Source organism: Amycolatopsis sp. cmx-11-12 (genome assembly GCF_046269425.1).
In the GTDB taxonomy this organism is placed as follows: domain Bacteria; phylum Actinomycetota; class Actinomycetes; order Mycobacteriales; family Pseudonocardiaceae; genus Amycolatopsis.
This window is the reverse complement of the sequence record NZ_JADNQM010000027.1, coordinates 56772-113775: the sequence shown is the minus strand read 5'-3', so window position 1 is coordinate 113775 and position 57004 is coordinate 56772. Positions and strand designations below refer to the sequence as shown.

The window sequence follows — 57004 nt, the reverse complement described above, 5'->3', positions numbered from 1 at the left end:
ACCGGGAACGAGCGCCAGGCGTTCCTTCGAGGGCAAGGAACGGACGAGATCGACGTACTCCCGCGCGGCGCCCTTCAGTGCCGCGGTCAGCTCCGGCCCCGGCAGCGCGCGTCGGCGCGACGGCTCGATCGGCAGCGTCGCGATCAGCCTGGCGGGCAGGGAAAGTTCGTCATCGGTCGGCGTCGGGGCGTGCAGGACGTCCTCGCCGAGCGGACGCGGTGAACCGGATCCGTCGAGCGGGACGGCCCAGACGACCTCGCCGCGGTGGACCTGCCAGTGCTCGGCGGAGCCGTCCGGAGACGAGAGTTCGACGACGCCGTCCCCGAGATCGGTGCGGTGCCAGGCACCGCCCTCGACCTCGATGCTCTCCAGCCAGGACAGGGTGAGCAGCAGATCGCCGATGTCGTTCTTCAGATCCGCCAGCAACGCGGGAAGGTCGACGCCCTCGCGCACCGGAAGCCGGACCTCGGTGGTGAAACCTTCGGGTACGGGCGGTTCGTCGCCGCCAACCGGCCACGGGAGCCGGAGTACGGAGACGTCGCCGGTGCGGGCGGATTCGGTACGCGTGCGGTCCGCGGAAAACGCGACCCCGCCGGTCGCCGAAACGATCCGCGGTTCGGCGGAAACCGTGAGCACGGCGGCGAACCCGACACCGAAGCGGCCGACGGTCTCTTCACCCTTGCCGGAAGCACGAAGGGAAGCAAGGGATTCGACACCGCGCGCGTCCAGTGGCGCGCCCGTGTTGGCGAATCTCAGCTCACCGTCCACAACGGACACCCGGAGCCTGCCACGCGCACCGGCGGCCAGCGCGGCGTCGGCGGCGTTCTGCGCCAGCTCGACGAACAACCGGTCGCGGTAGCCGCCGACGCGCAGATCGTTCTCGGTGTTGGTGTCCTCGGTGAACCGCGTCGGCGAATCCGCCCAGGCGCGCAGGACGGCGGCACGGAGCCGCTCGGTACCGAACGGGTCAGTGCTCACTGGCGCTTTCGGCGTCGGCTTCCGGCTGGACCTCGGCGGTCTCGGGCTCGGGCTCGGGTTCGGCGGGAACCTCAGGCTCGAAGTCGATCAGCGAGTCGTCGTAGACCAGTTCCGCCACCGGCACCGACGAGGTCACCTCGACCTCGATCTCGGAGTGCGCGCCGCAGCCGTACGCGACGTCGACGACGTGACCGTCCGCCGGGGAGATGTCATTGGTGCACGCGCCGAAGGCCGCGCTGAGCGATCCCGCGAGCGACACGAAGAACCCGCAGCTGCCGCAGACGTCCGGCGCGCTGCGCGCCATATCCGACCGCGGGCCGAATTCGCCGTCGTGCCAGCGGGCGGCGGCGTCGAGCCTGCCGTGCCGGGAAAGGACGTGGACCCGGCCGAGACCGGTCTCCATGGCGACCTCTTCGACCGCGGGGTCGTCGGACGCCAGGTACGCCGGAGCGAGCCGCGGGTCGTCCTTCTCCACCGGGAAGATGTCGCCGACGCCGAGGTCGCCGGCCTGGACGCGGCGATCCCACGGCACCCACGCCGGGGCGACGCGCGATTCCGGCCCCGGGATCAGCACGACCTCGCTGACCGTGATCGGCTCTTCCTCGCCGGCGAGCGCGACCGTGACCGACCAGCGCCAACCTCGATAACCCGACACGGTCGCCTCGAACAGGTGACTCGCGGAAACCGCGTCCTCCCGGTCGACGCCGACGTGCGCGCCGACCTGCTCGGCACCGGCGTCCTCCAGCACCGCCGCGCGGGCGAGATCGACCGCCTCGGCGAGTTTGCGCTGGATAGAGCCGTCGTCCAGGGTCAACAGCAGGGTCATGCCCCCATTCTGCCGCACGCGATATCGCGGTCCGTGTCAGGCTGTCCGCGTGCGCACGCTGACGACCACCTCGCTCCTGCTGGCCGCCGTCCTCGGTGGCTGCGCCGCCGCGCCGGTGAGCGACGCCGCCCCGCCCGCGCCGGAGAACCTCAAGGTGCGGGTGCTTTCGTCCCTGCCCCATGACACGGCCGCGTTCACCCAGGGCCTCGAGTTCTCCGGCGAGACGCTGTACGAAGGGACCGGCCTGGTCGGGAAGTCGTCGATGCGGGCCGGGCCCGCGGGCGCGGCGCCGTCGGTCCGCCAGGAACTGCCGGGGCTGTTCGGCGAAGGCATCACCGTGCTCGGGCCGACGGCCTGGCAGATCACCTGGCAGGACGGCGTCGCGATCGAACGCGACGCCAAGACGCTGGCCGAGCGCAGGCGCGTCGACTACACCGGCGAGGGCTGGGGCCTGTGCCACCACGACGGGCGGCTGGTGATGAGCGACGGCTCGTCGAAGCTGACGTTCCGCGATCCCGCGTCCTTCGCGCCGACTGGCAGCGTCGATGTCGGGCGTGACCAGCTGAACGAACTGGAGTGCGTCGGGGACTCGGTGTACGCGAACGTCTGGCAGACGGACAAGATCCTGCGGATCGACGCCGCGTCCGGGCGGGTCACCGGCGAGATCGACGCGTCCGGGCTCCTCACTCCCGAAGAACGAAGCTCCGCCGACGTCCTCAACGGCATCGCGGCGGTGCCAGGGACCGACGAATTCCTGCTCACCGGCAAGCTCTGGCCCAAGATGTTCCGGGTGACATTCGTCCGGACCTAGACGAATGCAGTGGTGAACGCGCGAAGCGGTCCCTGCGTAAGGCAGGATTGAAGGGTGGGAATCTTCGGCTCGAACTCTGGACCCGACGGCACGCGTTCCGGCCGGTCGGGCAAGGAGCGCGGCCGCAAGAGCAAGCGGAAGTGGACGCCGGAGCCCGGCGCGCCCCAGGCGCGCAGCTGGTCCGCGCCGCCGCCGACCCGGGTCGACCAGCAGCCGGTGCCGCCGGTCCCGCCCCGCGCGGCCCGCCCCCAGCCGCAGCCCCACCCGCACTACCAGCCGCATCCGGCCGGGCCGACCGCCGACGAGGCACGCACCAGCGCGATCCCGATGGGGCACCACCAGCCACCACCGCCGCCCCCGCCTCGGACACCGCCGCGCGGCGCGCGGCCGTACCCCGATCCTTCGCAGCGGCAGACCGAACCCGTCCGGCGTCGTCCCGCCGGGTTCTACGACGAGCACCCGCCGGGCAGCGGCGAGTACGAGCACTACGACACCGGCGGTTACGCGGGCGAGCCGCGCGGCGCCGAGGAACTGCCACAGGAGCATCCGACGACCGCTGTCCCGCCGCGTGCGGGATCGATGCCGAAGCTGCCGAAGAAGATCACGGTCACCCGGGTCGCGGCGATGCGCAGCCGTCAGCTCACCGGGCAGGCCGTCGGCGCGTTCCAGCGCGCGACGAAGGCGGACGGCGCCGACAAATCGGGCCTGACTTCGCTGACGTACGCGGTGATGCTGAACTACGCCAGCGACGCCGCGATGGCGATCGCGCTGGCCAACACCCTGTTCTTCGCCGCCACCAGCGGGGAGAGCAAGGGGAAGGTCGCGCTCTACCTGCTCATCACGATCGCCCCGTTCGCGCTGGTGGCGCCGGTGATCGGCCCGGCGCTGGACAAGATCCAGCGCGGCCGCAGGCTCGCGATGTGCGTGTCCTCGGCCGGTCAGGCGCTGATGGCCATCGTGATGGCACTGCACTTCGACGACTGGCTCCTGTACCCGGCGGCGCTGGGCATGATGGTGCTGTCGAAGTCGTTCACCGTGCTCAAGGCGGCGATGACGCCCCGGGTGCTGCCACCCGAGATCACCCTTTCGAAGACGAACGCCCGGCTCACCGTGTTCGGCCTGGTCGCCGCCGGTGTGTTCGGCGCGCTGGCGAGCGGGTTCAACGGGATTTGGGGTTCTCAGGGCGCGCTGTGGTTCACCATGGTGATCTGTGTCGCCGCCGCCGTGCAGTCGATGCGGATCCCGTCGTGGGTCGAGAAGACCGAGGGCGAGGTCCCGGCGTCGCTGTCCGCGCATCCCGAACGGCGGATCAAGAAGCAGCGGCAGCCGATGGGGCGCCAGATCGTCGTCTCGTTGTGGGGCAACGGCACCGTCCGCGTGCTGACCGGGTTCTTGATGATGTTCTCCGCGTTCGCGGTGAAGGCACAGGCCGAGGGCAGCGGGCAGAGCCCGTTCGACCAGTTGCTGCTGCTCGGCATCATCGGCGCCGCGGCCGGTGCCGGTGGTTTCCTCGGCAACGCGCTGGGTTCGCGGCTGCACTTCGGCAAACCGGATCAGGTGATCCTGGCCTGTGTCGGGGCCTGTCTTGGCATCGCGGTCATCGCCACCGTGGCGGCGGGACTGGCGACGGCGGCGATCGTCGCGCTCGTCGGCGCGACCGCGAGCGCGCTGGCGAAGATCAGCCTCGACGCCGTCATCCAGGAAGACCTGCCGGAAGAGTCGCGCGCGTCGGCGTTCGGGCGATCCGAGACCGTGCTGCAAATGGCCTGGTGCTTCGGCGGCGCCGTCGGCCTTCTGCTGCCGCCGACGTACTGGATCGGGTTCCTCGTGCTGTCGATCCTGCTGGCCGTCGGCTTCACGCAGACGTTCATGGTCCGGCGCGGGACCTCGCTGATCCCGGGTCTCGGCGGCGACCGGCCGCTGCGCCCACAGCCGACCAGCGAAACACCCATCCCGTCGGAGGCCGGTGACTCCCGGTGGCGGCCGGGCTCGTAATCTTCACCGTATGCGGCGACTTCGTATTTTGGCCCTGCTCGCGGCGGGTGGTTTCGTGGTGGCCGGTTGCTCGGCCCCCGGCCCCGAAGAGGTGACCTTCTTCGCCGACGGGAAGACGGTGAACGTCACCCCGCTGGCGTCCTGCGACGTCGCGAGCGCCCAGTGCACCACCAAACCCGACGCCGCGGGCAAGCTGCGCGTCCGGCCGGGGAAGCCGGTGCAGATCTCGGTGCCGAGCGGGATCGCGGAAACGCCGTGGAAGGTCACGGTGCAGTACGTGAACGGCAAGGGCGAGCCGCAGGAACTGAAGCAGGACATCATCACGTCGCTGGACCGGTTCGCCTACACCGTGACGACACCCCGGCCCGACGACCAGATCCTCGTCGTCGAGGTGGCGCAGGCTTCGGTGATCAGCCAGACGGGACGTCCGGAGGACGCGGAAGCGGTCACCACGGCGATCTGGTCGCTCCAGGTGGAACCGCCCACCCTCTAGTTCACCAGGTCTTGAAGGCCTCCTTGCCTACCCTGAAGGTAGTGAAAGAGTCCTTCGCTACCTCGCCACGACACCTGACGTGCCTCGGGCCCAACGACAAATCCTGTTATGAACGGTCCGTTCATAACAGGATTTGTAATGAACGGACCGTTCATAACACCGGCTGGGTGCCGATCAGGGATCGAGATCCCGGGCGACGGCGCGCATGATCTCGGCGATCTGCTTGGTGTTCTTGCGGTCCGGGTAGCGGTTGCGCCGCAGATCCGGCTGCGCCTTGAGCTCGAGCAGCTTGATCATGTCCTCGATGAGCCCGTGCAGCTCCTCGGCGGGACGGCGGCGCGCCTCGGCGACCGAGGGCGGCGGGTCCAGCAGGCGGACAGAGAGCGCTTGAGGGCCGCGGCGGCCGTCGGCGACACCGAACTCGAGGCGCTGGCCCGCCTTGAGCCCTTCGACGCCCTGCGGCAGCGCGGCTTTACGGATGTAGACGTCGGCGCCCCCATCCTGGGTGACGAAACCGAAACCCTTCTCCGCGTCGTACCACTTGACCTTGCCGGTCGGCACTTCTCTCACCAGTCCTTTGCTGTCCCGCTCACAACGAACGCGCCCGGGGGCGTACCCAGGGCGCGCGTCCCATAAGCGTATCTCGACACATGCCCTGTGGAGAAGCCGATACCGGCGGATACCCTCTGCTTCATGGAGACCGCAGCAAAGGAGGCCGCCGTGGCCGTCCCCGAAAAGCCCGGCAAGCCCATCCTCATGCGCGTGGGCATCGGCCTGTTCGCGATCGGCATGATCGCCGTCACAGCCGTGTTCGTCCTGTTCGCCGCCGGGCTGGAGAACCTCCCGGTGTGGCTGTCCGCCGCGGCGGGCGTGATCACTCCGCTGGGTCTGGCCCTCGGCCTGATCGCGCTGGTTCGCGAGGCTCGCCGAAAGAGCTGAACCAGCCGGGGAACTCGGTCAGGGAGTCGAACACCACGTCGGCTCCTTCCGCGAGCAGTTCCGCCTTGGTGCACGGGCCTGTCGTCACCCCGACGGGTACCGCGCCCGCCGCCAGCGCGCCGCGGACGTCACCGAGATGGTCCCCCACATAGACACTGGCGCCGTGCTCGGTGAGCGCGGCCGCTTTCTGTGTCGACCACAGCTCTCCGACGAGGACGTCGACCTCGAGACCGAGGGCGTCCAAGTGCAGTTTCGCGTTGGGCCCGTACTTCCCGGTGACGACGACGGTGCGCCCGCCTGCTTCGCGGACCGCGTGCAGTGCTTCGGCAGCCCCGGGCAGCGCCACCGTCACCGGCACGACGGTCTCCGGGTACATCGCGCGGAACCGCGTCACCAGTTCCGGGATGCGCTCTTCCGGCGCCCCGAACCCGCGCAGGCTGTCGTCGAGGGGCGGGCCGAGGTTGGCCGCGAAGAACTCGCCGTCCAGCGGCAGACCGGATTCCACGCCGAGCGCGTTCATCACCGCGACCATGCCCGGCCGCGGATCGATCAGTGTCATGTCGAGGTCGAACCCCACGGTGATGCCCACACCGCCACGGTAGCCGCCACCACCGACTCATTTACACCGGACAGGTACTCGTCAACTCCTTTGACATGCGCGCGTCCTGTGTCAAGCTGGGAGTGTGGGCGAGATCACGAGCTTCACCGATCGGACCAAGGCCTCACTGCGGGAGGCTCTCCTCGACGCCGCCACCGAACTGCTCACCGAGCGCGGCTTCACGGCGCTGCGAATGGCGGACGTCGCCGCGCATGCCGGAGTCAGCAGGCAGACCGTCTACAACGAGTTCGGCAACAAAGCCGCGCTAGCCCAGGCCGTCGTGCTCCGGACGACTTCGGAGTTCCTGGAGGGCATCCGGCTGCGCGTCGAGGACGCGCAAGACCTCCTCGACGGAATCCGCGAGGCCGTCGTCTACACGATCGAGCACGCCCGCGAGAACCGTCTCGTCGCCACCGCGCTGGGGACCGGGGCCGGTGAAGACCTCTTGCCGCTGCTCACCACCAAGGGCGAACCGATCCTGACCGCCGCCACCGAGGTCGCGACCGGGCAGTACCGCGAGTTCGAGCCGTCGCTTTCGACGGAGTCGGCCGCGCTGCTGGCGGAGACCGTCGTGCGGCTTTCCCTGTCCCATCTCGTCATGCCGACGCATTCGGCCGACGAGGCGGCGGCCTCCGTCGTCGCAGTTCTGGCGCCCGCGATACGGGCGCTGACCCACGATTCGAAGGAGGCATTGTGACCGATACGCTCTCTGAGCTGCGGACCGGGTTTTCCTCACTGCGCAAGGGCGGGCTGAACTGGGACTCGTTCCCGCTACGGCTGTTCGTCAAGGGCAACAAGAAGTTCTGGAATCCCGCCGGCATCGACTTCTCCCGCGAACGCGAGGGCTGGGACACCCTCAACCCGGACCAGCAGCGGTCAGCGACATACCTCGTGGCGCAGTTCATCGCGGGGGAAGAGGCGGTCACCGAAGACATCCAGCCGTTCATGCGGGCGATGTCCGCGACCGGCCGGTTCGGCGACGAGATGTACCTGACGCAGTTCTGTTTCGAAGAGGCCAAGCACACCGAGGTGTTCCGGCGCTGGATGGACGCCGTCGGGCTGACCGAGGACCTGCATCCGTACGTCGCCGAGAATCCCCACTACCGCAAGCTTTTCTACGAAGAGCTGCCGCGGTCGCTGCGGGCGCTGGAGGACGATCCCAGCCCGCTCAACCAGATCCGCGCGAGCGTCACCTACAACCACGTCATCGAAGGCAGCCTCGCGCTGACCGGGTACTACTCGTGGCAGCTGATCTGCACGCAGCACGACATCCTGCCGGGTATGCAGGAACTCGTGCGCCGCATCGGCGACGACGAACGCCGCCACATGGCCTGGGGCACCTTCACCTGCCGCCGTCACGTCGCCGCCGACGACTCGCTCTGGGACGCGGTGCAGCAACGCATGGGTGAGCTGCTTCCCCACGCGCTCAACATGATCCAGTGGGTACAGGACCAGTTCGAGGAGGTCCCATTCGACACCGACCCGGAGGAGATCATCCAGTACGCGGCCGACCGGGCGCAGCGCCGTCTCGGCGCGATCGAGTCCGCGCGCGGGATGCCGGTGGAGCAGATCGACCTCGACTACTCACCGGAGAACCTCGAAGAGACCTTCGGTGAAGAAGACGCGAAGGCGATCGCCGCGGCCGCTGCCGCTGTGACGGCTTAGCATGCCGTGAAGGCCTCCTTCCCTACCCTGAAAGTCAGGGCCCCGACAAAGTCGAGATCTTGCAGTTCAGTCGGCTATTCGCCGCCTGCATGAGGCTGACGATGAAGGAATGGGGACGTTCAGTGTCCCCATTCCTTCACCGTCACGGGTCACACCGGTTGCGGAGCCCCCTGAGCGGGGAGGATTCCGGACGTTCAACGTCCGGAATCCTCCCCACTCGACCCTTGCGGGCACTAGCGATGCCAAGCCCGGATTACCAAGAGCAGCACTGATCAGCAGCTCTGCGACTTTGCCGGAACCCTGACCCTGAAAGTAGGGAAGGAGGCCTTCACGGACCTACTTCGCGGGCCAGTAGACGGCGTGCCAGTTGCCGTCCGCGGCGACCGCGCCACCCGCGATCGTCCCGTCGAGACCGATCAGCTGCGCCCGGCTGAAACCGCCGCCCGGCAGCGTTCCGAGGTCGGTCCGCACCCCGTTCGCGTCCCAGAGCGCGGCGTTGCCCGCCCTGCCGACGATCCGGCCACGCGGGTCGATGTCCTCGGCCTGGCCGTCGGTGGGCGCCAGCAGGGTCATCGTCCCGTCGGCGGCCCACCGCACCGGGGCCGGGGTGCCCGAGGCATCGACGTAACCCATGCCCACCGAGACCCCGGAACCGTTGAGCCCCAATGCCTCCGTGGCGTACGAGTTCATCCAGCCGAGTTCGATCATGCGGCCGTCCGCGGTCCACTTCACCGCCGCGTACCGGTCGTTGATCGTGGTCCTGCCGACGATCTCGCCGGAGGCGTTCAGCTCGCCGAACGTGCTGTACTCGTCCGCGGGACCGAGCACGGTGACCTCGCCGGCGGCGTTCCAGCGCAAGACCCGGTTGCTGCCGTCGGCCCCGGACATCTGTCCGGCGATGAACCGCCCGTCACGGGTGATCGCGGTCGCGTAGTAGCTCCTCGCCATCGGCGGGGCGGCGAGCACCGTGACGTTCCCGGACGGGTCCCAGCGCAGCCCGTGCTGGCGGCTGTCGGCGTCCTGACCCGATCCGACGATGACGCCGAGCGTGCTGATCCCCGTCGCCTCCCAGGTCCGGCCGCCCGGGGACGCCGGCAGTTCGGTGATCGCGCCGTCCGGGGACCAGCGCACGGCCCGCGTGCTCAGGTCCATTCCGGTCGAGTTGCCGACGGCCACCCCGCTCCCGTTGATCGCCTTCGGGGATCCGAAGCCGCCGGGCAGGGACGCCAGCCGGGAGATCCGGCCGCTCCGGTCCCATTTCACCGCCGTGCAGAAATGCGTATGCGGCTCGGTGCTGCAGGACTCCCCGACGAGCTGCCCCCGGTCACCGACCGCCGTCACCGTCGTCATCTCGTCACCTGGCAACAGGCCGAGATCGACCGGCCCGGCCGCCGCGCTCGCGACCGCGGGCAGGGAGAGCGGAAGTGCCGCGGCCACCGCGAACGTGGCCAATAGACGTTTACCCCGTTGGATGGACATGTTTCCCCTAGGCGGCCCCCACTGTCCCGCGCTCTGCGGAACTTCCTGCCGCACAAGGAACACGCCTCAGTCCTGTGACAGGTTGCCTTAAAGTGTCAAGCGTGTTCGGTCGAGGCCGCCGCCTCCAGTCCGAGGATGCCGATCGCTTGCTCCCGCATCTCGACCTTGCGCACCTTGCCGGTCACCGTCATCGGGAAATCCTCGACGACGTGGACGTAGCGCGGGATCTTGTAGCGCGCCAGTTTCCCCTCGCAGAACTCCCGCAGCGCCTCGGCCGTCAGCGGTGGCGCGCCCTCGCGCAGGCGGACCCACACCATCAGTTCCTCGCCGTACTTCACGTCGGGGACGCCGATGACCTGTGCGTCGAGGATGTCCGGGTGGGTGTAGAGGAACTCCTCGATCTCACGCGGGTACAGGTTCTCCCCGCCGCGGATGACCATGTCCTTGATCCGGCCGGTGATGGTGACGTACCCGTCGGCGTCCATGATCGCGAGGTCGCCGGTGTGCATCCATCGCGCCGCGTCGATCGCCTCGGCCGTCTTGTCCGCCTGCTCCCAGTAACCGAGCATCACCGAGTAGCCGCGCGTGCAGAATTCGCCCGGCTCCCCGCGCGGCACGGTCAGCCCGGTCTCCGGATCGACGACCTTGACCTCCAGATGCGGCCCGACCCGCCCGACCGTCGACACCCGCCGCTCCACCGAATCGTCCGCGCGGGTCTGCGTGGACACCGGCGACGTCTCGGTCATGCCGTAGCAGATCGACACCTCCGCCATGCCCATCCGCTCGATGACCTGCTTCATCACCTCGACCGGGCAGGGCGAGCCCGCCATGATCCCGGTGCGCAGCGAGGAGAGGTCGTAGGACTCGAAGTCAGGGTCGGCCAGTTCGGCGATGAACATCGTCGGAACCCCGTACAGGGACGTGCATTTCTCGGCCGCGACGGCCTCTAGGGTGGCCTTCGGTTCGAACGCGGGCGCCGGGATGACCATGCACGCGCCGTGGCTGGTGGCGGCGAGATTGCCCATCACCATGCCGAAGCAGTGGTAGAAGGGCACGGGGATGCAGATCTTGTCGGCTTCGGTGTAGTTGCAGAGTTCGCCGACGAAGTAGCCGTTGTTCAGGATGTTGTGGTGGCTCAGCGTGGCGCCCTTGGGGAAGCCCGTCGTGCCGGAGGTGTACTGGATGTTGATCGGGTCGTCCGCGGACAACTCGCTTTGCCGCTTGGTCAGCGGCGCGCGGTCGGCTTTGCCGCCGATCTCCAGCAGCGACGGCCACGCGGGGCTGTCGAGCAGCACGACGTGTTCCAGCGCTGGGCATTTCGGCCCGGCTTCGGCGATCATGCCCGCGTAATCCGAGGTCTTGAACGAGTTCGCGGCCACGATGAGCTTGATCCCGGCCTGGTTCAGCACGTACTCGAGTTCGTGCGAGCGGTACGCCGGGTTGATGTTGACCAGGATCGCGCCGATCTTCGCGGTCGCATATTGGGTGAGCGTCCACTCCGCGCGGTTCGGCGACCAGATGCCGACGCGGTCGCCCTTGGCGATCCCGAGGTCCAGCAGGCCCAGCGCGAGCGCGTTCACCTCGGCGGCGAGTTCGTTGTAGGTCCAGCGTTTTCCGGCCGCCCGGTCGACGAGCGCGTCCCGGTCACCGAAGGCGGCGACGGTGCGGTCGAAGTTGTCGCCGATGGTGTCCCCCAGCAGCGGGGTGGCCGAGATTCCCGATGCGTAACTCGGTAATGCTGGGGCGTCGGGCATGGAGACTCCTGCGTTCGGCGGCATCGACGCGTCGAGTCTAGAAAGCGCCGGTGACCAGGGACACCTGCAAGTGGAGACCACCTCAGGGGAAACCCGGAGGCCGGGTCCGGCCGTGGCCGATATCGTCGGGATCATGCGCCTCTACATCGTCGACGCCTTCACCTCCGAGGCCTTCGCCGGCAACTCCGCCGGTGTCGTGCTGCTGGACTCGCCGGGCGACGCGGGTTGGATGCGGTCCGTCGCTGCCGAGTTGAAGCACGCCGAGACGGCCTTCGTCGAGGTCGGCGGTGAAGGGCCGAAGTCGCTTCGCTGGTTCACGCCGGAGACCGAGGTCGACCTGTGCGGGCACGCGACGCTGGCGACCACGCACGTCCTGGGCGGCGAGCAGACCTTCACGACGAGAAGCGGCGAGTTGCGCTGCCGCGCCGAAGACGGCTGGGTGTCGATGGACTTCCCGTCGGATCCGCCCCGGGAATCGGACGACGACCTGTCCTCGATCCTGCCGGGCGTCTCGTTCGAGTACGTCGGACGCGGTCGCCAGACCCTGTTCGCGGTGGTGGACGACGCCGCGATGGTCCGATCGCTCGACCTCGACCTGGCCGCGCTGCGCGCGCACTGGACCGGACGGCTGATGGTCACCGCCCCGGGCGACCTCGACGGGATCGACTTCGTCACCCGGTACTTCGCGCCGGGCATCGGCATCGACGAAGACCCTGTGACCGGCTCCGCGCACTGTGTCCTGGCGCCGTACTGGGCCGCACGCCTCGGCAGGGACGAGCTCGTCGGCGAGCAGGCCTCGGCGCGCGGTGGCATCGTGCGGATGAATCTCGAAGGCGACCGCGTCCTGCTTTCGGGGCAAGCGGTCACCGTGGCCAGTGGGGAGTTGCACGTCTGATGCGCCTGATCCTGAACGTCATCTGGCTCGTGCTGTGCGGCCTGTGGATGGCACTGGGCTACATCGTCGCCGGCATCATCTGCTGCATCCTGATCGTCACCATCCCGTTCGGGTTGGCGTCGTTCCGGATCGCGGCCTACGCACTGTGGCCGTTCGGCCGCACGGTGGTCGACCGGCACGACGCCGGGGCGGCGTCGACGATCGGCAACGTCATCTGGTTCCTCTTCGCCGGGCTGTGGCTCGCGATCGGGCACGTGCTGACCGGCGTCGCGCTGTGCATCACGATCATCGGGATCCCGCTGGGCGTGGCGAACTTCAAGATGATCCCGGTCTCGCTGATGCCGCTGGGCAAGGAGATCGTGGAGCTGCCGTAAGGCTCAGTCCTCGGGCTCCCACGGCAGCGAAATGATCAGGCAAGGGCCGCCGACGAACAACCCGCCGTCGATCCCCAGCGCCTTCCCGCCCGCGTAGAGATAAGGCCCCTCGATCTGCGCCGGGTGGATGCCGAGCTGGTCGGCGATGACGCTGTGCCCGTGCACGATCCGCTCGCCGCCGAGCCGGTCCATCAGCTGCTGCGCGACGTCGGCGCCTTCCGGGCCGCGGAAGGCGTAGCGCGTGGTCATCCGCCGCCACACGTCCCACCAGGCCTGGATGTCGCTGCCTTCGAGGATCTCGCGGCCGCGAGCGTTGATCTCGTCGATGTCGGCACCCCAGTCGAGGTACTCCAGCGTGTCCGAGTGCATCAGCAGGTGGTCGGCGGCCAGCGTCAGCATCGGGCGTGAACTCAGCCATTCGATGTGCTGCGGCGTGAGCCGGTCCTGGTCGGCGAGCAGCCCGCCGTTGATCTCCCAGCTGCGCGCGAAGCTGCGCGGCCCGAAGTCGGACGGCACCTCCGTGTCGCCGAAGTGGTACATCCCGAGCAGCAGGATCTCGTGGTTGCCCAGCAGCGTCCCGCAGTGCCCGCCCGCCTTGGCGGCCTGCCGTTCCAGCCGCATCACCAGGTCGATGACGCCGACGCCGTCGGGACCCCGGTCGACGAAGTCGCCGAGGAACCAGAGGGTCGCTTCACCACCGGCCCAGTCGTCGTCGGCGTCGAGCAGCCCCTTCTCCCGGAGCGCCCCGGCCAGCTCGTCCCGGTGTCCGTGCACGTCACCGACCACATAGGTCGGGGACGGAGGCTGATCGTCGTGCATCTCTGTGACGATAATCCCTGCTCCCGCCGCCGCCTCGCTCAGCCTTCACCGAACGGGTCGCCGGTGCGCCCGACCAGATCGGCGATCGAGTCGATGATCATGGTCGGCCGGTACGGATAGTGCTCGGCGCTCTCCCGGCTGGAGATGCCGGTCAGCACCAGGATCGTCTGCAATCCGGCCTCGATTCCCGAGTGGACGTCGGTGTCCATCCGGTCGCCGATCATCAGCGTCGACTCCGAATGCGCGCCGAGCCGCCGCAGCGCCGAGCGCATCATCAGCGGGTTCGGCTTGCCGACATAGTACGGCGAGCGGCCGGTCGCCTTTTCGATCAGCGCGGCGACCGAGCCGGTGGCTGGCATGGAGCCCTCCACGCTGGGGCCGGTGGCGTCGGGGTTGGTGGCGATGAACTTCGCGCCGCCCTCGATGAGCCTGATCGCGCGGGTTATCGCGCTGAAGCTGTACGTGCGCGTCTCGCCGAGGACGACGTAGTCCGGGTCGCGTTCGGTCAGCACGTAGCCGACCTCGTGCAGCGCCGTGGTGAGCCCGGCCTCGCCGATCACGAACGCCGAGCCGTTCGGCCGCTGCGACGCGAGGAACTTGGCGGTCGCCAGCGCGGAGGTCCAGATGGCCTCCTCGGGGATGTCGAGACCGGTCCGCTCAAGCCTCGCCCGCAGGTCACGCGGGGTATAGATCGAGTTGTTGGTCAGCACCAGGAAGCCGATGTCGTTGGCGCGCAGCTCCTTGAGGAACTCGTCCGCGCCGGGTACGAGGTGCTCCTCCTTGACCAGCACGCCATCCATGTCGCTGAGGTACGTCCAACGGCGCTCGTTCATGGCTTCAATCTAGACAGCCAGGCGAAGCCTGTCAGTTGAGGGCGGTGGTGGGGCGGGGTCCGGGCCTAATGATCCACGACGGCGTGAACAGCCACGGACGCCGCCTTGACCGAAAGGTTGACCGGTGTCCCGGGTTCGAGCGCCAGTTCGGCGACCGCGGCGGGGGTCAGATCGGCGGCGAGACCGGCCGCCCAGTCGTCACCGCGGGCCCGGACGCGGATCACCGGTCCGTGTGGTTCGAGCGCGTCGACGATTCCCTCGACGGTGTTGCGGGGGCTGCCCCGGTGCTCGCCGTCCCGCAGGTACACGGCGACGGCGCTGGGCGCGAAGACGGCCACGGCCGCTTCGCCCTCGACGACGTCCTCCGCCGGAATCCCCGCCAACTGCCCATCTGACGTGCGCAAACCACCCTCGACGGCGACGCCGGGCACCAGGTTCAGCCCGGCGATCCGCGCGGTGAACGCCGTACGCGGCGCCGCGAGGACCTTCCGGGTCTCGCCGCGTTCGACGATCCGGCCACCGTCGAGGACGGCGACGTGGTCGGCCAGCGCCAGCGCGTCGAGCGGGTCATGGGTGACCAGCACGGTCGGCGGTCCGGAGCGCAACACCCGTCGGAGCAGGCCGCGGATGGCGGGTGCCGCGTCGACGTCAAGAGCGGCGAAGGGCTCGTCGAGCAGCAGAAGCCCCGGCTCGGCAGCCAGCGCTCGCGCGATCGCGACCCGCTGGGCCTGGCCACCGGAGAGCTGCGCGGGCTTGCGATCGGCCAGTTCGAGCGCGTCCACTTCGGTCAGCCACTCCCGCGCACGCCGCTTCGCCTCGGCGCGTCCGGCGCCGGTCGAGCGCGGCGCGAAGGCGACGTTGTCCAAAGCGGACAGATGCGGGAAAAGCAGGGCGTCCTGGGAGAGCAGGCCGATGCCGCGCGCGTGCGGCGGCAGCCCTGCCAGGCCGCGGCCGTCCAAGGTGATCCGCGCCCGATCCGGGCGGAGCAGCCCGGCGAGGCAACCGAGCACACTGGACTTCCCCGACCCGTTCGGGCCGAGCAGGGCGAGCACACCGCCGTCGGGTACGTCGAACTCGACGTCCAAAGCGAACTCGCCGCGCCGGAGCGCGATCTCGGCCGAAAGGGTCACGACCGGACTCCTTCGAGTGCGCGCGGCCGGGCGAGCGCGATCACCGCGACGGCGACCAGGATGAGCAGCAACGCGAGCGCCACGGCGCTGTCGACGTCGACCTCGGCCTGGGTGTAGACCTCCAGCGGCAGGGTCCGGGTCACGCCTTCCAGGCTGCCCGCGAAGGTGATCGTGGCGCCGAACTCGCCCAAGGCCCGCGCGAAGCTCAGCACGATTCCCGAGCCGAGGGCGGGCATCAGCAACGGCAGTGTGACCCGGCGGAACACCGTCCACGGCTTCGCGCCAAGCGTCGAGGCGACCCGTTCGTAGCGGTCACCGGCGCCGCGCAGGGCGCCTTCGAGGCTGACCACGAGGAACGGCATCGCGACGAACGTCTGCGCGATGACCACCGCGGCCGTGGTGAACGGCACCTGCTCGCCGGTCAAAGTAGTCACCAGGATGCCAAGGAAACCCTTGCGGCCCAGCAGGTACAGCAGCGCGAGGCCGCCGACCACCGGCGGCAGGACGAGCGGCAGCAGCACCACCGCGCGCAGTACGCGGATGCCGCGCGCCCGCGAGCGCGCGAGCACGACGGCGAGCGGGACGCCGAACAGCACGCAGGCCACAGTGGACAGTCCGGCCGTGATCAGCGACAGCTTGAGCGCGTTCAGCGACGACGGCGAAGCGATGAGACTCGGGAACCGGCTCAGATCCGAGCGCACCAGCAGGCCGACGACCGGCAGCACCACCAGCGCCAGCGCGCACACGGCCGGCGGCCAGAGCACCCATGGGACCCCGGCCCCCGCGATTCGGTGCCGTCTTGCGCGCACATCCATCGCAAGTAGGTGACTAGTTGCGGGATCAGGGCGCGCCAAAACCGACCTTCGCCAGCTCCTGCTTGCCCTCCGCGCTGAGGACGAAGTCCCTGAACAACCCGGCGAGGTGAGCCTGGGGAGCGTCCTTCACCACCGCGATCGGGTAGTTGTTGATCGCGCCCGCCGACTCGGGGAAGTCCACCTTGTCCACCTTCGCGGCCGCCGACGTCGCGTCGGTGACGTAGACGAGCCCAGCGTCGGCGTCGCCCGACTGCACCTTCGCGAGCACCGACTTGACGTCCTGCTCCTCACTCGCCGGCTTGAGCGTGACCCCGGACGACTGCTGCACCTTCTTCGCCGCCGCCCCGCACGGCACCTGCGGCGCGCAGACGACCACGGTCAGCCCGTCCTTCGCCAGATCCGCGAGCCCCTTGATGCCCTTGGGATTCCCCTTGCCGACGGCGATGGCGAGCCGGTTGGTGGCGAACACCGACGGCTGCCCGTCGAGCACCTCACCCTTGGCGGCTTTGTCCATATTGGCCTGGTCGGCGGAGGCGAACACGTCCGCCTTCGCGCCCTGGGTCAGCTTCTGGACCAGTGCCGAGGAGCCCTCGAAACTGAACTTCACGGTCACCCCGGAGTTCTGCGCCTCGAACCGCTTGCCCAGCGCCCCGAACGACTCGGTCAGCGACGCCGCCGCGAACACCGTCAGCGTGCTCGACTCGATCGTCGCGGTGACGGGCTGCTGCTCCGAACCGCAGGCCGTCGCGGCCAGTGCCAGCGCGAGCAGGGCTGGAACGAGTCTCCTCATCGGCTTCCTTCCGGGGTTTCGATCACGACGGTGGTCGCCTTGACGACGGCGACCGCGAGCACCCCCGGCCGCAGCCCGAGTTCGCGGACGGCTTCGGCACTCATCAGGGAGACCACGCGATGCGGACCGCATTGCAGTTCGACCTGCGCCATCACCTTGTCCGTGATGACCTCGGTGACCAGGCCGACGAACCGGTTGCGCGCGGAACGGCCGACGGTCGAGGGATCCTCGGGCTGTTCGGCCTGCGCCTTGGCGAACGCGGCGAGTTCGGCGCCGTCGACGACCTTGCGGCCCGCCGAGTCGTCGAACGCGGTCAACTGGCCCGCGCGCACCCAGCGGCGGACGGTGTCGTCACTGACTCCGAGCAGGCGAGCGGCTTCAGACAACCGAAATTGCGGCATGCCAGGAGGATACTTGGCGCAGATGCGGAAAAGCTACGACCGCGAGGAATTGCCGAGCAGTTCGTCGCGGAGGCCATCGAGCAACGCGCTCTGGAAACGCTCCAGCACTTTCCGCTCCTCCGGAGAGAACTCCTCAAGGAGCGCCTTCATGGTCGTGTACGCGGATTCGAAGAGCGGCGCGTGGCGGTCCATGGCGCCGGGAACGACCTCTATCAGGACTTTCCGGCGATCGGCGGTGTCGCGGACGCGGCGGGCGAGACCGGCCTTCTCGAGTCTGTCCATGACGCCGGTCACAGCGCCTGTCGACAGGCCGGTCAGTTCGGCGATCCTGCCCGCTGTCAACGGTCCCGGCGTCTGTCCGATGAGTTCGAGGGCTTTGTGGTCGGTGGCCGACAGGCCCATCCGCTCGGCGATGTGCGCTTGCCGGAGCACGGTCAGCGTGCTGCCTTCCCTGCCGAGATGGGCGAAGCGGGCCATTTCCTCCGCCGAGAGCGGGTATTTCGCCATCCGGAAAACCCTTCGGGAAGAAACCGATTCTTTGCGAAAGACATTCTAGACAGTCGGTTTTCCCCCGATCCGGGGTTAGTCTGGTGGCAATGACAGCAGTCGATCTCGGGTTTCCCCGTGTCCCCGGTACACGTGGCGGACCCACCGCGCCCAGGCCGGACAACCCCGCTCTGATCGACACCTTCGGCCGGGTGGCGACGGACCTGAGGGTGTCGCTCACCGACAAGTGCAATCTGCGCTGTACCTATTGCATGCCCGCCGAAGGGCTCGAATGGATGCCGAGCGCGGACGTGCTGACCGACGACGAACTCGTGCTCCTGCTGCGGATCGCCGTCGAACGGCTCGGCGTCACCGACATCCGGCTCACCGGCGGCGAACCCTTGCTGCGCGCGGGCCTGGAGCACATCGTCGAGCGGATCGCGGCACTCGAACCGCGGCCGCGGCTTTCCATGACCACCAACGGGATCGGGCTCGCCAAGCGCGCGAAGGCGCTCGCCTCGGCCGGACTGGACCGCATCAACGTCTCGCTGGACACCGTCGACCGCGCGCTGTTCGAGACGATCACGCGTCGCGACAGGCTGCCCCACGTGCTCGCCGGCATGGCCGCGGCGCGCGAGGCCGGGCTGGACCCGGTGAAGGTCAACGCGGTGCTGATGCGCGGGCTGAACGAGGACCAGGCCGTGCCGCTGCTGCGGTTCTGCCTCGACGAGGGCTACCACCTGCGCTTCATCGAACAGATGCCGCTGGACGCGCAGCACGGCTGGAACCGGCGCGACATGATCACCGCCGACGAGATCCTCGGCATGCTCGGCGAGGCGTTCTCCCTGTCCCCGTTCCCCGCCGCGCGCGGCGGCGCGCCCGCCGAACGCTGGCTGGTCGACGGCGGGCCGGGCGACGTCGGCGTGATCGGCTCGGTGACGAGGCCGTTCTGCGGCGCCTGCGAACGCACGAGGCTGACCGCCGACGGCGCGGTGCGGTCCTGTCTGTTCAGCAATGACGAGACGGACCTACGCGCCCTCGTGCGCGCGGGCGCGCGCGAAGAAGAGGTAGCGGACGCGTGGCGGGCGACCATGTGGGGCAAGCTCGCCGGGCACGAGATCAACGAGGCCGGCTTCGCGCAGCCGATCCGGCCGATGAGCGCGATCGGCGGCTGACATGGTGACCATCGTGGTGCGGTACTTCGCCTCGGCCCGCGCGGCCGTGGGCTTCGACGAAGAGAAGGTGACGCTGCCGGACGGCGCCCGCGTCGCCGACGCCGTCGCCCACCTGCGGGAACTCCACCCGGAGAAGCTGGCGAAGCTGCTCGACGCGGTCTCGTACCTGCTGGACGGCGTCGCGGTGCGCGATCTCACCAAACCGCTGGCCGACGCCTCCGAACTGGACGTCCTACCGCCGTTCGCGGGCGGCTGACCTGCACGAACGGCGAAAGTGAGAGCAAAGGTCCCTTGCTCCCCCCGCAGGGTCCCGGCAAAGTCGCAGAGCTGCTGGTCAGCGCTGCTCTTGGTAATCCGGGCTTGGCATCGCTGGGGCCTGAAAGGGTCGAGCGGGGAGGATTCCGGACGTTCAACGTCCGGAATCCTCCCCGCTCAGGGGGCTCCGCAACCGGTGTGCCCGCTGACGGTGAAGGAATCGGGACACTCAACGTCCCAATTCCTTCATCGTCAGCCTCACGCAGGCCGCGAATAGCCGCCTGACCTGCAAGACCTCGACTTTGCCGGGACCCTGGCTCCCCCGCAGGGCCCCGGCAAAGTCGTATACCGGCCGATCAGGTGGGGCATCAGGGACTTAGGGCCTCGCCCGAAAATCGTGCATAGTGCCACGATGCTCGTGTCGCGAAAGCCACTTTCGGGACACCAGACGTCCCGAAAGTGGCTTTCGCGACACGCCACGTTCGCCCGGCGATGCCCGATCCCGATGCCAAAAAGACGCCAGCCAGCAGCGCGCGTGAGAGCAAAGGTCCCTTGCTCCCCCGCGAGCCGTTCCGGGGCCTTTGACCCGCTGTCCGTCCGGAATTCACCGACCGGACGCCGAAACCGTCGAGGATGCGCCAGTGATCACTCCCCGCCGCATCATCGCCGCGTTGCTCGCCGCGGTCGCCGCCACGAGCCTGGCGACCGCCCCGGCCTCCGCCCACGAACGCGGCGTCCGGCCGCTGCCGCAGGCGCACAGCCACAACGACTACGAGCACACGCGTCCGCTGCACGACGCGCTCGATCAGGGTTTCACCAGCGTCGAGGCCGACATCTACCTGGTGGACGGGCAACTGCTGGTCGCGCACGATCTCGCGGACACCCGACCGGACCGCACCCTGGAGTCGCTCTACCTGGAGCCGCTGCGCAAGCGCGTCCTGGCCAACCACGGTGTCGGCGTCTACCGGCAGCGAGCCCCCTTCGAGGCACGCTTTCCCGCCGAGAAGGCATCAGTCGGGTTCCAGCTGTTGATCGACGTCAAGGGGGACGCGAACAGCACCTACGCGGCGCTGGAGAAGCGGCTGTACGACCCGCGCTACTCCTTCCTCTTCTCTCTGTACGCGTTCGGGCACGTTCAGAAGCGGGCGGTCACCGCGGTGATCTCCGGCGGGCGACCGAAGGACGTGATGCTCGGGCAGAGGTTCCGGCTCGCCTTCTATGACGGCCGGATCAAGGACGAGAACGACCTCGGCATCGGCTCGGACCCCCGCGTGACCCCGCTGGTCTCGGACTCCTGGACCGGCCTGTTCACCTGGACCGGCGTCGGCCCCTTCCCCGCCGCGGAGCGGGCGAAACTACACGAAATGGTCAAAAGGGCCCACGCGGCGGGCCAGCGTGTGCGTTTCTGGGCGACGCCGGATACCGCTGGACCAGGACGTGACGCGTTATGGAAAGAGCTGGTCGCCGCCGGGGTCGACCACCTGAATACCGATGACCTGCGCGGGCTGGCGAACTTCTTGAGGTCTCGCTAAAGTGCGCGGCCCATTACCGCGCGAAGGCGCACGAATGGGCCAGTCACCCCTTAATCCACGTGATGCAAGCCTCACGATCCGTGAATTATCTCGGCCAGGAAACGGTCCGATAACGGCCCGCTGACCTGCAAAAACAGCCGAATCGTTATGGGTTGCGTGCTGTTACTGTGATGTAGGTCACAGCTCGAATAATTTCCGATCAGCCCGTTCGTTACGTACCGTCGCTTTTCGGTTGGCCCCGACCGACCACGCAACACCGGGAACCCGTAGCGCCGAGCCCTGTCCAACGGATTCCCGGACCCAACCCCGAGCGAAAGCATTTCCGGACAGGGACGAGGGGACCGAGCCGACGCGACGTGCGTCCGGCGAAGTCAGCCGGCCTGAGACGGCCGGCCAGACCCACGGGTCTTTCCCTCAGCACAGGCTCGTAGGCGCAGGGAGCGAGATTTACTCACATGTCGTACCGAGGCAAGCACCGCAAGATGTCCGCCGCCACCCGTCACATCGCTCGCGTTGCCATTGCGGGCGTCGCGGTCGGCGCCCCCCTCGCTATCGCCGCGACCCCCGCGTCGGCGACCAACTGGGACGCCATCGCGCAGTGCGAGAGCAGCGGCAACTGGAACACCAACACCGGTAACGGCTACTACGGTGGTCTGCAGTTCTCGCAGAGCACCTGGCGTGCCTACGGTGGCACCGGCAGCGCCGCCAACGCGTCGCGTGAGCAGCAGATCGCCGTCGCCGAGCGGGTCCTCCAGGGCCAGGGCATCGGCGCGTGGCCGCACTGTGGCAAGAAGGGCGGCTCCGCCAGCCCCGCCAAGGCCAAGTCGACCGCCCCGAAGGCCACCAAGAAGGTGACCCCGAAGAAGTCGACCGCTCCGGTCACCAAGCAGCAGGCCCCGGCCCCGGCTCCGGCCGCCGCCAACGTCGCGGGCTCGCACCCGCAGGGCGACTACACCGTCGTCGCCGGCGACTCGCTGTCCAAGATCGCTTCCAAGTTCAACGTCCAGGGCGGCTACCAGAAGCTGCAGGAGCTGAACAAGGAATACGTGCCGAACGCCGACTTCATCGTCGTCGGCCAGAAGCTCGCCACCAAGTGAGCTCTTGAGCACCAGTAAGTCGTGATGCCCGCGGGATTCCCCGCGTGGCCACGTCGCGACTGACAGAGCCCCACCGCGCCATCCCCCGGCGGTGGGGCTCTGTTGCATCCCAGGGACGCCCCCGTGCAATGAAGGGGCCTTTCATAGCAAATTTTGCTATGAAAGGCCCCTTCATTGCACGACGCACGCGGCTCCCTACGGCGAGTTGACCCATTCGTCGCTGCCGTCCGTGAAGTGCTGGTGCTTCCACACCGGCAGCCGCGCTTTGACCTCGTCCACCAGCTCCGAGCAGGCGGCGAAGGCCTGGCCCCGGTGCTCGGCCGCCACGGCGCACGCCAGCGCGACGTCCCCGATGGCCAGCGCACCCAGCCGGTGACTCACAGCGACCGCTCGCACGCCGGTCCACTTCGCCGAGAGGTCCGCGACGACCTCCGCGAGCACCTCCGAAGCGCTGGGGTGTCCCTCGTAGGCGAGCCGGTCCACCGAGCGTCCGCCGTCGTGGTCCCGCACGACCCCGCCGAAGGTGACGACAGCGCCCGCGGCCGCGTCGTCCACCAGCCGGGCGTGTTCCTCGACCGAAAGCGGCTCGTCGACCACCGCGATCCGTGCGACCCGAACGTTCACTGCTGTGCCTCCCGTGGGTGGTCGCCGCCCGCAAGCTGGTCGACGGCGTGGTCGAGGATCCCGTCCAGGACGCCCAAGCCGTCCTTCACGCCGCCGCGTGACCCTGGCAGGTTCACCACGAGGGTCCGCCCGGCGACACCGGCGACACCGCGCGAGAGCACCGCCGTGGGCACAGCGGGCAAACCGGCGGCCCGGATGGCGTCGGCGACGCCGGGGAGTTCGTAGTCGAGGATCGCGCGGGTGACGTCCGGGGTGCGGTCGGTCGGCGAGATGCCGGTGCCACCGGTCGTCACGATCACCTGGACGCCGGCCGCGACGGCGTCGCGCAGGGCCTCACCGACGGGATCGCCGTCCTCGACGACCACAGGGTCCGGCACGTCCCAGCCACGCGCGGCGAGCCAGGCGGTGATGACCGGACCGGTCTTGTCCTCGTAGACGCCCTTCGCGGCGCGATTCGACGCCACGATCACCCTCGCGACCCGGCTCACGGCCGCTCCCAGGTCCCGGCCTTGCCGCCGTCCTTGCGGATCAGGCGGACGTCGTCGAGGGTCGCGGCGGGATCGACCGCCTTGATCATGTCGTGCAGGGTCAGCCCGGCGACGGCGACGGCGGTCAGCGCCTCCATCTCGACGCCGGTCCGGTCGTTCGTCTTCGCGGTCGCGGTGATGTGCACGGCGGTCTCGTCGAGGACGAACTCGACCTTCACCCCGGACAGCGCGATCTGATGGCACAGCGGAATCAGCTCGGGCACCTTCTTCGCGCCCATGATGCCCGCGATCCGGGCGGTCGCGAGGGCGTCGCCCTTGGGGAGCCCGTCCGTGGCCAGCAGGCCGAGCACCTCGGCCGTGGTGTGCACGGTGCCGCCCGCCAGCGCGGTGCGGACGGTGGGCGTCTTGCCGGAAACGTCGACCATACGGGCGGCACCCGTATGGTCGACGTGGCTGAGTTCACTCACTCCAGCAGGCTAGACCTCAGCACCGGTCAGAGGAGCCGAGGTCCGTTCGGCGAAGCACCACACGCGTGAACCCGCCCGGCCGAAGGCCTCGCTATCGCGGTGGCAGGGCGCCCTGCCCGCTCACCGTGAGGTGAACGACCAGAGGGCGCCCTGCCGACGTCGATCGCGATCGCGGGTTCACCTTCAAAAACTCAGAACACGCGCTGCTTCGAGCGAACCTCGTCGAGCGCCTTCTCCCGATCCTGCCGCTGCTGCGGGGTCATCGAATCGAACAGACCACCCTTGTCCGCGGCGCAGGCCGTGTCGTGCGCGGGGCGCTTGCCTTCCACGAAGAACCGGTTGACGGCGTTGTTGCCGCAAGCGTTCTCCGAGGTCAGCCAGACCCCGTGCCCGCCGTCGTCGACCGACACCATCCGCGTGCGGTCGCCCAGCGCGCGCCGCATCTCCTTGGCACCGCTGAGCGGAGTGGCCGGGTCACGCAGGTTCTGCACCAGCAGGATGTTCGACGGGCCACGGTCGCCGATCCGCACCTGCGGCTCGATCGGCTCGGACGGCCAGAACGCGCACGCCCAGATGTTGGCCCCGGCCGCGCCGAACATCGGGTACTTGACCCGGTCCTTCTCGACGTTGCGCTGGTAGGTCCCGACGTTCTCTGGCCAGTTCCCGTCGTTGCAGACCACGTGCAGCTGGCCGGACAGCAGATTGCCGACGTCGATCTGCGCGGCCTGAGCGGACTGCTTCATGACGCCTTCGCTGTCGAGCGCCTGCCACTGCTGTGCCAGCGTGGGGAAGGCAGTGGTCGAGTACAGCGCACCGAACGTGCCCATCCGGAACGCCGCGCCGTCCACGCCGGGAACAGTGCCGCTGTCGAGTTTGGCGGCGAGTTCGTAGAACTTCGCCGTCACCTGCTGCGGGGTACGGCCGAGCCCGTAGCTGGCGTGCCGTGCCGCCGCCCACTTCGCGAAGTCCGGGAAGCGGTCCTGGAAACCCTCCGCGAGCCGACGCGAAGTCGCCGGGTCGAGCCCGCCCGGACCGGTCACGCTGTCGAGCACGACGCGATCGGTCTGCTGCGGGAACAGCGTCGAATACACGGCGCCGAGGTAGCTGCCGTACGAGACGCCGTAGTAGGAAAGCTTCTTCTCGCCGAGAGCTTCCCGGATGCGGTCCATGTCCCGTGCGGTGTTGGCCGTGGTGATGTACGGCAGGTTCGCCGCGGTCTTCGAGTCGCCGCACTGCTTCGCGACACCGGCTACGTCCTTCGCCCGCTCCGCCACCGCCGCCGCGTCACGCGCGTACGGCGGGACGTTGCTGACCAGCTGCTCGGGCTTGAGATCGCAGGTGACCGGCGTGCTGCGGCCGATCCCCCGCGGGTCGAACCCGATGATGTCGTACGCGTCGAGCACGCTCGACGGCATCCCCGCGGCACGCAGGCTGTCCGGCATGGTCAGCCCCGGGCCACCGGGGCCGCCCGGATTCGTCAGCATGATGCCGCGCCGCTTCGCCGGTTTGGTGCTGGCGAGCTTCGACACGGCGACGTCGATGGTCGGCCCGCCCGGGTTCCGGTAGTCGAGCGGGACCTTCAAGGTGGTGCACTGCACCCCCGGCGCGGCCACGTCCTCCGGACACGGCCCCCACACCACGGACGAAGCCGCGGCGGACGCCGTGGCCGGTACGAGTACCGCCACGGTCACCGCCGCGGCCGTGAGTGTCCCGATTCTGCTCAGGACAGAGCGATTCATCCCAACCCCCGTCAAGATCGAATTCCTGGTCGGAATCGAGCCTAGGAGCGGGCGGTGTGCGGGGTCGTCACCCTGAAGTCGGCCCCGGGGTCGGTCTCAGTGATGACGTCGGCCCCGAATGGAGCAAGGGACCTTTGCTATCACTTCTGGACGGCTTTGGCCGCGCGCTTGACGGCCTCGGCGACAGCAGGCGCGACGGCGCTGTCGAAGACGCTCGGCACGATGAACGACGCGTTGAGCTTGCCGTTGTCCACGACGTCCGCGATGGCGTCGGCCGCCGCGAGCAGCATGGAGTCGTCGATCTGGTGCGCGTGCGCGTCGAGAAGGCCGCGGAACACGCCGGGGAAGGCGAGCACGTTGTTGATCTGGTTCGGGAAGTCGCTGCGGCCGGTGGCGACCACGGCGGCGTGCTTCTGCGCTTCCAGCGGGTCGATCTCCGGGTCCGGGTTGGCCAGCGCGAACACGACGGCGTCGGACTTCATGGTGGCGACCTGCTCGGCGCCGAACAGGTTCGGCGCCGAGACCCCGATGAACACGTCGGCGCCGACGAGCGCCTCGTGCAGCGTGCCCGTCTGCTGTTCCTTGTTCGTGTGCTCGGCGATCCAGGTGAGGTTGTCGTCGAGGTTGCCGCGCGCGGAGTGCACGATGCCGTCGATGTCGGCGGCCACGATGTCGCCGGGGCCCTTGCCCAGCAGCAGGCGGATGATCGCCGATCCGGCCGCGCCGACCCCGCTGACCACGATCTTGCAGTCTTCGATGTTCTTCCCGACCACGCGCAGGGCGTTGCGCAGCGCGGCGACCACGACGATCGCGGTGCCGTGCTGGTCGTCGTGGAACACCGGGATGTCGAGCTGCTCGCGCAGGCGCGCCTCGATCTCGAAGCAGCGCGGCGCGGCGATGTCCTCGAGGTTGATCCCGGCGTAGACCGGGGCGATCGCCTTGACGATCTTGATGATCTCTTCGGTGTCCTGGGTGTCCAGGCACACCGGCCACGCGTCGACGTCAGCGAACTTCTTGAACAGCGCCGCCTTGCCCTCCATCACCGGGAGCGCGGCGGCCGGGCCGATGTTGCCGAGCCCCAGCACGGCCGAGCCGTCGGTGACGACGGCGACGGTGTTCCGCTTGATGGTCAGGCGGCGCGCGTCCTCGGGGTTCGCGGCGATCGCCTGGCAGACCCGCGCGACACCCGGCGTGTACGCACGGGAGAGGTCGTCACGGTTACGGAGCGCGACCTTGGGGGTGACCTCGATCTTGCCGCCGAGGTGGATCAGGAACGTCCGGTCGGAGACCTTGCGGACCCGCACGCCCGGAAGCGAGTCCAGGGTCTGCGTGATGTCCTGCGCGTGATTCTCCGAGAGGGCGTTGGCACTGATGTCGACGACGATCGAGTCGGGATGCGACTCGACGACGTCGAACGCGGTCAGCACGCCGCCGACCCGGCCGACGGCCGTGGTCAGGTCACCCGCCGCGGTGGACGACGCGGGGGCCTCCACCCGGACGGTGATCGAATATCCGGGACCGGGAACCGGCATGGCACTACCCCCGCTGAGGAACGCTCGAATAGGTCGAGCGAAAACCTACTCCCGTGACGACCGCCACGGCCTCTCGCAGGGGGTGACTGACGAGTAACTCGCGCGCTGACGAAAACCCGCCGAAGGGGCGCTGTCCAGCAGCCGACATCGCCGCACTTTGCGAAGTGCGCCCCTTCATCGGATTTCCGTGGGCCTTCGGCCCGAAAGAGGCGCGCGAGAGTGGTCTCTTCGGGCGCGGGGCGCCCTCAGGAGACCGGCCAGTAACTTCTTACCGGTTGATCTCGGTCTCGGGATGCACGTAAGGCACCGCGTCGAGCGGGAAAGTCACGTCGCCGAACGGGGACAGCGCACCCTGCCGATCGGATGCGAGCTCGGTGACGGGGTGCTCCCCGTCTTCACCGGGCCACGTGGGATCGATGCCCGCGCGCTTCTTGTTCTCGCCCTTCGCCACAACGTCCTCCAGAGCATGGTCAAGCCGTTCTCACGGGACAGTCTGCCCGAACGCGACTGCCGGGCTACCACCCGCCCGGTATCCTGATCGTCTATGCCCGCGCCATCCTTGGCGGACTGGCTGCGCCAGGAGCCCGACGACGCACTCGCCGCGCTCCTGCGCACGCGTCGCGACCTGTCCACGCCACCCCCGTCCGACACGATCGTGCTCGCCACCCGGGCCGGCACGCCGGGCTCCGTCGCGCGCGCCTGCGAAGACCTCGACACCTTCACCCTCGCCGTACTCGACGCCCTGCTGCTGGCCGGAGCGGACACCGCTCCGGTCGCGGCGGCCGAGGTCGCGCGGCTCGTGGGTACCAAGATCGGCGAAGCGCTGTCCCTGCTGCGCACGCGGGCGCTGGTCTGGGGTGAGGACGACGCGCTGCGCGTCCCGCCCTCGGCCCGTGACGCGCTCGGGCCCTTCCCCGCCGGGCTGGGAGCGTCATCGCCCACGCTCACGGAATCGGACATCGAGGCCGCGCTCGCGGAGGTCGGCGAGGACGAACGTGCCCTGCTGACGACGCTGGCCGCCGGGCCGCCGATCGGCCGCACCCGTGACGCGTCCGCCGACGTCCCGCTGGAGCGGGCGCGGACGCCGGTGCAGCGGCTGCTCGCCCGCGGCCTGCTGCTGCGCCGGGACGACCAGACCGTCGAGCTGCCGCGTGAACTCGGGATCGCGCTGCGCGGCGGGTCGGTATTCGAACCGGCGTCGCTGCGCGAACCGGGACTCCCCGTGCATCCGCATCAGCGGTCCACAGTGGACTCGACGGCCGCGGGCGAAGCGATGGAGTTCTTGCGCCAGACCGAAAACATGCTTCGCGCGTGGTCGGAGACGCCGCCGCCGGTGCTGAAGTCCGGCGGGCTCGGGGTCCGCGAACTGAAGAAGCTCGCCAAGGATCTCGACGCCGACGAGTCACGGGTGACGCTGCTGGCGGAGATCGCGGTCGGCGCCGGGCTGGTGGCTGACAGCGAAGCGACCACGCCGGAATGGGTGCCGACGACGCTGACCGATTCCTGGCTCGCGTCGCCGACCGCGCAGCGCTGGATGACGGTCGCGCAGGCCTGGCTCGAACTGCCCCGGCTGCCCGGTCTCGCCGGCGGGCGGGACGCGAAGGACAAGCCGATCGCACCGCTGTCGGAAGACCTGCGGAGGCCGCTGGCGCCGACGTCGCGGCGGCGGATCCTCCTCGCCTTGGCCGCGCTGCCCGAGGGCGCCGGGGTCAAGAGCACCGACGAACTGGTCGCCGCGCTGGCCTGGCGCGCACCGCGGCGGGGCGGACGGCTGCGGGACGAAACCGTCCGCTGGACGATGGCCGAGGGGGCCGCGCTCGGCCTGATCGGGCTCGGCGGGCTCACCACGGCGACGCGGGCACTGCTGGCCGAGGACCGGCCAGGCGCGGTCGAGGCGATGCTCGACGCGCTGCCGCGTCCGGTCGACCACGTCCTGGTCCAGGCCGACCTGACCGTGGTCGCGCCCGGGCCGCTGGAAGCCGAACTCGCGGGCGAGATGACCGCCGTCGCCGACATCGAATCGGCTGGGCACGCCACCGTCTACCGGATCACCGAGACCTCCGTGCGGCGCGCGCTCGACACCGGGCGGACCGCGGGTGAACTGCACGCGTTGTTCGCGGCCCGGTCGGCGACGCCGGTTCCGCAGGGGCTCACCTACCTGATCGACGACGTCGCCCGCCGTCACGGGCGGCTGCGCGGCGGGGCCGCCGAGTCGTTCCTGCGCTGCGACGACGCGTCGCTGCTCGCGGAGGTCATGGGCAGCCCTGTCGCCGCGGAGTACGGCCTGCGCATGATCGCGCCGACAGTGCTCATCAGTTCGTACCCGCTCGCCGAGGTCCTCGACGCCCTTCGCGCCGCCGGGTTCGCTCCCGCCGCCGAAGGACCCGACGGACGTGTCATGGACATCAGGCCGTCTGGACGTCGTCTGCCCGCGAAGGCGCGCGCCGCGCGCCGGGCACCCGGGGATCAGGCCGGGTTGACCGACGATCAGGTCGGCAAGATCGTCGCGCACGTCCGGGCCGGTGACGCCGCTTCGGCGCGCCGTCGCGGCGAGACGGTGCGCGCGCCGCAGGGCGGTGGCGCCGGGGACACATCCGCGACGCTGGCGTTGCTGTCCCAGGCGACCATGGAGCGCCGCGAGGTGTGGATCGGCTTCGTCGACTCACGCGGGACGGCGAGCCAGCGCGTGGTGCGGCCGATGCGGGTCGGCGGCGGGGTCCTCGAAGGGACCGACAACGAGCGCTACCCGCTGCACCGGATCACCTCGGCCGCCCTCGTCGAAGACTGACCTGGCGCTGAGGTGCTTTGCGGCGACTTCTGGCCTACACTGTGTGCAGAGCGTGATGTCGCGGACGTCAGGCGAGTCGCAAGGCCAGGTGCACCCGGGGCAGACCGGGACCCTGGCCTTACGCATGTCTCCTCAACAGTCGGTCTCGACCGCGATCTCGTACACCCGGTCTTCGATGAGCCGCCGGCAGCTCGGGCGTCCTTCCTTCGCGGCCCTGATCGCCCCGGCGACGATGTCCGCGGCCCACAGCAGGGGTTCGTCCCTTCCCGGTTGGTGGACGACGCGGAAGACGGTGCCCTTGGGCAAAGCGAATCTGGCACCCTTGACCGTCCCGACATCACGGGCATCCAGTGTCGATGTTCGCGACTCGAGCACGAGCGTTTCGACCTGGAAAGCGGAGAGCTCGAGAACCATCCGCCGAAGACAGCAGGCCCGAGCACGCTCCTGCCGCCGCGCGGGTACCGGAGATCCGACTGCGACAAGGTGGAATCCATCGAGGCCGGCGAGAGTTTCGCCGCCACTTCCTGCTGTCCGCGGTCCATCTCGTTCCAGTGAAGTTTAGGGGTGCGCCGTCGGCCTCGAAGCTCTGACATGGCAGCACGAACCTCGTCGTGGACAGCTTGCTCGAAGACCGCCGCCGCCACGACATAGAACCCGCCGATGTCGGATTCCTTGAAGGACTCATCGCCGAATGCTCGGACCTCAAGCTCGCCTCTCGGCAACATCGAGTTAGCTTAAGTCACGTTACGCAACCAAATGCAGGGGGCCTTTCACCGCATCTCATACAGTGAAAGCGCCCTTCACCGCGCCACATGCGAGGAAAGCGTCCTTCAGCCCTCAGAGGTCGCGAAGGCCTCGAAGGACGCGCTCCATGAAAGCGCGCGAAGAGGAGTCGCCGAGGATCAGCTCCGTCTGGTGGATCAGGACCAGCCCCGCGTCCGCGTTTCGTCCTCTGGTTGCGGTAGTTGCGCGCGCAAGGCCCGCAACCAGCGGACTGGTCGCGAATCCGCGGCCGGGCTAGACGAGCTGTTCGGTCCGGAGATCCTTCAGCACCAGGGACATGGCCTCGCCATGAGTCGGCCATTCAGGCGTCCCGATCCCGACCGAGTGCAAGGCGGCCCGGACCGCCGCATGCCCTTCGGCGATGGCGTGCGACAGGTCGTCGCTGGAGATATCCGCCTCGATCTCCATCACCCTCCGGCCCGCGTCCGCGGAGACCGCGCTGTCCGTGAACCCGGCGACGCAGCGTTCCTGACCCAGGAGGGCCTGCATCACCTTGTCGCAGTAACCGAAGAGATCATTGGCGCCGTCGGCGATGAAGACCCAATGCGCATGGACTGTCACGCCCATCAGGAACCTCCCTCGATCTCGTAGCAAGGTTGACGCAGCAGCCAGGACAACGCGTTCTTCCCGTAGTTCGAACCGCTCGGCGTCAGGTGGATCCAGCGCTGGTGCTGCCCGCACGGGCACCTGACGGTGTAGTAGGTCGGAGGATCCAAGATCCGCCATCCTGCCCGATGGAAGTGATCCAGAACAGCTTCCAGATCCTTCCTAGGATGCTTTCTCCAGTATCCCACCGGCTACTCCTCGACCAGGTTAACGCAGATCACGGGGACCGGCGTCACGCTGAGATTCCATCCACGTACGACCGTGGTTCTATCGAGAAGCAGCCCGGACCACTACTGAACGTGCCGACAAGCCACCTCAAGGTAGTCAAACTCGAAGATCGTTGCCCCAGCGCAAGGACCGAAAGTAGGTGCCTAATTGCGGGAGGGGACCGGCACGCGGGGAGGCTCAGAGGTCGCGAAGGCCTTGAAGGACGCGCTCCATGAAAGCGCGCGAAGAGGAGTCGCCGAGGATCAGCTCCGTCTGGTGGATCAGGACCAGCCCTGCGTCCGCCATGTCGCCGACGAGCACCTTCACGACGCCCAGCGGCAGCCGCAGGTGCGCGGCGATCTCCGCGATCGACCGGGTGTCCAGGCAGAGGTCGCAGATCTGCCGGTGCTCCATGGTCCGCACGCCGCGATACCGGCGGCCTTGGTCGCTGGTCGAGACCAGCGCCTCCAGCGCCAGGTCGTGCGCGGTGCGGGTGCGCCCGCCGGTGCGCGTGTAAGGCCGGACCCGGGAGCCCGAAGACGGCAGATAGACCGAAGCGGGCGCGCTACCCGAAGGGCCCGAACCGGCGGCACCGTTTCCTGCGGACGCGGGACGGGGCGTCGGCTGGCGAAGCGGCGACGGCATGGGCGAAGGGACCGGTTCCGGCGGCGCGACCGGGCGCCGCGGCATGACCGTGCTGATCGAGCTCAGCTCGAACCTGCTCGGGGAGTCGTAGGCTTCGCGCTCAACACCTTGGTAGAGGGAGTCCCAGCCGGAGGGTTCCGGTTCGGTGAATCCGGTGATCTTCATCGGCGGCTACCCACGGACGCCGCCCTGCAGCTGCGCCCGCAGCTCGGGGGTGATCTGCTGCCCGACCCGCTCGACGAGCAGGGTCATCTCGTAGGCGACGGTGCCGATGTCGCAGGTCGGCGCGGCCAGTACGGCGAGCGACGAACCGTCGGCGACCGACATGAGGAAGAGGTACCCGCGTTCCATCTCGACGACGGTCTGGTTGACCCCGCCCGCGTCGAAGCAGCGCGCCGCGCCGGCGGTCAGGCTGATCAATCCGGAAGCGACCGCGGACAGCTGTTCGGCGCGTTCCTGTGGCAGCCCTTCTGACGGCGCGAGGAGAAGTCCGTCGGCCGAGACCAGCACGGCGTGCGCGGCACCGGGAACCCGGCGCGCGAAATCCGTGATGAGCCAGCCGAACGAGCTCTGCTGTCCGGATGCCGTCACAAGTCCCTCCTCGCTGCGTCAAGACCACCTGGGCGGCGTGGTCCGGACGTCTCTCCCCGACCAGCACCGACCTGGGCACCGGCGAGCCGAAAGACGCCTCCACCCAGCGTATTCGTCACGCCGATCGTGTCGAGCCCGCCACCCGGCCGAGGGTGTTAACCGAACGTAAACGTCCAGCCGCTCACCGCGTCGACCCATCGCGAACCACGCATTCGTGGGTCACCCCGTGGTGGCCGGGTGCGACCGGGCGTGAATCGGCGTCCCCGCAGGTCACCGATGTTTCGATCACCTGATCGGGTAAGGCCCGCACCGGATCGCGTGAAAGGGATCGCCCCGCGCCCACTCCGGCTGGTGGCACCACTCCCCGAAGCGGGTGAAGCCTGCCGAGTTCACTCCAACGGCCGCATCCGCTCCGGGCTTTCGTCTGCTTTTTATCCCGCGCGGAACCTCTTTCGTCCCTTTTTATCCCGCGCGCAACGCCGAATCGTGGGCAATGGCGTGCTGCACGACCGAGATCAACACCTGCTTGGCGGACTCACGTTCCCGAGCGTCACAGGCCATGATCGGCACGGACGGCGAGATCGTCAGCGCGTGCCGGACGTCCTCGATCTGGTGGTGCAGCAGCCGGTCGAAGCAGTTGATCGCCACGACGTACGGCAGCTTCCGGTTCTCGAAGAAGTCGATCGACGGGAACGCGTCGGCGAGCCGCCGCGTGTCGACCAGCACGACGGCACCGATGGCGCCGACCGCGAGGTCGTCCCACATGAACCAGAACCGGTGCTGGCCCGGCGTACCGAACACGTACAGCACCAGATCCGAGTCCAGCGAAATCCGGCCGAAGTCCATGGCAACGGTCGTCGTCGACTTGTTCGGGGTGGCCGAATTGTCGTCGACGCCGGTACTGGCCTCGGTCATCATGGCCTCGGTGGTCAGCGGATCGATCTCCGAAACCGCCCCGACCAGCGTGGTCTTCCCCGATCCGAATCCGCCAGCGACCACGATCTTGGCCGACGACGTCGGCCCGGCCACCTGCGGCGCATTCGCGTCGGAGTCAAATTCTCCGAAGCCCACTGAGCACCCTCTCCATGAACTCGATACTGGGCCGGTCACCCACGTTCTGGCTGGCGGTGTGCACCAGGACCAGGCCGAGGCCGGCCACGTCTCCGATCAGCACCCGGACCACGCCGAGCGGCAGGCGCAACAGCGCCGCGACTTCGGCGACGGACCGGGTATCCAGGCAAAGGTCGCAGATCGACCGGTGTTCGGGGACGCGCACCCGGTCGAGCACACGTCCCTGTTCACTGGTCGAGATCAACGCCTCGATGGCAAGGTCGTACGTCGGCTTGGTCCGTCCCCGCGTGCGGAAGTACGGCCGGACCAGGCCGGAGGATTCGACGTCGGTGGTGTACTGCTCGTCGACGAACTCGTTCTGCGCCTGCTGCGGCAGTGCCGCGGCGAGCGGGTCGGCGGCCGCCGACCGGCGCTCCTCCTCCTTGTCGAAGGAGAACTTGGCGAACTCGCCCGAGTCGTACAGCGGGCCGCTGCCACCACCGAACAGTTCCGCCCCGGGTCCACCGAGAAGACGTTCCCGGTAGTCCGTGACGCTGAAATCGGCGGGTCCCTGTCCCGCGTTCGAATCGGTCAGCCAGCGGGAGGCCTCGTCCGGTGGCACGGGGTCGTTGTCCGACCCCTGTACCCGGCGCGATCGCCATTCGCGGTCGACCCGGTCCCGGAAGGACGTCCAGTCCTCCCGGCCGTCGTCACGTTCCGACCACCCGCCGGAGAAGTCGTCACCGAGCCGGCCATCGCCCCTCAAGCGCCCGTCGTCCACGGCATTCTCCTCGGTTCCCGGTCGCTCAGCGGCGGACCGACGCGCCCTGCAGTTGCGCGCGCATCTCCGGTGTCAGCTGTTGCCCCACGCGTTCCACCAGCAGGGTCATCTCGTAGACGACCAGGCCGATGTCACTCTCCGGCGACCCGAGGACCGCCAGACAGGAACCGTCGGACACCGCCATCAGGAAGAGGAAGCCGTTGGCCATCTCGACCACCGTCTGCGCGACCGTGCCGCCCTCGAACACCTTGGCCGCACCGCGCGCGAGGCTGGTCAGCCCCGACGAGACGGCTGCGAGCTGGTCGGCCCTGTCCTTGGGGAGCCCCTTCGAGGAGGCCAGGAGCAAACCGTCCGCCGACACCACCACGGCATGCGCCGCGCCCGGGACCCGGTGCACGAAATCCGTGATCAGCCAGGCAAAGCTGCTCGTGTGTCCTCTACCCTGCGCCTGGCCGCCAGGCTGCGCCGGACCACCCGGCTGCATCGCACCCGCCCGTGTCACTTTCACTCCTTACTGCTGTCATCGGCGGAGGAACCCCCGCCGGTCACCGGAACGCCGTTGTCATCCAGCGCGTCTATCGGGCGATCCTTCAACGCGTGCCGTCCCGACTTGTAGCCCTGTTGGAAGCTTGCCATCCGACTCCTCGCCGCCGTCGCCGAGCGGGCGATAGCGCCCGTCCCCGGCATTCCGGAGGTCTTGTCGGCGAACGAGTCTTCCTTCTTCGGCTCGTTCCCGCCGATCGAGCCGGGGACGAGGTACTGGTTCGGCACCCGTTTGGGCAGCCCCGCCGGGGTGACCTCGTCGTTCCGGTCTTCGTACAGGACCTGCGCCGCCTGCCAGCCGTCGTCGGACGCGCTGCGCCAGCCATTGTCCTGGAGCACCGTCTCCGGCGGAACAGTCCGCGGGGTCCGAGTGGGCAACGCCTCTTCGGCGGACTCGGCGACGGCTTCGTCCGGTTCGTCGAGACCGTCGTAGTCCTGCTGTTCGGGCGAGTCCGATCCGGCGGGCTCGACCGGCTCCGTGTAGGTGGTCGGGGTGTCGCCGCCGACCTCGTCGCCTTCGCTGAACCAGCGCGAGAGCACCGACTGGTAGATCGGGAGCCGCCTGGTCGGGACGTCGTCGTCGAGCGCCGACTTGCCCGAATCGGCGGGCTCCTCGGGCTGCCGCGGCGACTCGGCCGGAGTCACCGGTACGTACCTCGGCTCCCGCTTCGGCAGCACGAGCGACGAGAACTGGGTCTCCGTGCCGCTGGAGGCGCCGTCGCCGTTCGGCAGCGAGATGTCGTCGGCCGTCGGCCACGCCGGGGTCTCCTCGGCGGGGGCCGCGGGGCTGAGGAACGGTCCGGCCGCGTTCTTGCCCGCGACCAGGTCGTCGAGGCTGATCGGCTGGTCGAGCGGGACGAGCCCGCCCTGGTTCGCGACCGGCTGCGGTGCGGCCGGTGGCTTCGACGGCGGCGGCGGGGTCATCTCCAGACCGCGGTCGGACGCCGGGATGCTCGGCAGCGAAGTCGACATCTCGGACATCGAAGGCATCGACGTCTCCGAGCGGTTCGGCGGCGGCGGGGTGTTCCGCGCGCCGGGCCGCATCTGCGTGAGAACCTCGGCCGGCACGACGACCCGCGCGATCACGCCGCCCTCGATGTCCTCGTTCTCCCGGAGGCGGACCTCGATGCCGTGGCGGCGCGCCAGGCGTGCGACCACGTACAGGCCCATCCGCCGGGTCACCGAGACGTCCAGGTCCGGCGGTTCGGCCAGTCGCTGGTTAACCTCGGCGAGCCGCTCCTCCGTCATCCCGACACCGTGGTCGGTGACCTGGATGGCGAGCGCCTTCTTACGGGTGATCACCGCGCGGACGGTCACCTTCGTCTCCGGCTCGGAGAAGTAGGTGGCGTTGTCCAGCAGTTCCGCGAGCACGTGCACGAGGTCGTGGATCGTCAGGCCCTGGACGGCGACCTCGGGGACGATCCCGATCTCGATCCGGGCGTACTGCTCGATCTCCGAGACCGCGGCGCCGATGACGTCGGCGGCGGGCACCGGCTTGGGCACCGACTTCGCGAGACCGGCGCCCGAAAGCACCAGGAGGCTTTCACCGTTGCGGCGCAGCCGCGTAGCGAGGTGGTCGAGCTCGAACAGGCTGGCCAAGTGGTCCGGGTCCTGCTCGTCGGCCTCGAGCCGGTCGATCACACCGAGCTGGCGTTCCACCAGCCGCTGCGACCGGCGGGACAGGTTCACGAAGATGCCGTTGACGTTCTCGCGCAGGAGGGCCTGTTCGGCGGCCATCTTGACGGCCTGTGCGTGAACGACGTCGAACGAGCGCGCCACTTCACCGATCTCGTCACGCGAAGTGACGGGCACCGGCTCGACCGAACGCTTCGAGGCGTTGACCGGGTCCGGGTCGTCCAAGATCGCTTGCACGGTTTCCGGCAGTCGTGTGTAGGCGACGTCGAGCGCCGTCTTCCGCAGGATCCGCAGCGGGCGCAGCATCAGGCGGGCGATGACGAGCATCAGGAACAACGCCGCGATCAGGGCCAGCAGCACGATCGCGCCACCGATCCACGCCGAGTTGATCGCGTCGGTGGCCAGGCCGTCGGCCTGTGCCCGCAGCTGGCCGAGCAGGTTGGTCTCGACCGCGCGCAGCTTGTCCAGCGCGACCCGGCTGTCGTTGCCCAGCGCGACGTTGTCGATCGACGGCGTCTCGTTCTGCTGATGCAGCGAGAACGCCATCGTGGTGATCCGGCGGCGGTCGTCGACCTCGGGGCCGGAGAAGGTGTCCGAGTAGAGCTGCCGCTGCTCGGGGCTGGCGTTCGCGAGGAAGGCCGCCGTCGAGGCGTCACCGCTCGCGACCGCCGAGCGGGCCTGGTCGAACAGGTCGCCGGGGAAGGAGGAGCGGAAGGAGGCGATCAGCAGCGCCGCGTCACCGCGGGCGATGAACTCCTTGCTCTCACTGATGGCCTGCACGGTGACACCGAGCCGGAGCACGTCGCGGTTGGCGACCGCGGTCGTCACCTCGCGGCCAAGCTGGACCAGCGAGTCGAGGATTCCGGAGTAGGCGATGAGGACCGGGGTGTCGCCCAGCAGCGAGGTGTTCATCGCGCCGCGCAGCGGCCGCAGGGCGTCGAGCCGTTGCAGGCCGCGCGAGTAGCGGTCCCTCGTGTCCTGGTCGTCCGGGTTGATCTGGTTCGCCGAGGCCCGCAGGTCGTCGACCGCGCGGTCGACCTTGGCGATCTGCGCGTCGAGACCGGTCTGGCGCGAGCCGTCCTGAGAGGCGAGCCGGGCGACGGCGAGCGCGCGTTCGCTCTGCAGCTCGTGCACCACGAGCGTGATCTTGTCCGCGAACGCGACCTGGTCGGCCGTGTCCTGGAACCGGGCGGCCTCGGAGCCGTCGTCGAAGACGCGCAGCCCGCCGAGGGCGAGCGCGGTCAGCGTCGGGATGATCAGGACGGCCGCGAGCTTGGATCGCAGACGCCAGTTACGCAGGCCCAGGAACGACCCGGCCACCTTCCCGCCAGGACCGTCTCCGGTTTCCCGCGCAGGGGTCCCTCCCACCCCCGCGGTGTCTTCGTTCGGCACCGCCGCACCACCATCATCTTCATTCGGGCCGGGAGAGCCCATTTTGGACATGCCGTTCTCGAACTGGCCGTACTGCTGTCTGGGTCGGTTGTCGGAGACCACTACCCGCTCACTCCTGCCGCCCGGCAGGGATACATACGAAGCGAGTGCTCACTCTGACAAATAAGGAGATCGTCTTTGACGCAGTCTCTCAGGTGCACTTGGCCGAATTCCCGCCTGGCGTCATTGGTCTGTTCGGCCTAACCCGCCAGTGCGCGGACACGCACCAGTGAAGCACGGTCGTGTTCGACACTCGTTCGGTCAACAAGTACTTGGTCGACAGCAGGTACTTGTTCGACACAGAGTGCCTTGCACCTCGGGAAAGGTCCAGAGCGTTCGGCCATCCAAGGCACTCTCTTTCACTACATCAGTGGTCCACACCTCACTACCGGTGCATGAGGGTAGCGAACGGATGGCCCAGATGTAACCCTTCGGACAAGACGTGGGAAGTCCCACCGGACGGCTCTTGACCTGTTGACGCTCAGTTGGCAACAAACTCTTGCCGTTCGACTCAACGAACACGCCGAGTTGTGTTCACTTCTGACAAACAACCTGTTCGGGTGATCGTTACCCCAGGGGATCATAGGATGACCACCCATTGTGAGCACGTTGTCGGTTCTCTACAGTGGGCCCGTGACTTGAGACAAAGAGTCACTTCCGAATTCCACATCAGGCCACGTCATCACGTGTCCCTCCCCTTGATCAGGAGCACCACTTGCTTGGCTCTGCAAGCTCGAAGAAGGCCTTGAGCGTCAGCCAAGGCCGGCGTGGAGCCCTCGCCCTCGCGATGGCGGCCGTCGTTTCGGTATCGATCAGCGGCTGCGGCCTGCTCGGCGGGGACGATTCGTCGTCCTCCTCCTCCGGCGGCTCCGGGAACCTCGAGAAGTCGAAGATCAAGGTCGCGACGATGTCGACCATCGACACCGCGTCGCTGCGGCTGGCACAGGACGGCGGGTACTTCAAGACGGAAGGCCTGGACGTCGAACTCGTCGAAGCCGCCACCGGCCAGATCTCGCTGACCAAGCTGATCGGCAGCGAAGTCGACATCGCCTACGCCAGCTACACCCCGTTCTTCATCGCGATGAGCAAGGGCACCGCGGACATCAAGCTGGTCTCCGACGCCTCGTCGGCCGGGCCGAAGAGCACGTCGATCATCGCCATGCCGAACTCCTCGGTGCGCGGCATCAACGACCTCGCCGGGAAGAAGATCGGCATCTTCGCGCCGAACACGGTCTCCGACACCCTGACCAAGTCGGTGATGAAGGACCACGGCGTCGACTTCTCCAAGGTCCAGTGGGTGCCGGTCCAGCCGCCGAACATGGCGGCCGCGCTCAAGAACGGCGACATCGACGCAGGCTTCCTCACCGAGCCGTTCATCACGCAGGCCGCGAAGCAGGCGGGCACCGTCCCGATCGTCGACACCGCCACCGGCGCGACGCAGGACTTCCCCACCGCCGGCTACGGCTCGCTCGGCAAGTTCGTGAACGAGAACCCGAAGACCGTGGCCGCCTTCCAGCGCGCCATGCAGAAGGCCACCCGCGACGCGGCCGACCGCTCCAAGATCGAGCCGCTGCTGGTCAAGTACGCGAAGATCGACCAGGACACCGCCGCGCTGACCACGCTGCTGACGTTCCAGTCCACCTTGGACCCCCGCCGTATCCAGCGGGTCCCGGACCTGCTCCTGCAGATGGGCGCGATCCAGACGAAGATCGACGTCGGCCCGATGATCGCGCCCCAGACCACGAGCTGATGACACGCGGTTACCCCGAATTGTCGCTCCACCAGTAAATCGATCACTAAAAGTAGTGTTGTCCAAGCGGGTGATCACGCGATCAGGCGAATGGCCTAAAATGATCACCCGCTCACGACACCCATTGTGAGCAGGTGGGCAAATCTCTAAGGTGACCGCGTGCCTGGCGAAATGAAGCCACGACACGGATGAAAAAACCCCAACGGTGATTCATTGTTTCCGAGGAGCTGGCTTTGTTTCGAAACGCCATGAGCAGGAGCGGTGTCCGCAGAGGACGGGGTGCCGTCGGTGTCGCCCTGAGCGCCCTCATGCTGGCCACATTGGGCGCCTGTGGCGCCCTCGGCGGGGACGACACGTCCAAGGCGTCGGGTGGTGACGGCGCGGTCGAGAAGGCGAAGATCAAGGTGGCCCTGCTGCCCGTCGTCGACCTCGCGCCGCTTCGGCTGGCCCAGGAAGGCGGCTACTTCAAGGCCGAGGGCCTGGAGGTCGAAGCCGTCGACGCCCCCAGCGGCCAGCAGGCGATGACCAAGATGATCGGCGGCGAGGTCGACATCGCCTTCTCCACCTACATGCCGTTCTTCGTCGCGAAGAGCAAGAACGCGGCCGACATCCGGCTCGTCGCCGACTCCGTTTCGGCCAGTCCCAAGAGCAACGCGGTCGTCACGGTGCCGACCTCCTCGGTCAAGACGATCAACGACCTCGCGGGCAAGAAGATCGCGATCACCGACAAGAACACCGCCTCCCACCTGCTCACCGTGTCGGTGATGAAGGACCACGGCGTCGACACCAGCAAGGTGCAGTGGGTGCCCATGCAGCTGCCGAACATCGCCGCCGCCCTGTCGTCGGGTCAGGTCGACGCGGGCTACCTGCCCGAGCCGTTCCTGACCCAGGCGTCCAAGGTGGTCGGCGCGACCCCGGTCGTCGACATCGCGACCGGTGCCACCACGGACTTCCCACTGGCGGGCTTCGGCGCTCTCGGTTCCTTTGTGGACAAGAACCCCAAGACGCTGGCCGCGTTCCAGCGCGCGCTGGGCAAGGCCGTGCGCGATTCGGCCGACCGTTCCAAGATCGAACCGATGATCGTCAAGTACGCGAGGGTCGACGCCGAAACCGCTTCACTGCTCACGCTGCCGACGTTCGGGTCCACTCTGGACGCCCGTCGCCTGCAGCGCGTGCCGGATCTGCTGCTGCAGACCGGCGTGATCACCGCCAAACTCGACGCCGCCCCGATGCTCGCCCCTCAAGCTGGATAAAGGTAAAGGTGCCACGACTTCTCCGTGCCCTGGCCGGTCTGGCCGGTTTCTTCCTCCTCTGGGAAGTGATCGTCCAGGCCGGCCTGGTCCGCAAAGAGTTCATCCCCCCGCCGTCCGTCGTCCTCGTGACGATCTTCGAACAGTTCGGCGAGACGCAGTTCATCCGCGACCTGGTCGCCACGTTCCTCGCGTGGGCGATCGCCCTGCTCATCGCGGTCGCCATCGCCGTGCCCGCCGGTCTGCTGCTGGGCAGCATCCCCGGCCTGCGCACCGCGACCGCCGTGGTCATCGAGTTCCTGCGGCCGATCCCCGCCGTCGCGCTGATCCCGCTGGTGCTCCTGCTGATCGGCGGCGGCCCCGAAGCGAAGATCACGCTCGCCGTGTACGCGTCGCTGTGGCCCATCATGTTCAACACGATCTACGCGCTCGGCGAGATCGACCCCGTCCTGCTCGAGACCGCGAAAGCCTGCGGCACGAGCAAGTTCCGGACGCTGACGTCGGTGGCGCTGCCGCATACCGCGCCGTTCGTGTTCACCGGGGTCCGGCTGTCCGCCAACATCGCGCTGATCGCGGTGGTCAGCACCGAATTCCTGGCCGGTGCCAAACTCGGCATCGGCAACTTCATCATGCAGGCCAGCACCGGCTCGACCAGGTTCGACCTCGTGCTCGCTGGCACCGTGGTGGTCGGCTTGCTCGGTTTCCTGATCAACGGCGGGCTGGAGATGATCGGCAGGCGGGCCTTCCGCTGGAGCACGGTCGACCGGGAGGCGGTCTCGTGACGACCCTCACGCTGTCCAGCCGCGTCGGCAGGCGCGTGGGCCGGGGCCTCGGCATCCTGGTCCGCAACTGGCTGCTGTTCTTCGCCCTGGTCGGGCTCTGGGAACTGGGGACCCGGCTCGCGGAGAGCCCGTTCTTCCCGCCGCCGACCGAAATCGTGACCGCGTCGGTGAAGCTGTGGTTCAGCGGTCCGGCGTCGCAACTGTTCCTGACCGACACCGTGTTCGACAACGTCCTGCCGAGCCTCGGCCGGACACTCGGCGGCTGGCTGCTGGCCGGTGCCGTCGGTGTCGCGCTGGGTGTCGCGCTGGGCCGGTCCAAGACCGGAATGGACTACGTCGGACCGCTTTTCGCGTTCTTCCGTTCGGTACCGCCGCCCGCGCTGATCCCGGTGTTCATCGTCCTTTTCGGACTCGGACCGGGGATGCAGACCGGATCGATCATCTTCGGCGCGATCTGGCCGGTGTTGCTCAACACGGTGGACGGTGTCCAGTCGGTGGACCAGGTGAAGATCGACACCGCGAAGTCGTTCCGGACGCCTCGGTCGTACTGGGTGCGCTCGATCGTGCTGCCCGCGGCCGGTCCGAAGATCTTCGCGGGCCTGCGGCTGAGCCTGTCCATTTCGCTGCTGCTGATGGTGATCTCGGAACTGGTCGGCTCCTACAACGGCATCGGCCGGTCCCTGATGGACGCCCAGCAGGCGTTCGACTTCCCGCTCATGTGGTCGTGGCTGGTCCTGCTCGGACTGCTCGGCTTCGGGTTCAACGCGGCCTTCCTCGCGGTGGAGCAGAGAGTGCTTCGCTGGCAGCCCACCCGCAACGGCCGTATCTAGTTTCCTTCGAAGGGTCAGCAAGATGTCAACCATGCTCGAGGTCTCCGGGCTGAACCACCGTTACGGCGCGGGGGAAAAGGCGCACGTCGCGGTCAACGACCTGTCGTTCACCGTGGAAGCGGGTCAGCTCGCGAGCATCGTGGGCCCGTCGGGCTGCGGCAAGTCGACGCTGCTTCGCTGCATCGCCGGGCTCATCAAGCCGACGTCCGGGCGGGTCAGCCTGCACGGCGACGACGTCTTCGGCGTGCCGGAGGACCTGGCCGTGGTGTTCCAGGACTACAGCCGCTCGCTGTTCCCCTGGCTCTCGGTCGCGAAGAACGTCGAATTCCCCTTGCGGTGGCGTAACTTGAGCCGCTCCGAGCGCCGTACGCGGGCGCAGGAGGCGCTGGAGTCGGTCGGCCTGTCCGGGGTCGGCTCGAAGTTCCCGTGGCAGCTCTCGGGCGGCATGCAGCAGCGTGTGTCGATCGCGCGGGCGCTGGCCAGCCGGCCCGCTCTGCTGCTGATGGACGAGCCGTTCGCGTCGGTCGACGCGCAGACGCGGTTCGAACTCGAGGACCTGACCCGCCGCGTGCAGCGCGAGAACGGGAGCACGGTTCTCGTGGTCACGCACGACATCGACGAGAGCGTCTACCTGTCGGACCGGGTGCTGGTGCTGTCGAAGTCGCCCGCCAAGATCGTCGCGGACCTGCCGGTGGGGCTGCCCGCGGAGCGGAACCAGATCACCACGCGCGAGTCCGCCGAGTTCGTGACGCTGCGCGGCGAGGTCGCGCGGCTGCTGCAGGGTGGCGCCCCTGAGGCCGTCACCGCCGCCTCCGACGCGGCCGAGTACGAGCTCGCGCAGCAGGACGCTTCCGCGACGGCCGACGCTGACGCCGAGGCCCGCGCGAAGAGCTCCTGAAGTGCTATGAACGGCCCGTTACTTGCAAATTTTGCAAGTAACGGGCCGTTCATAGCAGCGTTTCGTCCTGTGTTGTCCGAGTCCAGAGGGCCGTGAAGGACTCTTTGAGGGACCCTGGGTCCCTCAAAGTTCCCTTCACCCGCCCCGGAACAGCACCTCTAGATGAGTGATTCCGTGAAGATCGCGTGAAGTGCAACCCCGCGAAGGAATCCTTCCCTTGACCGTCATAAAGGACACTGGTTGGGGCCGAATTATCCGATTGATCATCGATTGCCCGTATTACCGGATCTGCGGGGCCCCTCAAGGACTCGACATGCTCAGGTGGCCGTGGCCGTCTCGGTCGCCCCTTCGGTGCGAACCAAGGTTGTGAAGGCCTCCTTGCTTACCCTCAAGGTAGACAAGGAGGCCTTCACAACCTCGGCGATACGGACATACGGCATCCATCGGACGATACGACTCGAAAAGCATCCTCTGTGGACAGTCATAGTGCTTCACGTGATTTTCACGGAATCAACCGTCTAGTCTCAGCCGCCCCGCCAGCCACAACGGCGGCGCGTGAAGGCCTCCTTTCCTCGGCTCAGCCGAGGAAACTCGACCTTCACACCTTCCCCAAGTACATGAAGGCCCCCTTCCTTGCGCCTAGCGCAAGCAAGGGGGCCTTCATGTACTTCAGACGACCGGGGCGCGCCGGTACCAAGTAGCCGGGAGACCGCGAAGGACGCCCTTCAGCCCGCTCAGTACAGCGTGCGCGGGTTCGGGTCGATCCGGACGTGCACCAGGTGCGGGCGCGCGTCCGGCAGCGCGGCCTCCAGCGTCGGCTTGAGGTCTTCGGCCTTCTCGACGACCGACGTGTTCAGGCCCAGGCTCTTCGCCAGCGCGGGGAAGTCGATGCCGCCGAGGTCGACGCCCGGCACCTTCTCGCCGCCCGCGGCCTCGCCGAGGATGCGCACGGCGGCGTACTGCGAGTTGTCGAAGATCACGAACGTCACCGGCAGGTTGTTCTGCGCCGCCGTCCACAGTGCCTGGACGCAGTACATGCTCGAACCGTCGCCGAGGATGGCGACGACCTTGCGGTCCGGGCGGGCCAGCGCGGCGCCGACGGCGGCGGGGAGGCCGTAGCCGAGGGTGCCGCTGGCGACGGTGAGGAAGCCCGAGTCGGTCGACTTGATCGGCAGGTGATCGTGCAGGTCGTTGCGGTGGCTCGGCGTCTCTTCGACGACGATGGCGTTGTCCGGCAGGACTTCCGAGATCGTGGCGTAGGCGAAGTCCGGCGTGATCGGCGTGACCGCGGCGGGCTTTTCCAGCCGGGTACGGGGTTTCGGCGCTTCCCGCGGCGCGGCGTTGTCCAGCAGCGCGCGGATCGCGAGCTTCGGCGTCGCGCGGATCCCGGTGCCCTCGACGGCCCTGGCGAGGATCTGTTCGTCGTCACTGACCAGGAACAGCGGCGGCAGCGCGGTTTTCGACTCACCCCGGTACACGTGGTAGGTGAACGCCGGGGCGCCGATGACGACCACGAGGTCGTGCTCGGCCAGCGCGCTCGCGAGCGCTTCCCGTTCCGGCTGCAGGAAACCGAAGAACTGCGGGTGGTCCTCGGGGAAGGAGCAGCGCGCCCCCATCGGCGGCGCCCAGACCCCGGCGCCCACCTTCTCGGCCAGCGCGACGACGTCCGGCACGGCGCCTTCACCGTCGATGCCGGGGCCGACCACGATCGCCGGGTTCCGCGCGGCGTCCAGTGCGGACACCAGTTCGTCCAAAGCGGACGGATCGGGGGCGAAGCCGCGGATCATCGACCGGGAGACGACCGGCTTCGTGGTCTCGACGTCCCAGTCGTCCACCGGCACCGAGACGAACACCGGACCCATCGGCGCCTGCGTCGCGATGTGATACGCCCGCGCCAGCGCGGCCGGGACGTCTTCGGCCCTGGCCGGTTCGCAGCTCCACTTCACGTACGGCTTGGGGAAGTTCGCCGCCTCGACGGCGCCGAGGAAGGGATCGTCCGGCAGCAGCGACCTGGTCTGCTGACCGGCGAGGATGATCAACGGCGCGTTGTTGCGGTAAGCGGTGAAGATATGCCCGAGCGCGTGGCCGACCCCACCGGCGGAGTGCAGGTTCACCAGCGTCGGCCGTCGCGAGGCGCGGGCGTACCCGTCGGCCATCGCGACGACCGACGCCTCGTGAAGCGCGAGCACGTAGGTGAAGTCGTCGGGCCATTCCGTGAGGAACGCGATCTCGGTCGTGCCGGGATTGCCGAAAATCGTGGTCAGGCCAAGGTCACGCAGCAGTTCCCTGGTCGCGTCACGTACGGTGCGGGTAGCCATGGCCCACACGCTAGCTGGTCATGTCCCGATAGTTGAAGATGCAACCTCAAATCACACCTTGCGTGGTCTGGACCTGACCCTTCGCGTACGGCTAGTCCTTGACCAGCGCCGCCCACTCGCGGACGGCGGCGACGTCCACATCGGACTCCCAGCCGCCGGGCCTCGCCGCGCTTCCGATGTGGAACGCGCGCACCCCGCCCGCCCGCAGCAGATGCACCTGCTGCGCCCGCAGGCCGCCACCGACCAGCAGCCGCGGCCCGTCCGAGCGGCGGGCGAGCCGTTGCAGCACCGAGAGGCCGTGCGCCACCCCGTGCGGATGCCCGGCCGCGAGCACCGTGTCACAGCCGAGCGTGGCCAGCTGGTCGTAGGCGCGCAACGGGTCCCGCGCGCGGTCGATGGCCCGGTGGAAGGTCCACGGCAGCCCGTCGAGCTCCTTGACCAGTGTTTCGCAGGCGTCGACGTCGATCTCGCTGTCCAGGTCCAGGAAACCGAAGACGAACTCCCGCGCGCCCGCGTCGATCAGCCGTCCGGTGTCGGCGCGCAACCCGTCGAGGTCACCGGCGGCGAAGGACATGTTGTCGCGCAACATGACCCGCACCGGGAGGTCGGTGGCGGCGAGCACTTCGCGCAACGTCTCGACCGACGGCGAGAGGCCGTCGCTGGCCATGTCACTGACCAGTTCGAGGCGATCGGCCCCGCCCTCCTGTGCGCGCTCCGCGTCCGCCGCGGTCAGCGCGATCACTTCCAGCAGGCCGGTTTTCGAACTCATGGACCTTCCAATTCGCTGTGTGTCCGTTGGTGAACCCGCGTCCGCGATCGACGTCGGCAGGACGCTGCCTGGTGTCCACGTCACGATGGCGGTTCAGGGCGTCCTGCCACCGCGATAGCGGGGCCTTCGGCCAGGGCGGGTTCACGCGTGTGGTCACTTTCCGGATAGATCTCAGCTCCGCCAACTGGCGCTTAAGCCGAGGGGTTGTCGTCACCCCTGGCGTGGCGACCGCGCCGGAACCCGCCTTGCAGGCTGGTCATCCGTTCGCGGACCGCTTCGGGGGAAAGTGAGAGTATCGGCCTCTCCCCTCGCGGCTTCTCCGGCCTGTCGTCCCGCGACCGCGCCTCGGGGACGACGGCGGGCAGTACGGGCCAGGTCTCCTCCGCCCCGTCCTCCTGCTCCAGCTCGGCGGACGTCGGCCAAGCGGGCTCGGGTTCGGGCTCCGGAGCTTTCGGTTCCACCGGCTTCAGCGTCGGCTCGGTCGGTTCGTCGGGATCCTGCACGGGTTCTTCGCTCGCGGCGGTCTCCTCCGGCGGCTTCACCGGCTCGAACGACGGCTTGGAAGGCGGGCCGGGTTCGGCTGGCGAAGGTCCTTCGCGCGGGCCGCCGTGGTCGAACCACTGCGAAAGCACGCTCTGGTACTTGGGCATCCGCTCGGTCGGGGAGTCCACTTCGAGGTGGTTGCCGTCGTCGTCCGCCGACGGCCACTCGGGCTGGGTATCACGCTCGACGACCGGCGCGCGCCGGAGCGGACCGGGGTCCAGCACGGGCGCGAACCGCGACTCTTCGACGCTCTCCTCCGGCTCGGGCAGCGGCGGGACTTCCAGCGGCGGTTCGGGTTCCGGCTCGGGCGCGACGACGACGGGCGGCGGTTCCGGCATCGGCGCGGGCTGCGGCGCGTCGACGATGAGGGCGGACGGCACGACGACCACCGCGGTGATCCCGCCACCGTCGGCGGACCGCAGCCGGACGTCGATGCGGTGCCGGACGGCCAGCGTCGCGACCACGAACAGGCCCATCCGCCGCGAAACCTCGACGTCGACGTCCGGCGGGTTCGCCAGCCGGGTGTTGGTCCGGTCGATCTCCGCCTGCGGCATCCCGGCGCCGTGGTCGGTGATCTCGATCTGCCACTCACCGCGTTCGGTCGCGTGTCCCTCGACCTGGACCATCGTGCTCTGGTCCGAATAGCGGGTCGCGTTCTCCAGCAACTCGGAGACCACGTGCACGAGATCGTTGACGGCCTCGCCGCGGACCGCGATCCGCGGCGAGGCACCGAGTTCGATGCGCTGGTAGTGCTCGACCTCCGAGAGCGCGGCGCCGATGATCTCGTCGGCGACGACGGCGCCACCGTCCTCGCGGACGACGTCGGTTCCGGACAGCACCAGCAGGTTCTCGCTGTTGCGCCGCATCCGCGTCGCGAGGTGGTCGAGTTCGAAGAGCCCGGCGAGCGTGTCGGGATCCTGTTCGTCGGCCTCCATGCGGTCCAGCACGGAAAGCTGCCGCTCGACGAGATCCTGGCTCCGCTGCGAGAGGTTCACGAACATCGCGTTGATGTTCTCCCGCAGCATGGCCTGTTCCCCGGCGAGCCGGACGGCCTCGCCGTGCACCGCGTCGAACGCCCGCGCCACCTGGCCGAGTTCCTCGCGGCTGAACACCGGGACCGGCGCGACGGCCAGCCGCCGTCGCAGGTTCTCCGGCTGCGGCTCGGGATCGCTCAGTAGGCCTTGGACGGCCGCGGGAAGCTGGTGTTCGGCGACCTGGAGCGCGCTGCGGCGCAGGATCCGCAGCGGCCGCAACAGCGAACGCGCGATGATCACGGACAGCACACCGGCGACGAGCAGTACCGCGAGCACGATGCCGCCGTCCCAGATGGCGGACGTTCTCGCTTGTGCCGCAAGGGTGTCCGTACGTTGCTGCAGCTGGACGAGCACCGCCTGCTGCACCTGGTGGGCCAGATTGACCGTGTAGGTGGCGGCGGTGTCCCACTGGTTCGGGTCCAGCCCGCCGAGCCCCTGGTCGTTCTCCGCGCGGATGAGCGCGGATTCCACCATGCCGTTGCCGATGTCGACGATCAGGCCGATCACCGTGTCGTCGTACATCCGCTGCTGTTCGGGCGTCGCGAAGGTGCGGTAGTCGTTGCGGGCGGCGGCGAGTTCGGCCTCCGCGCCGAGCAGGGCACGGGTCCGGTCCCGGTTGAGGCCGCCCTGGGCGAGCGCGGCCGCCATGATCGCGCGTTTGACCGACATCTGGTCCTTGATCCGCGCGAGCGCGTTGCCCGCGAGGCGGAGCTTCCCCAGATCCGGATCGGAGACGTCGGCGGCGGTGGAATCGCTGATGTCGAGCAGGCCGGAGATCAGTTCGCTGTAGGAGCGCAGCACCGCGTCGGCGGGAAAAGCGGAGTGTTCCGCGGAAAACCGCAGTCCGGTCAGCACGCGCAGGCGGTCGCTGGTCAGCTGGAGGCTGGTCGCGGCCTTGTCCCCGAGTCTGCTCTTGCCCTCGCCGAGCGTGCGATCGAACGTGCCGATGGACTCGTCGACACGCTTGCGCTGCTCGGCCAGTTCGGAGACGTCGCCCTTGCGGTCACCGGCGACGAACCGGACGGTGAGGTCGCGTTCGCGCTGAAGCTGGTGCACCGCCTCGGCGACGGTGCTGTCGACCCGGCCGCGGGTGGCGAATTCGGCCAGTTGCCGGGCATCCCGCAGATCCGAGTTGACCCGGAGCCCGACGAGGGCGACCACCGCGAGCGCGGGAATCAGCAGTACCACGAAGAGTTTGGTACGCAGGTGCCAGTTACGCAGCCGCCAGCGTCCTCCGACACGGGGATGCCGTTCCGCCGCGTCGCCCCAACGGGGACGCTTGTCGCGACGGGCCACCTGGTTTCCTTTTCCCACCACGGGACCCTTTCCCATGGCTGACATCGGGGACGAGAGCCCGAACCTACTGTAGAGTAACAAGGTTCGAGAACGATCGAAAGCCGCGCTTGTGCGGCGTCTCCCGCCGCGATCGTATGGGGCCTGGACCATACGATCCAGAAGGAGGAGCACATTCTCTCGGTAGGTGGGCGGAGGCGATGATGCGCGTTCTGGCGATTCCGCTGGTAGCGGCTCTGCTGGCGATGGGCGGTTGCGGAGCGTTTTCCGGTGGTGACCCGAGCGCGGACGCCCCACTCGAACGAACCGAGCTGCGAATCGGCGTCGGGAGCCCCATCGACACGGCGCCCCTGAGGGTCGCCGTCGCCGACGGCAGGTTCACCGCCGCCGGCCTTTCCGTGACCCTCGCCGATGTTCCCGCCGACCAGGCGATCAGCAAGCTTTCCTCGGGCGAGATCGACATCGCGTTCGCCAGTGACGTCTCGATCTTCCGCGCCGCCGCGGCCGGGACGGCGTTGCAATTGCAGGGCGAGGCGTACACCGCCGGCCGCAACACCATGGCGCTCGTCACACTCCCCGGCTCCGACTACACCGAACCGACCCTCAAGAAGTCGCCGAAGATCGCGGTGAACATGCTCGACGACGTCGGCGTGCTCGCGGCCCGTTCGGTACTCGGGACCGCCGGCGTGGACGTGAACAAGATCCAGTTCAAGCAGCACGCGTTCGACCGGATGCCGCAGGCGTTGCAGGCGGGCGAGGTCGACGCCGCGTGGATGGTCGAGCCGTACATCACCAGGGCGGAGAAGGAACTCGGGGCGAGCATCCTCGCCGACGGCGCCCGCGGCGCGACGCTGGACTTCCCGATGTCGTCCTACGTTTCGACCGGCGCCTTCGGCCAGGGCAACGCCCGCACGCTCGCGGTCTTCCGGAAGGTGCTCGGCGAGGCGCAGGTGCGGGCGGCCGACCCGGTCGTCGTCCGCGACGCGCTGCCGACGTTCTCCGACATCGACCGGACCACGGCGTCGCTGGTCTCGCTCGGGGCCTACCCGGTCTCCCTCAACGGCATCCGGCTACAGCGCGTCGCCGACCTGATGCACAACTCCGGCATGGTCGGCGCCCGGCTCGACGTCCAGTCGATGGTGCCCCGTCCTTAGCCCGGACCCCGCCCCGCCGCCACCCTCAACGGACAGGCTGCGCCTGACTGCTAGATATTTTCTCCGGTCGGCCTGAGACACACCGTGCGCTCGGGCGGGCCGGTGTAGTGCAGAGCGGTGTCGTCCGCCGAACAGACACTCTCCGACGACCCCCGCATCACGACCGCCCGCGCCTCGGCGGAGATGTCGGTGCAGCGGACCTTCGCGATCCGCGTCTCGTGCACGACGTCGCGCAGGCAGTCCCCCGTCTCGACGTTCAGCGCCAGGCAGAGCGTCTTCTCGGCCTTACGGCTGGAGGAACTCCCGTACAGCTCGAACTGGACGTAGTCCGAGCCGCGGCACTCTGACGAACCGGTGCGAACCTGGTCGACCCGGAAGGTCGCGCGGCTCGACGTGCAGCTGGCCGTCGTGTAGCTCTGGGCGCCGCCCGCCTCGTCGGTCAGGTACAGGCATTTGCCCGCCTCCAGCGACGTGAACTTGCCCGACTGCGAGAACCCCCAGGCGACCAGGCTCCCCAGGCCCAGCGCGGCGACGACGCCGAACACGATCGAGACCTTGGCCAGCACGCTGATCGGCGGTGGCTTCGGGAACGGCGTCGGCATGCCCACGTCCGGCATCGAGGGCAGTGGCGCGGGCGCGTTGAACGGGTCGTATTCGGGCGCCCCGCCGGTCGGTGTAGTCGTCAAGATCCCCTCCAGTCACCTGCCGCACATCCTTCCACCAGCGGTGCCGCGGCGGGAGCCGGTGTGGCCGGAACGTATAAAGGAGGATGTGACCGATGGCCCGCTGATCGTCCAATCCGACAAGACCGTCCTGCTCGAGGTCGACAACAGCCAGGCCGACGACGCGCGGATCGCCATCGCGCCGTTCGCCGAACTGGAACGCGCGCCCGAGCACGTCCACACCTACCGGATCACGCCACTGGCGTTGTGGAACGCCCGCGCGGCCGGCCACGACGCGGAACAGGTCGTCGACGCGCTGACGACCTACTCGCGGTTCCCCGTGCCCCAGCCGCTGCTCATCGACATCGTGGACACGATGGGCCGGTTCGGGCGACTCCAGATCGCCAACCACCCGGCGCACGGCCTGGTCATGGCGACCACCGACCGCGCGGTGCTGGAGGAGATCCTCCGGCACAAGAAGATCAGCCCGATGCTGGGCGCGCGCATCGACGACGACACCGTCATCGTGCACCCGTCCGAACGCGGACGGCTCAAACAGGCGCTGCTGAAGGTCGGCTGGCCCGCGGAAGACCTCGCCGGCTACGTCGACGGTGAGGCGCACCCGATCGAACTGGCCGAGGTCGACTGGGAGCTGCGCGACTACCAGCGCAAGGCCGCGGAGGCGTTCTGGGCGGGCGGGTCCGGCGTCGTCGTCCTGCCGTGCGGCGCCGGCAAGACGCTGGTCGGCGCCGCGGCGATGGCGCACGCGAAGGCGACGACGCTGATCCTGGTGACGAACACCGTCGCCGGTCGGCAGTGGAAGCGGGAGCTGATCGCACGGACCTCGCTCACCGAGGAGGAGATCGGCGAGTACTCCGGCGAGAAGAAGGAGATCCGGCCGGTCACCATCGCGACGTACCAGGTGGTCACGCGCAAGACCAAGGGCGAATACCGGCATCTGGACCTGTTCGACTCGCGGGACTGGGGCCTGGTGGTCTACGACGAGGTCCACCTGCTGCCCGCGCCGGTGTTCCGGATGACCGCGGACCTGCAATCGCGGCGTCGGCTGGGGCTGACCGCGACCCTGGTGCGCGAAGACGGCCGCGAAGGCGACGTGTTCTCCCTGATCGGCCCGAAACGCTACGACGTCCCGTGGCGGGACATCGAGGCACAGGGCTGGATCGCACCGGCGGAATGCACCGAGGTCCGCGTGACGCTGACCGACGCCGAGAGGCTCGCGTACGCGACGGCCGAAGCCGAGGAGCGGTACAAGCTCGCGGCGACCGCGGACACCAAGACCAAAGTGATCAAAACGCTGGTGGACCGGCATCCGGGCGAGCCGACGCTGGTCATCGGCGCCTACCTCGACCAGCTGGAGATGATCGGCGACGAACTGGACGCGCCGGTGATCCAGGGCGCGACCCGGAACAAGGAACGCGAGGAACTGTTCGACGCGTTCCGGCGCGGCGAGATCAGGACGCTGGTCGTTTCGAAGGTCGCCAACTTCTCGATCGACCTGCCGGAGGCCTCGGTCGCGATCCAGATCTCCGGGACGTTCGGCTCGCGGCAGGAGGAGGCGCAGCGGCTCGGACGGCTGCTGCGGCCGAAGGGCGACGGACGGCAGGCGCACTTCTACTCGGTCGTCTCGCGGGACACCGTCGACACGGAGTACGCGGCGCACCGGCAGCGCTTCCTTGCGGAGCAGGGGTACGCGTACCGGATCATGGACGCGGACGACCTGCTGCGCCCGATGTGATCCCCCGCGTTTCGTCCTCTGGTTGCGGTCGTTGCGTGTGCAAGGACCGCGTCCAGAGGACGAAACGCGATTGGTCGTGGCCCGGTGCGAGTACATGAAGGAGTCCTTCATGTACCTAGACTCGGCCTCACCACCCCAAGGTCGGTCGAGATGTTGCTGCTATGCGGTACGACGCACTTCGGGGACCTGATGCCCCGAATGTGGCATTGGGGACACTGAGCGACTCCAATGTGGCATTGGGGGCCGTGGCCGCGGGTCGTGAGTGGCAAGTCGGGCTAGCTGACCGGAAGTCAACGATGTTGCGCCGGTTGGCGGGTCCGTGAAGGACCCCTTCACTACCTTCAGGGTAGGCAAGGAGGCCTTCACGGCCAGGTGAAACAACCCTCACGATCGCAACCAGAGGACTAAACGCGAACACCTTCGTCCACTATGGACATTGCGATGTTTCTGGTGTGACGTCAGGGACACGTGGGACGACGGCAGGCTAGGGGCGCCGAGAAAATTTCGGCCCCTCGACCTGCGCGCCCCTGAGATCCAGCGAACGGGGTATCGAAAACTGTCGGTGCTTCGAACTAGTGTTCGGGTAGAGTTGACCGAACACCAGTTCGAGGGGAAGCCGATGACGATCGCACCGTTCCGCCCGGGTACGCCTCCCGTCCAGACCCTGCCGCCCGGCCGGTGGCACGGCCGGATCTGGGTTTCAGACCTGCCTTTGGCCAGGCCGGAGCGCTACACCGGCTGCGTCGCCGAGTTCGACCGGTCCGGGCTGTGGCCGGTGCTGATCCCGCACGACCAGCGGTTCGCGGCCAACGGCGAGGACTGGATCGACGACCGCGGCAGGCTCGCCCCGGCCGATCACCGGATCTCCTCGGTGGACCCGGCCGAAGTGCTGGCCCGCTGGTGGGACACGTCGTGCTGCGACGGTGCCTGCCTGCGCCCGTTCGGCGCGAAGTTCCCCGGCCTCGCCCGTCGTCCGTCGCGCCGGGCGGATCCGCTGGCCGAGGCGGGCAACACCGGGTCGATCCTGGCTGCGCGCGGACCGCACCGGCTCGCGCTGGTGCAGACAGAGCGGCCCGCCGACATCCCGGCGATCCTGGGCTGGACGGGGATGATCAAGGCGACCGATCAGGTCCACGAACTGTCCGCGGTGCTGCGCAGCTGGGAAGACCGGTTCGGCGCGACGCTCACGGTGCTGGGCTTCGATTCGATGGAGCTGTCGGTGGCCGCGCCGCCGCGCACCCAGGGCCGCGCGCTCACGGTCGCCGCCGAGCACCGCTCGTTCTGCCTGCCCGCGTTCGCCGGTCAGCCGGGCAATCTGCGCGAGTTCGCCTCCAGCCTGGTCCAGACCCGCCGGTGGCGGTTCTCGTGGGCCTGAGCGGGCGTTTGCGCCGGGCAGAGAGGGGGAACCAGCACAGCGACAGAAGGCGGTGATCGACGTCGCCGAGATCAGGATCGGCACTTCGGGCTGGCGCTACCCACCCTGGCGCGGGGACTTCTACCCCCGTGGCCTGGTGCAGCGGCGCGAGCTGGAATACCTGTCCGGCCGGATGAACTCCGTGGAGATCAACGGCTCGTTCTACTCCTTGCAGCGTCCCGAGCGGTACCGCGCGTGGGCCGAGCAGACACCGGACGACTTCGTCTTCGCCGTCAAAGGCGGCCGCTTCATCACGCATCTGAAGCAACTGCGCGACGTCGAGACGCCGCTGGCGAACTTCTTCGCGTCCGGAGTGCTGGCGCTCGGCCGGAAGCTGGGGCCGATCCTCTGGCAGTTGCCGCCGCGGCTGGCGTTCGACGCCGGGCGCGTCGAGGCTTTCTTCGAGCTGTTGCCGCGCACCAGTCACGCCGCCGCCAAGCTCGCGAGTAAGCACGACGACAAGCTCAAGGCCGAACCGCACACCGATCCGAAGCCGCGCCGGAAGCTCCGGCACGCCGTCGAGGTACGGCATCCGAGCTTCGCCGAGCCCGAAAGCCTTGAGCTGTTCCGGAAACACGGCATCGCGCTCGTGGTCGCCGACACCGCCGGCGAGTTCCCGTTCGTGGACGAGATGACGAGCGACGAGTTCGCGTACGTCCGTCTGCACGGCGACGAGGAGCTGTACGTCAGCGGGTACAGCGACAAGGCCCTGAAGAAATGGGCGCGCAAGATCGAGGGCTGGGGCCGCGACACGTACGTCTACTTCGACAACGACGTCAAGGTCGAGGCGCCGAAGAACGCGATCACGCTCGCGAAACTCCTCGCGTGACGCGCACACGCTGCACAGTCAGCGCGCAGTGAGCGGTTTCCTGTTAGCTGGCAGCAGAGGTCACGGGCGTACTCGCGTGCTGCGACTGGGGGTCGGCACGCCGGTCGCCCGTGCCTCGTTTCAGCTTTGGCCGGAGATGAGCGAGGCGAGCTTCGTCCGGACATCGTCGGCGTCCGGATGCGAAAGCTCGGTCAGCACGCGTACCGAACGAAGCCAGCACTCCCGCGCCGACGAGGGATCACCGAGCCGCAGATGGATCGCGCCGAGCTGGGCAAGCACGTCGGCCGCCTCGTAGAGCTCGCCGTGGGTGAAGAACATCTCGACGGCCCGCCGCATGCAGTCGATACCCTCGTCGTTACGGCCGAGGCCGACGAGTGCGATGCCCTTGGTGTGAAAGGCGAAACGGGCTTCGCCGGGCAACGCGTGCGCCCGCAGGGCCAGTGCCTGGTCGGCGAGGTCGAGCGCCTGGCCGTACCGTCCGTCGCCGGTGCAGATGTCACCGAGCGCCTGCAACGCGTCTGCCTCCATGCCGGCACCGACGTTGTGCTCCCGGATGAACCGCAGGGCCTGGGTCCCGTACTCCCACGCGATCCGGGCGCTTTCGACGTTCCGGCTCGCCAGCGTGAGGTTGTACAGACCACGCGCCTCACCCTCGCGGTCTCCCACCAGCCGCTGCAATTCGACCACCTGCTTCAGGTAGGCGACGCTGTCCTCGTACTGGCGTGCCACCCCGCAAGCGACACCGAGCCCGCTCAGCATCGCGGCCTCACCGGGCCGGTCACCCGCTTCACGCGCGGCCCGCAGCGCGACGTCGAACACCGAACGCCAGTCCTCCAGCCGCGCCCGCACGATGAAGAAGGATTGCAGCAGCCACGCGAGTTGCCAGCACTCCCGATGCCGTCGTTCCCGGTACGCGACGTTCACCGCGGCGATGAGATTCCCGCATTCCTCGTCGAACCAGTCCAGTGCCTGGTCGTAGTGACCGAACTTCAGCCCCGCGCCCGCGAACCGTTCGGGCTCGATCAGCCGGTAGTGCCGTTCCGGGCGCAGCAGCCGGGACGCGTTCAGCGCCGACGACAGCGAGGCGTGAAGCAGCCTGTCCAGCACTCCCGTCCGCGTTTCGGGCCCGTCCACCTTCGCCGAGAGTTCGGCCGCGTACGCGCGGATCAGGTCGTGGAACTGGTACCGGCCGGGCCGGGACCGCGCGATCAGGTGCGCGGAAGCCAGTTTCTCCAGGTCCGCGTGCGCTTCCGCGATGTCGACTCCGGCCACCGCAGCGGCCACGGGCACGCTGAAGTCGCCACCGGTAAGCAGGCCGAGCAGCCGCAACATCCGCGCGGCCCGCTCGTCGAGCGAGCGGTACGAGTACGAGAAGACGGCCCGGATGTTCGTCTCGTCGCCGTCGGCGAGGTCGAACGAACCCAGCTTGTCCTGTTCGGCCTCCAGCAGCCGGACGAACTCCCGCAGTGAAAGGTCCGGGAACTGCGCCGCCCGCACCGCGAGGATCCGGATCGCCAGCGGCAGCCCGCCGCAGTACCGGACGAACCGTTCGGTGGCCTCGGCATCCTCGATGACCCGGTCCAGTCCGATCGTCGACGCGACGAGGGCGGTCGCGTCCTCGTCGGGCAGTTCCTCCAGCGCGACGCGCCGCGCGCCGTGGGTCGCCACGAGC

At 68.6% G+C, this 57004-nt stretch carries 53 protein-coding genes and 1 pseudogene (2 of these 54 only partly in view); 22 read left to right on the top strand and 32 right to left on the bottom strand.

The annotated features are described in order from the left end of the window. Positions 1 to 978, bottom strand: the 5' end (the start) of a protein-coding gene (locus tag ACLARN_RS30825) for a sacsin N-terminal ATP-binding-like domain-containing protein (protein ID WP_409494980.1). 1836 nt of this gene lie to the left of the window's left edge; 978 of the gene's 2814 nt are visible here — the first part of the coding sequence; its start codon is at positions 976 to 978; its stop codon lies off the left edge, out of view. Beyond that, positions 968 to 1804, bottom strand: a complete 837-nt coding sequence (locus ACLARN_RS30820; RefSeq protein ID WP_409494979.1) for a DUF3027 domain-containing protein — start codon at positions 1802 to 1804, stop codon at positions 968 to 970. The genes ACLARN_RS30825 and ACLARN_RS30820 overlap by 11 nt, the downstream gene beginning before the upstream one ends. 49 nt (positions 1805 to 1853) lie before the next feature. On the opposite strand from ACLARN_RS30820, the gene ACLARN_RS30815 reads away from it, so the two are divergent. From ACLARN_RS30815 to ACLARN_RS30805, 3 genes are read left to right on the top strand one after another with little or no spacing between them, the layout of a single operon-like run. Next, positions 1854 to 2615 carry a glutaminyl-peptide cyclotransferase gene (locus ACLARN_RS30815; protein WP_409494978.1) on the top strand — a complete coding sequence of 254 codons (762 nt, stop codon included), beginning with the start codon at positions 1854 to 1856 and terminating at the stop codon, positions 2613 to 2615. A gap of 54 nt (positions 2616 to 2669) precedes the next feature. Continuing rightward, the gene (locus ACLARN_RS30810) at positions 2670 to 4610 is read left to right on the top strand and encodes an MFS transporter (RefSeq protein WP_409494977.1); all 1941 of its coding nucleotides are present in this window, start codon (positions 2670 to 2672) and stop codon (positions 4608 to 4610) included. 10 nt (positions 4611 to 4620) lie between these two features. Further along, the gene (locus tag ACLARN_RS30805; protein WP_409494976.1) at positions 4621 to 5103 is read left to right on the top strand and encodes a DUF2771 family protein; all 483 of its coding nucleotides are present in this window, start codon (positions 4621 to 4623) and stop codon (positions 5101 to 5103) included. Between the two features lie 174 nt (positions 5104 to 5277). On the opposite strand, the gene ACLARN_RS30800 is transcribed toward ACLARN_RS30805, so the two are convergent. Continuing rightward, a complete protein-coding gene (locus ACLARN_RS30800) occupies positions 5278 to 5664 on the bottom strand; it encodes a cold-shock protein (RefSeq protein ID WP_101610878.1) in 387 nt (128 codons plus the stop codon). Between the two features lie 132 nt (positions 5665 to 5796). On the opposite strand from ACLARN_RS30800, the gene ACLARN_RS30795 reads away from it, so the two are divergent. Then, positions 5797 to 6042 carry a hypothetical protein gene (locus ACLARN_RS30795; RefSeq protein WP_409494975.1) on the top strand — a complete coding sequence of 82 codons (246 nt, stop codon included), beginning with the start codon at positions 5797 to 5799 and terminating at the stop codon, positions 6040 to 6042. Here the strand turns inward: ACLARN_RS30795 and ACLARN_RS30790 are convergent. After that, complete coding sequence (locus tag ACLARN_RS30790; RefSeq protein ID WP_409494974.1) at positions 5978 to 6631, bottom strand: HAD family hydrolase; 654 nt, start codon at positions 6629 to 6631, stop codon at positions 5978 to 5980. The two genes, ACLARN_RS30795 and ACLARN_RS30790, sit on opposite strands and share 65 nt — an antisense overlap. A gap of 94 nt (positions 6632 to 6725) precedes the next feature. Here ACLARN_RS30790 and ACLARN_RS30785 point away from each other — a divergent pair, with 94 nt between their 5' ends. Both ACLARN_RS30785 and ACLARN_RS30780 read left to right on the top strand, forming a co-directional pair. After that, the gene (locus ACLARN_RS30785; RefSeq protein WP_409494973.1) at positions 6726 to 7337 is read left to right on the top strand and encodes a TetR/AcrR family transcriptional regulator; all 612 of its coding nucleotides are present in this window, start codon (positions 6726 to 6728) and stop codon (positions 7335 to 7337) included. Then, positions 7334 to 8305, top strand: a complete 972-nt coding sequence (locus ACLARN_RS30780; RefSeq protein ID WP_409494972.1) for a R2-like ligand-binding oxidase — start codon at positions 7334 to 7336, stop codon at positions 8303 to 8305. Before ACLARN_RS30785 ends, ACLARN_RS30780 begins: the two co-directional genes overlap by 4 nt. Positions 8306 to 8641: 336 nt before the next feature. Here ACLARN_RS30780 and ACLARN_RS30775 read toward each other — a convergent pair whose 3' ends face one another. Beyond that, positions 8642 to 9784 (bottom strand): hypothetical protein, encoded by a 1143-nt coding sequence (locus ACLARN_RS30775; RefSeq protein ID WP_409494971.1) that lies wholly within the window; start codon positions 9782 to 9784, stop codon positions 8642 to 8644. 95 nt (positions 9785 to 9879) lie between these two features. Continuing rightward, on the bottom strand, positions 9880 to 11538 hold the full coding sequence (locus tag ACLARN_RS30770; RefSeq protein WP_409494970.1) for an AMP-binding protein: 1659 nt from the start codon (positions 11536 to 11538) through the stop codon (positions 9880 to 9882). Positions 11539 to 11671: 133 nt separating this feature from the next. Between ACLARN_RS30770 and ACLARN_RS30765 the strand changes: the two genes are divergently transcribed. Continuing rightward, positions 11672 to 12433: a PhzF family phenazine biosynthesis protein gene (locus ACLARN_RS30765; RefSeq protein ID WP_409495005.1), complete on the top strand. Its 762-nt coding sequence runs from the start codon at positions 11672 to 11674 to the stop codon at positions 12431 to 12433. Next, positions 12433 to 12807, top strand: coding sequence for a YccF domain-containing protein (locus ACLARN_RS30760; RefSeq protein WP_409494969.1), 375 nt, complete (start codon positions 12433 to 12435; stop codon positions 12805 to 12807). The genes ACLARN_RS30765 and ACLARN_RS30760 overlap by 1 nt, the downstream gene beginning before the upstream one ends. A gap of 3 nt (positions 12808 to 12810) precedes the next feature. Here ACLARN_RS30760 and ACLARN_RS30755 read toward each other — a convergent pair whose 3' ends face one another. The 7 genes from ACLARN_RS30755 to ACLARN_RS30725 form a co-directional block, all read right to left on the bottom strand. Next, positions 12811 to 13626, bottom strand: a complete 816-nt coding sequence (locus ACLARN_RS30755) for a metallophosphoesterase family protein (protein WP_409494968.1) — start codon at positions 13624 to 13626, stop codon at positions 12811 to 12813. A gap of 38 nt (positions 13627 to 13664) precedes the next feature. Next, the gene (locus ACLARN_RS30750) at positions 13665 to 14459 is read right to left on the bottom strand and encodes an HAD-IIA family hydrolase (protein WP_037318851.1); all 795 of its coding nucleotides are present in this window, start codon (positions 14457 to 14459) and stop codon (positions 13665 to 13667) included. A gap of 65 nt (positions 14460 to 14524) precedes the next feature. Then, positions 14525 to 15589 (bottom strand): sulfate/molybdate ABC transporter ATP-binding protein, encoded by a 1065-nt coding sequence (locus ACLARN_RS30745; RefSeq protein WP_409494967.1) that lies wholly within the window; start codon positions 15587 to 15589, stop codon positions 14525 to 14527. Beyond that, the gene (locus tag ACLARN_RS30740) at positions 15586 to 16404 is read right to left on the bottom strand and encodes an ABC transporter permease (protein ID WP_409494966.1); all 819 of its coding nucleotides are present in this window, start codon (positions 16402 to 16404) and stop codon (positions 15586 to 15588) included. The genes ACLARN_RS30745 and ACLARN_RS30740 overlap by 4 nt, the downstream gene beginning before the upstream one ends. 25 nt (positions 16405 to 16429) lie before the next feature. After that, on the bottom strand, positions 16430 to 17194 hold the full coding sequence (gene modA, locus ACLARN_RS30735) for a molybdate ABC transporter substrate-binding protein (RefSeq protein ID WP_409494965.1): 765 nt from the start codon (positions 17192 to 17194) through the stop codon (positions 16430 to 16432). Further along, entirely contained in the window at positions 17191 to 17595 is a 405-nt protein-coding gene (locus ACLARN_RS30730) for a molybdopterin-binding protein (protein ID WP_409494964.1), read from the bottom strand. The genes modA and ACLARN_RS30730 overlap by 4 nt, the downstream gene beginning before the upstream one ends. A 33-nt stretch (positions 17596 to 17628) precedes the next feature. Next, on the bottom strand, positions 17629 to 18102 hold the full coding sequence (locus tag ACLARN_RS30725) for a MarR family transcriptional regulator (RefSeq protein ID WP_409494963.1): 474 nt from the start codon (positions 18100 to 18102) through the stop codon (positions 17629 to 17631). Between the two features lie 89 nt (positions 18103 to 18191). Between ACLARN_RS30725 and moaA the strand changes: the two genes are divergently transcribed. From moaA to ACLARN_RS30705, 4 genes are all read left to right on the top strand, one after another. After that, positions 18192 to 19256: a GTP 3',8-cyclase MoaA gene (gene moaA, locus ACLARN_RS30720; RefSeq protein ID WP_409494962.1), complete on the top strand. Its 1065-nt coding sequence runs from the start codon at positions 18192 to 18194 to the stop codon at positions 19254 to 19256. Between the two features lies 1 nt (position 19257). Beyond that, entirely contained in the window at positions 19258 to 19512 is a 255-nt protein-coding gene (locus tag ACLARN_RS30715; RefSeq protein WP_409494961.1) for a MoaD/ThiS family protein, read from the top strand. A gap of 640 nt (positions 19513 to 20152) precedes the next feature. Then, the gene (locus tag ACLARN_RS30710) at positions 20153 to 21043 is read left to right on the top strand and encodes a phosphatidylinositol-specific phospholipase C/glycerophosphodiester phosphodiesterase family protein (RefSeq protein ID WP_409494960.1); all 891 of its coding nucleotides are present in this window, start codon (positions 20153 to 20155) and stop codon (positions 21041 to 21043) included. Between the two features lie 455 nt (positions 21044 to 21498). Continuing rightward, entirely contained in the window at positions 21499 to 22140 is a 642-nt protein-coding gene (locus ACLARN_RS30705; RefSeq protein WP_409494959.1) for a transglycosylase family protein, read from the top strand. 195 nt (positions 22141 to 22335) lie between these two features. On the opposite strand, the pseudogene ACLARN_RS30700 reads toward ACLARN_RS30705, so the two are convergent. The 5 genes and pseudogenes from ACLARN_RS30700 to ACLARN_RS30680 all read right to left on the bottom strand — a co-directional run bounded on the left by ACLARN_RS30700 (position 22336) and on the right by ACLARN_RS30680 (position 27441). Beyond that, positions 22336 to 23252: pseudogene (locus ACLARN_RS30700) on the bottom strand (molybdenum cofactor biosynthesis protein MoaE). After that, positions 23249 to 23719 (bottom strand): cyclic pyranopterin monophosphate synthase MoaC, encoded by a 471-nt coding sequence (gene moaC, locus ACLARN_RS30695; RefSeq protein ID WP_409494958.1) that lies wholly within the window; start codon positions 23717 to 23719, stop codon positions 23249 to 23251. The pseudogene ACLARN_RS30700 and the gene moaC overlap by 4 nt, the downstream one beginning before the upstream one ends. 191 nt (positions 23720 to 23910) lie before the next feature. Then, positions 23911 to 25458: an alpha/beta hydrolase gene (locus tag ACLARN_RS30690; RefSeq protein ID WP_409494957.1), complete on the bottom strand. Its 1548-nt coding sequence runs from the start codon at positions 25456 to 25458 to the stop codon at positions 23911 to 23913. A 140-nt stretch (positions 25459 to 25598) separates the two neighbouring features. Further along, positions 25599 to 26990 (bottom strand): NAD-dependent malic enzyme, encoded by a 1392-nt coding sequence (locus ACLARN_RS30685; protein WP_409494956.1) that lies wholly within the window; start codon positions 26988 to 26990, stop codon positions 25599 to 25601. A 268-nt stretch (positions 26991 to 27258) separates the two neighbouring features. After that, on the bottom strand, positions 27259 to 27441 hold the full coding sequence (locus ACLARN_RS30680) for a hypothetical protein (RefSeq protein WP_191256864.1): 183 nt from the start codon (positions 27439 to 27441) through the stop codon (positions 27259 to 27261). A 93-nt stretch (positions 27442 to 27534) separates the two neighbouring features. Between ACLARN_RS30680 and ACLARN_RS30675 the strand changes: the two genes are divergently transcribed. After that, positions 27535 to 29778: a helicase-associated domain-containing protein gene (locus ACLARN_RS30675; RefSeq protein ID WP_409494955.1), complete on the top strand. Its 2244-nt coding sequence runs from the start codon at positions 27535 to 27537 to the stop codon at positions 29776 to 29778. Positions 29779 to 29910: 132 nt separating this feature from the next. On the opposite strand, the gene ACLARN_RS30670 is transcribed toward ACLARN_RS30675, so the two are convergent. The 9 genes from ACLARN_RS30670 to ACLARN_RS30630 form a co-directional block, all read right to left on the bottom strand. After that, positions 29911 to 30192 (bottom strand): hypothetical protein, encoded by a 282-nt coding sequence (locus ACLARN_RS30670; protein ID WP_409494954.1) that lies wholly within the window; start codon positions 30190 to 30192, stop codon positions 29911 to 29913. A gap of 603 nt (positions 30193 to 30795) precedes the next feature. Beyond that, complete coding sequence (locus ACLARN_RS30665; RefSeq protein WP_409494953.1) at positions 30796 to 31128, bottom strand: hypothetical protein; 333 nt, start codon at positions 31126 to 31128, stop codon at positions 30796 to 30798. After that, positions 31128 to 31277, bottom strand: coding sequence for a hypothetical protein (locus ACLARN_RS30660; RefSeq protein WP_409494952.1), 150 nt, complete (start codon positions 31275 to 31277; stop codon positions 31128 to 31130). Before ACLARN_RS30660 ends, ACLARN_RS30665 begins: the two co-directional genes overlap by 1 nt. A gap of 295 nt (positions 31278 to 31572) precedes the next feature. Next, positions 31573 to 32184: a DUF742 domain-containing protein gene (locus ACLARN_RS30655; protein ID WP_409494951.1), complete on the bottom strand. Its 612-nt coding sequence runs from the start codon at positions 32182 to 32184 to the stop codon at positions 31573 to 31575. A gap of 6 nt (positions 32185 to 32190) precedes the next feature. After that, entirely contained in the window at positions 32191 to 32610 is a 420-nt protein-coding gene (locus ACLARN_RS30650; RefSeq protein ID WP_038507851.1) for a roadblock/LC7 domain-containing protein, read from the bottom strand. A 462-nt stretch (positions 32611 to 33072) separates the two neighbouring features. Continuing rightward, complete coding sequence (locus ACLARN_RS30645) at positions 33073 to 33681, bottom strand: GTP-binding protein (protein ID WP_026467043.1); 609 nt, start codon at positions 33679 to 33681, stop codon at positions 33073 to 33075. Then, a complete protein-coding gene (locus tag ACLARN_RS30640) occupies positions 33662 to 34441 on the bottom strand; it encodes a DUF742 domain-containing protein (RefSeq protein ID WP_409494950.1) in 780 nt (259 codons plus the stop codon). Before ACLARN_RS30640 ends, ACLARN_RS30645 begins: the two co-directional genes overlap by 20 nt. Positions 34442 to 34466: 25 nt before the next feature. Beyond that, positions 34467 to 34925 (bottom strand): roadblock/LC7 domain-containing protein, encoded by a 459-nt coding sequence (locus ACLARN_RS30635; protein WP_364030821.1) that lies wholly within the window; start codon positions 34923 to 34925, stop codon positions 34467 to 34469. Positions 34926 to 34945: 20 nt separating this feature from the next. Next, entirely contained in the window at positions 34946 to 38062 is a 3117-nt protein-coding gene (locus ACLARN_RS30630; protein WP_409495004.1) for a nitrate- and nitrite sensing domain-containing protein, read from the bottom strand. Between the two features lie 775 nt (positions 38063 to 38837). Between ACLARN_RS30630 and ACLARN_RS30625 the strand changes: the two genes are divergently transcribed. The 5 genes from ACLARN_RS30625 (at position 38838) to ACLARN_RS30605 (ending at position 43560) form a co-directional block, all read left to right on the top strand. Then, positions 38838 to 39800, top strand: coding sequence for an ABC transporter substrate-binding protein (locus tag ACLARN_RS30625; protein WP_409495003.1), 963 nt, complete (start codon positions 38838 to 38840; stop codon positions 39798 to 39800). 308 nt (positions 39801 to 40108) lie between these two features. Beyond that, positions 40109 to 41053, top strand: a complete 945-nt coding sequence (locus tag ACLARN_RS30620) for an ABC transporter substrate-binding protein (protein ID WP_409495002.1) — start codon at positions 40109 to 40111, stop codon at positions 41051 to 41053. Between the two features lie 8 nt (positions 41054 to 41061). Further along, positions 41062 to 41832, top strand: coding sequence for an ABC transporter permease (locus ACLARN_RS30615; protein WP_409494949.1), 771 nt, complete (start codon positions 41062 to 41064; stop codon positions 41830 to 41832). Further along, positions 41829 to 42662 carry an ABC transporter permease gene (locus ACLARN_RS30610; RefSeq protein WP_409494948.1) on the top strand — a complete coding sequence of 278 codons (834 nt, stop codon included), beginning with the start codon at positions 41829 to 41831 and terminating at the stop codon, positions 42660 to 42662. Before ACLARN_RS30615 ends, ACLARN_RS30610 begins: the two co-directional genes overlap by 4 nt. Before the next feature lie 22 nt (positions 42663 to 42684). Continuing rightward, complete coding sequence (locus ACLARN_RS30605; protein ID WP_409494947.1) at positions 42685 to 43560, top strand: ABC transporter ATP-binding protein; 876 nt, start codon at positions 42685 to 42687, stop codon at positions 43558 to 43560. Positions 43561 to 44294: 734 nt separating this feature from the next. Here ACLARN_RS30605 and mdlC read toward each other — a convergent pair. From mdlC to ACLARN_RS30590, 3 genes are all read right to left on the bottom strand, one after another. Further along, positions 44295 to 45878, bottom strand: coding sequence for a benzoylformate decarboxylase (gene mdlC / locus ACLARN_RS30600; protein WP_409494946.1), 1584 nt, complete (start codon positions 45876 to 45878; stop codon positions 44295 to 44297). Positions 45879 to 45969: 91 nt separating this feature from the next. Continuing rightward, on the bottom strand, positions 45970 to 46647 hold the full coding sequence (locus tag ACLARN_RS30595; protein ID WP_409494945.1) for a copper homeostasis protein CutC: 678 nt from the start codon (positions 46645 to 46647) through the stop codon (positions 45970 to 45972). Between the two features lie 191 nt (positions 46648 to 46838). Beyond that, positions 46839 to 49520, bottom strand: coding sequence for a nitrate- and nitrite sensing domain-containing protein (locus ACLARN_RS30590; protein ID WP_409494944.1), 2682 nt, complete (start codon positions 49518 to 49520; stop codon positions 46839 to 46841). Between the two features lie 197 nt (positions 49521 to 49717). On the opposite strand from ACLARN_RS30590, the gene ACLARN_RS30585 reads away from it, so the two are divergent. Further along, positions 49718 to 50671, top strand: coding sequence for an ABC transporter substrate-binding protein (locus ACLARN_RS30585; protein ID WP_409494943.1), 954 nt, complete (start codon positions 49718 to 49720; stop codon positions 50669 to 50671). 50 nt (positions 50672 to 50721) lie between these two features. Here the strand turns inward: ACLARN_RS30585 and ACLARN_RS30580 are convergent, their stop codons facing one another. Next, on the bottom strand, positions 50722 to 51357 hold the full coding sequence (locus tag ACLARN_RS30580) for a hypothetical protein (RefSeq protein ID WP_409494942.1): 636 nt from the start codon (positions 51355 to 51357) through the stop codon (positions 50722 to 50724). Positions 51358 to 51442: 85 nt separating this feature from the next. Between ACLARN_RS30580 and ACLARN_RS30575 the strand changes: the two genes are divergently transcribed. From ACLARN_RS30575 to ACLARN_RS30565, 3 genes are all read left to right on the top strand, one after another. Then, positions 51443 to 53089, top strand: a complete 1647-nt coding sequence (locus ACLARN_RS30575; protein ID WP_409494941.1) for a DNA repair helicase XPB — start codon at positions 51443 to 51445, stop codon at positions 53087 to 53089. Between the two features lie 619 nt (positions 53090 to 53708). After that, the gene (locus ACLARN_RS30570; RefSeq protein ID WP_409494940.1) at positions 53709 to 54464 is read left to right on the top strand and encodes a DUF4253 domain-containing protein; all 756 of its coding nucleotides are present in this window, start codon (positions 53709 to 53711) and stop codon (positions 54462 to 54464) included. A gap of 52 nt (positions 54465 to 54516) precedes the next feature. Next, on the top strand, positions 54517 to 55332 hold the full coding sequence (locus tag ACLARN_RS30565; RefSeq protein WP_409494939.1) for a DUF72 domain-containing protein: 816 nt from the start codon (positions 54517 to 54519) through the stop codon (positions 55330 to 55332). Between the two features lie 120 nt (positions 55333 to 55452). Here the strand turns inward: ACLARN_RS30565 and ACLARN_RS30560 are convergent, their stop codons facing one another. Beyond that, positions 55453 to 57004 carry the 3' portion of a BTAD domain-containing putative transcriptional regulator gene (locus tag ACLARN_RS30560; protein WP_409494938.1) on the bottom strand. Its footprint extends 1271 nt past the window's final position, so 1552 of the gene's 2823 nt are visible here — the last part of the coding sequence; its start codon lies beyond the right edge, outside the window; its stop codon occupies positions 55453 to 55455.

Bases quoted from the DNA above. Each gene is read 5' to 3' on its own strand.
- ACLARN_RS30820 (WP_409494979.1), bottom strand. From the start codon at position 1,804: ATGACCCTGCTGTTGACCCTGGACGACGGCTCTATCCAGCGCAAACTC.
- ACLARN_RS30805 (WP_409494976.1), top strand. From the start codon at position 4,621: ATGCGGCGACTTCGTATTTTGGCCCTGCTCGCGGCGGGTGGTTTCGTG.
- ACLARN_RS30795 (WP_409494975.1), top strand. From the start codon at position 5,797: ATGGAGACCGCAGCAAAGGAGGCCGCCGTGGCCGTCCCCGAAAAGCCC.
- ACLARN_RS30775 (WP_409494971.1), bottom strand. From the start codon at position 9,784: ATGTCCATCCAACGGGGTAAACGTCTATTGGCCACGTTCGCGGTGGCC.
- ACLARN_RS30770 (WP_409494970.1), bottom strand. From the start codon at position 11,538: ATGCCCGACGCCCCAGCATTACCGAGTTACGCATCGGGAATCTCGGCC.
- ACLARN_RS30765 (WP_409495005.1), top strand. From the start codon at position 11,672: ATGCGCCTCTACATCGTCGACGCCTTCACCTCCGAGGCCTTCGCCGGC.
- ACLARN_RS30760 (WP_409494969.1), top strand. From the start codon at position 12,433: ATGCGCCTGATCCTGAACGTCATCTGGCTCGTGCTGTGCGGCCTGTGG.
- ACLARN_RS30755 (WP_409494968.1), bottom strand. From the start codon at position 13,626: ATGCACGACGATCAGCCTCCGTCCCCGACCTATGTGGTCGGTGACGTG.
- ACLARN_RS30750 (WP_037318851.1), bottom strand. From the start codon at position 14,459: ATGAACGAGCGCCGTTGGACGTACCTCAGCGACATGGATGGCGTGCTG.
- ACLARN_RS30740 (WP_409494966.1), bottom strand. From the start codon at position 16,404: ATGGATGTGCGCGCAAGACGGCACCGAATCGCGGGGGCCGGGGTCCCA.
- modA (WP_409494965.1), bottom strand. From the start codon at position 17,194: ATGAGGAGACTCGTTCCAGCCCTGCTCGCGCTGGCACTGGCCGCGACG.
- ACLARN_RS30730 (WP_409494964.1), bottom strand. From the start codon at position 17,595: ATGCCGCAATTTCGGTTGTCTGAAGCCGCTCGCCTGCTCGGAGTCAGT.
- ACLARN_RS30725 (WP_409494963.1), bottom strand. From the start codon at position 18,102: ATGGCGAAATACCCGCTCTCGGCGGAGGAAATGGCCCGCTTCGCCCAT.
- moaA (WP_409494962.1), top strand. From the start codon at position 18,192: ATGACAGCAGTCGATCTCGGGTTTCCCCGTGTCCCCGGTACACGTGGC.
- ACLARN_RS30715 (WP_409494961.1), top strand. From the start codon at position 19,258: ATGGTGACCATCGTGGTGCGGTACTTCGCCTCGGCCCGCGCGGCCGTG.
- ACLARN_RS30705 (WP_409494959.1), top strand. From the start codon at position 21,499: ATGTCGTACCGAGGCAAGCACCGCAAGATGTCCGCCGCCACCCGTCAC.
- ACLARN_RS30690 (WP_409494957.1), bottom strand. From the start codon at position 25,458: ATGAATCGCTCTGTCCTGAGCAGAATCGGGACACTCACGGCCGCGGCG.
- ACLARN_RS30685 (WP_409494956.1), bottom strand. From the start codon at position 26,990: ATGCCGGTTCCCGGTCCCGGATATTCGATCACCGTCCGGGTGGAGGCC.
- ACLARN_RS30675 (WP_409494955.1), top strand. From the start codon at position 27,535: ATGCCCGCGCCATCCTTGGCGGACTGGCTGCGCCAGGAGCCCGACGAC.
- ACLARN_RS30670 (WP_409494954.1), bottom strand. From the start codon at position 30,192: ATGGTTCTCGAGCTCTCCGCTTTCCAGGTCGAAACGCTCGTGCTCGAG.
- ACLARN_RS30665 (WP_409494953.1), bottom strand. From the start codon at position 31,128: ATGGGCGTGACAGTCCATGCGCATTGGGTCTTCATCGCCGACGGCGCC.
- ACLARN_RS30655 (WP_409494951.1), bottom strand. From the start codon at position 32,184: ATGAAGATCACCGGATTCACCGAACCGGAACCCTCCGGCTGGGACTCC.
- ACLARN_RS30635 (WP_364030821.1), bottom strand. From the start codon at position 34,925: ATGCAGCCGGGTGGTCCGGCGCAGCCTGGCGGCCAGGCGCAGGGTAGA.
- ACLARN_RS30630 (WP_409495004.1), bottom strand. From the start codon at position 38,062: ATGTCCAAAATGGGCTCTCCCGGCCCGAATGAAGATGATGGTGGTGCG.
- ACLARN_RS30625 (WP_409495003.1), top strand. From the start codon at position 38,838: ATGGCGGCCGTCGTTTCGGTATCGATCAGCGGCTGCGGCCTGCTCGGC.
- ACLARN_RS30620 (WP_409495002.1), top strand. From the start codon at position 40,109: ATGCTGGCCACATTGGGCGCCTGTGGCGCCCTCGGCGGGGACGACACG.
- ACLARN_RS30605 (WP_409494947.1), top strand. From the start codon at position 42,685: ATGTCAACCATGCTCGAGGTCTCCGGGCTGAACCACCGTTACGGCGCG.
- mdlC (WP_409494946.1), bottom strand. From the start codon at position 45,878: ATGGCTACCCGCACCGTACGTGACGCGACCAGGGAACTGCTGCGTGAC.
- ACLARN_RS30595 (WP_409494945.1), bottom strand. From the start codon at position 46,647: ATGAGTTCGAAAACCGGCCTGCTGGAAGTGATCGCGCTGACCGCGGCG.
- ACLARN_RS30585 (WP_409494943.1), top strand. From the start codon at position 49,718: ATGATGCGCGTTCTGGCGATTCCGCTGGTAGCGGCTCTGCTGGCGATG.
- ACLARN_RS30570 (WP_409494940.1), top strand. From the start codon at position 53,709: ATGACGATCGCACCGTTCCGCCCGGGTACGCCTCCCGTCCAGACCCTG.